This window comes from Methylocapsa sp. S129, assembly GCF_009765995.1.
In the GTDB taxonomy this organism is placed as follows: Bacteria; Pseudomonadota; Alphaproteobacteria; order Rhizobiales; family Beijerinckiaceae; genus Roseiarcus.
This window is the reverse complement of record NZ_LMUI01000011.1, coordinates 1,029,146-1,075,799: the sequence shown is the minus strand read 5'-3', so window position 1 is coordinate 1,075,799 and position 46,654 is coordinate 1,029,146. Positions and strand designations below refer to the sequence as shown.

41 protein-coding genes and 1 tRNA gene are annotated in these 46,654 nt (G+C 63.6%); 22 read left to right on the top strand and 20 right to left on the bottom strand.

Translation table 11 applies throughout. The annotated features are described in order from the left end of the window. From GSQ90_RS07505 to GSQ90_RS07480, 6 genes are all read left to right on the top strand, one after another. On the top strand, positions 1-738 hold a 738-nt coding region (locus GSQ90_RS07505), incomplete at its 5' end, for an AraC family transcriptional regulator (RefSeq protein WP_246731444.1). A 150-nt stretch (positions 739-888) separates the two neighbouring features. Next, on the top strand, positions 889-1,518 hold the full coding sequence (locus GSQ90_RS07500) for a TetR/AcrR family transcriptional regulator (protein ID WP_158814128.1): 630 nt from the start codon (positions 889-891) through the stop codon (positions 1,516-1,518). Next, a complete protein-coding gene (locus tag GSQ90_RS07495; RefSeq protein WP_158814127.1) occupies positions 1,515-3,125 on the top strand; it encodes an acyltransferase in 1,611 nt (536 codons plus the stop codon). Before GSQ90_RS07500 ends, GSQ90_RS07495 begins: the two co-directional genes overlap by 4 nt. Positions 3,126-3,593: 468 nt before the next feature. After that, complete coding sequence (locus GSQ90_RS07490) at positions 3,594-4,073, top strand: MarR family winged helix-turn-helix transcriptional regulator (protein ID WP_158814126.1); 480 nt, start codon at positions 3,594-3,596, stop codon at positions 4,071-4,073. Then, a complete protein-coding gene (locus tag GSQ90_RS07485; RefSeq protein ID WP_158814125.1) occupies positions 4,070-5,095 on the top strand; it encodes an aromatic acid exporter family protein in 1,026 nt (341 codons plus the stop codon). The genes GSQ90_RS07490 and GSQ90_RS07485 overlap by 4 nt, the downstream gene beginning before the upstream one ends. A 33-nt stretch (positions 5,096-5,128) precedes the next feature. Then, entirely contained in the window at positions 5,129-6,031 is a 903-nt protein-coding gene (locus tag GSQ90_RS07480) for a sterol desaturase family protein (RefSeq protein WP_158814124.1), read from the top strand. A 293-nt stretch (positions 6,032-6,324) separates the two neighbouring features. On the opposite strand, the gene GSQ90_RS07475 is transcribed toward GSQ90_RS07480, so the two are convergent. Continuing rightward, positions 6,325-7,227: a DapH/DapD/GlmU-related protein gene (locus tag GSQ90_RS07475; RefSeq protein ID WP_158814123.1), complete on the bottom strand. Its 903-nt coding sequence runs from the start codon at positions 7,225-7,227 to the stop codon at positions 6,325-6,327. 814 nt (positions 7,228-8,041) lie between these two features. Here GSQ90_RS07475 and GSQ90_RS07470 point away from each other — a divergent pair. Beyond that, entirely contained in the window at positions 8,042-8,620 is a 579-nt protein-coding gene (locus tag GSQ90_RS07470) for a DUF1003 domain-containing protein (protein ID WP_158814122.1), read from the top strand. Here GSQ90_RS07470 and pepN read toward each other — a convergent pair. Genes pepN through GSQ90_RS07450 form a run of 4 tightly spaced genes read right to left on the bottom strand, consistent with a single transcriptional unit; the run spans position 8,601 to position 15,035 of the window. Beyond that, positions 8,601-11,258 carry an aminopeptidase N gene (gene pepN / locus GSQ90_RS07465; RefSeq protein WP_158814121.1) on the bottom strand — a complete coding sequence of 886 codons (2,658 nt, stop codon included), beginning with the start codon at positions 11,256-11,258 and terminating at the stop codon, positions 8,601-8,603. The two genes, GSQ90_RS07470 and pepN, sit on opposite strands and share 20 nt — an antisense overlap. A gap of 48 nt (positions 11,259-11,306) precedes the next feature. After that, positions 11,307-12,152 (bottom strand): glutamate racemase, encoded by an 846-nt coding sequence (gene murI, locus GSQ90_RS07460; protein WP_158814120.1) that lies wholly within the window; start codon positions 12,150-12,152, stop codon positions 11,307-11,309. Next, on the bottom strand, positions 12,149-13,594 hold the full coding sequence (locus tag GSQ90_RS07455) for a peptidoglycan-binding protein (protein WP_158814119.1): 1,446 nt from the start codon (positions 13,592-13,594) through the stop codon (positions 12,149-12,151). The genes murI and GSQ90_RS07455 overlap by 4 nt, the downstream gene beginning before the upstream one ends. 55 nt (positions 13,595-13,649) lie before the next feature. Next, positions 13,650-15,035 (bottom strand): MFS transporter, encoded by a 1,386-nt coding sequence (locus GSQ90_RS07450; RefSeq protein ID WP_158814118.1) that lies wholly within the window; start codon positions 15,033-15,035, stop codon positions 13,650-13,652. Between the two features lie 341 nt (positions 15,036-15,376). On the opposite strand from GSQ90_RS07450, the gene GSQ90_RS07445 reads away from it, so the two are divergent. From GSQ90_RS07445 to GSQ90_RS07420, 6 genes are all read left to right on the top strand, one after another. Beyond that, positions 15,377-20,638, top strand: coding sequence for an alpha-2-macroglobulin (locus GSQ90_RS07445; protein ID WP_158814117.1), 5,262 nt, complete (start codon positions 15,377-15,379; stop codon positions 20,636-20,638). After that, positions 20,635-22,722 carry a penicillin-binding protein 1C gene (gene pbpC, locus GSQ90_RS07440; protein ID WP_158814116.1) on the top strand — a complete coding sequence of 696 codons (2,088 nt, stop codon included), beginning with the start codon at positions 20,635-20,637 and terminating at the stop codon, positions 22,720-22,722. Before GSQ90_RS07445 ends, pbpC begins: the two co-directional genes overlap by 4 nt. A gap of 201 nt (positions 22,723-22,923) precedes the next feature. Further along, positions 22,924-23,817: a DMT family transporter gene (locus GSQ90_RS07435; protein WP_158814115.1), complete on the top strand. Its 894-nt coding sequence runs from the start codon at positions 22,924-22,926 to the stop codon at positions 23,815-23,817. An 85-nt stretch (positions 23,818-23,902) separates the two neighbouring features. Continuing rightward, positions 23,903-24,694 (top strand): NAD kinase, encoded by a 792-nt coding sequence (locus GSQ90_RS07430; RefSeq protein ID WP_158814114.1) that lies wholly within the window; start codon positions 23,903-23,905, stop codon positions 24,692-24,694. A 9-nt stretch (positions 24,695-24,703) separates the two neighbouring features. Continuing rightward, positions 24,704-25,291, top strand: coding sequence for an NUDIX domain-containing protein (locus GSQ90_RS07425; protein ID WP_371418334.1), 588 nt, complete (start codon positions 24,704-24,706; stop codon positions 25,289-25,291). A 96-nt stretch (positions 25,292-25,387) separates the two neighbouring features. Beyond that, a complete protein-coding gene (locus tag GSQ90_RS07420; RefSeq protein WP_158814112.1) occupies positions 25,388-25,810 on the top strand; it encodes a DUF1772 domain-containing protein in 423 nt (140 codons plus the stop codon). 36 nt (positions 25,811-25,846) lie between these two features. On the opposite strand, the gene GSQ90_RS07415 is transcribed toward GSQ90_RS07420, so the two are convergent. Continuing rightward, the gene (locus GSQ90_RS07415) at positions 25,847-27,196 is read right to left on the bottom strand and encodes a DUF2336 domain-containing protein (RefSeq protein ID WP_158814111.1); all 1,350 of its coding nucleotides are present in this window, start codon (positions 27,194-27,196) and stop codon (positions 25,847-25,849) included. Positions 27,197-27,302: 106 nt separating this feature from the next. Here GSQ90_RS07415 and GSQ90_RS07410 point away from each other — a divergent pair, with 106 nt between their 5' ends. Continuing rightward, complete coding sequence (locus GSQ90_RS07410; protein ID WP_158814110.1) at positions 27,303-27,803, top strand: MaoC family dehydratase; 501 nt, start codon at positions 27,303-27,305, stop codon at positions 27,801-27,803. Positions 27,804-27,806: 3 nt separating this feature from the next. Then, entirely contained in the window at positions 27,807-28,685 is an 879-nt protein-coding gene (locus GSQ90_RS07405; RefSeq protein WP_158814109.1) for a CoA ester lyase, read from the top strand. Between the two features lie 60 nt (positions 28,686-28,745). On the opposite strand, the gene GSQ90_RS07400 is transcribed toward GSQ90_RS07405, so the two are convergent. The 3 genes from GSQ90_RS07400 to GSQ90_RS07390 all read right to left on the bottom strand — a co-directional run bounded on the left by GSQ90_RS07400 (position 28,746) and on the right by GSQ90_RS07390 (position 30,468). Beyond that, positions 28,746-29,090: a hypothetical protein gene (locus GSQ90_RS07400; protein ID WP_158814108.1), complete on the bottom strand. Its 345-nt coding sequence runs from the start codon at positions 29,088-29,090 to the stop codon at positions 28,746-28,748. A 163-nt stretch (positions 29,091-29,253) separates the two neighbouring features. Next, positions 29,254-29,868 carry a flavin reductase family protein gene (locus tag GSQ90_RS07395; RefSeq protein WP_158814107.1) on the bottom strand — a complete coding sequence of 205 codons (615 nt, stop codon included), beginning with the start codon at positions 29,866-29,868 and terminating at the stop codon, positions 29,254-29,256. A gap of 30 nt (positions 29,869-29,898) precedes the next feature. Further along, a complete protein-coding gene (locus tag GSQ90_RS07390; protein WP_158814106.1) occupies positions 29,899-30,468 on the bottom strand; it encodes a nitroreductase in 570 nt (189 codons plus the stop codon). A gap of 225 nt (positions 30,469-30,693) precedes the next feature. Between GSQ90_RS07390 and GSQ90_RS07385 the strand changes: the two genes are divergently transcribed. The 3 genes from GSQ90_RS07385 (at position 30,694) to GSQ90_RS07375 (ending at position 32,369) form a co-directional block, all read left to right on the top strand. Further along, entirely contained in the window at positions 30,694-31,599 is a 906-nt protein-coding gene (locus GSQ90_RS07385) for a hypothetical protein (RefSeq protein ID WP_158814105.1), read from the top strand. A gap of 59 nt (positions 31,600-31,658) precedes the next feature. Then, positions 31,659-31,895 carry an Lrp/AsnC ligand binding domain-containing protein gene (locus GSQ90_RS07380; RefSeq protein ID WP_158814104.1) on the top strand — a complete coding sequence of 79 codons (237 nt, stop codon included), beginning with the start codon at positions 31,659-31,661 and terminating at the stop codon, positions 31,893-31,895. Between the two features lie 72 nt (positions 31,896-31,967). Continuing rightward, a complete protein-coding gene (locus GSQ90_RS07375; protein WP_158814103.1) occupies positions 31,968-32,369 on the top strand; it encodes an Ivy family c-type lysozyme inhibitor in 402 nt (133 codons plus the stop codon). A 246-nt stretch (positions 32,370-32,615) separates the two neighbouring features. Here GSQ90_RS07375 and GSQ90_RS07365 read toward each other — a convergent pair whose 3' ends face one another. The 6 genes from GSQ90_RS07365 to GSQ90_RS07340 form a co-directional block, all read right to left on the bottom strand. Next, the gene (locus GSQ90_RS07365; protein WP_158814101.1) at positions 32,616-33,713 is read right to left on the bottom strand and encodes a lysine-2,3-aminomutase-like protein; all 1,098 of its coding nucleotides are present in this window, start codon (positions 33,711-33,713) and stop codon (positions 32,616-32,618) included. 18 nt (positions 33,714-33,731) lie between these two features. After that, positions 33,732-33,817 (bottom strand) — tRNA-Leu (locus GSQ90_RS07360). A 321-nt stretch (positions 33,818-34,138) separates the two neighbouring features. After that, positions 34,139-34,588: a hypothetical protein gene (locus tag GSQ90_RS07355; protein WP_158814100.1), complete on the bottom strand. Its 450-nt coding sequence runs from the start codon at positions 34,586-34,588 to the stop codon at positions 34,139-34,141. A gap of 158 nt (positions 34,589-34,746) precedes the next feature. After that, positions 34,747-35,193, bottom strand: a complete 447-nt coding sequence (locus GSQ90_RS07350) for a hypothetical protein (protein ID WP_246731443.1) — start codon at positions 35,191-35,193, stop codon at positions 34,747-34,749. A 284-nt stretch (positions 35,194-35,477) separates the two neighbouring features. Then, positions 35,478-35,951, bottom strand: coding sequence for a hypothetical protein (locus GSQ90_RS07345; protein WP_158814098.1), 474 nt, complete (start codon positions 35,949-35,951; stop codon positions 35,478-35,480). 144 nt (positions 35,952-36,095) lie between these two features. Next, entirely contained in the window at positions 36,096-36,683 is a 588-nt protein-coding gene (locus GSQ90_RS07340; protein ID WP_210254840.1) for a TetR/AcrR family transcriptional regulator, read from the bottom strand. A gap of 81 nt (positions 36,684-36,764) precedes the next feature. Here GSQ90_RS07340 and GSQ90_RS07335 point away from each other — a divergent pair, with 81 nt between their 5' ends. After that, positions 36,765-37,808 (top strand): aldo/keto reductase, encoded by a 1,044-nt coding sequence (locus GSQ90_RS07335; protein WP_158814097.1) that lies wholly within the window; start codon positions 36,765-36,767, stop codon positions 37,806-37,808. A 117-nt stretch (positions 37,809-37,925) separates the two neighbouring features. Here the strand turns inward: GSQ90_RS07335 and GSQ90_RS07330 are convergent, their stop codons facing one another. After that, entirely contained in the window at positions 37,926-38,177 is a 252-nt protein-coding gene (locus GSQ90_RS07330) for a hypothetical protein (protein WP_158814096.1), read from the bottom strand. A gap of 353 nt (positions 38,178-38,530) precedes the next feature. Here GSQ90_RS07330 and GSQ90_RS07325 point away from each other — a divergent pair, with 353 nt between their 5' ends. Beyond that, the gene (locus tag GSQ90_RS07325; RefSeq protein ID WP_158814095.1) at positions 38,531-41,203 is read left to right on the top strand and encodes a hypothetical protein; all 2,673 of its coding nucleotides are present in this window, start codon (positions 38,531-38,533) and stop codon (positions 41,201-41,203) included. A gap of 224 nt (positions 41,204-41,427) precedes the next feature. Here the strand turns inward: GSQ90_RS07325 and GSQ90_RS07320 are convergent, their stop codons facing one another. Both GSQ90_RS07320 and GSQ90_RS07315 read right to left on the bottom strand, forming a co-directional pair. Next, positions 41,428-42,300, bottom strand: a complete 873-nt coding sequence (locus tag GSQ90_RS07320) for an NmrA family NAD(P)-binding protein (protein ID WP_158814094.1) — start codon at positions 42,298-42,300, stop codon at positions 41,428-41,430. Positions 42,301-42,345: 45 nt separating this feature from the next. After that, entirely contained in the window at positions 42,346-42,768 is a 423-nt protein-coding gene (locus tag GSQ90_RS07315; RefSeq protein ID WP_158814093.1) for a DoxX family protein, read from the bottom strand. A gap of 119 nt (positions 42,769-42,887) precedes the next feature. On the opposite strand from GSQ90_RS07315, the gene GSQ90_RS07310 reads away from it, so the two are divergent. Continuing rightward, positions 42,888-43,793 (top strand): LysR family transcriptional regulator, encoded by a 906-nt coding sequence (locus GSQ90_RS07310; RefSeq protein WP_158814092.1) that lies wholly within the window; start codon positions 42,888-42,890, stop codon positions 43,791-43,793. A gap of 135 nt (positions 43,794-43,928) precedes the next feature. On the opposite strand, the gene GSQ90_RS07305 is transcribed toward GSQ90_RS07310, so the two are convergent. Continuing rightward, a complete protein-coding gene (locus tag GSQ90_RS07305) occupies positions 43,929-44,798 on the bottom strand; it encodes a lysophospholipid acyltransferase family protein (protein WP_158814091.1) in 870 nt (289 codons plus the stop codon). A 385-nt stretch (positions 44,799-45,183) separates the two neighbouring features. Here GSQ90_RS07305 and GSQ90_RS07300 point away from each other — a divergent pair, with 385 nt between their 5' ends. Further along, positions 45,184-46,062, top strand: a complete 879-nt coding sequence (locus GSQ90_RS07300) for an alpha/beta hydrolase (protein ID WP_158814090.1) — start codon at positions 45,184-45,186, stop codon at positions 46,060-46,062. An 8-nt stretch (positions 46,063-46,070) separates the two neighbouring features. Here the strand turns inward: GSQ90_RS07300 and gpt are convergent, their stop codons facing one another. Continuing rightward, positions 46,071-46,571: a xanthine phosphoribosyltransferase gene (gpt, locus tag GSQ90_RS07295; protein WP_158814089.1), complete on the bottom strand. Its 501-nt coding sequence runs from the start codon at positions 46,569-46,571 to the stop codon at positions 46,071-46,073. Positions 46,572-46,654 lie beyond the last annotated feature (83 nt).

Sequence of the window (46,654 nt, the reverse complement as noted above, 5' to 3'; positions counted from 1 at the left end):
GGCGCGCATGATCTCGTGTCGGCGCCCGACCTGCCGAGCCGCGATGTCGACGCCTTCGAGACCACCGAACTCTGCCCAAGCGTCAGCGCGATCTCCGCCTGCCCGGAAGCGAGCTGCCGGACTAAAGATACGCTGATCTTCAGCGGCTGCATGGAGTTCGAACTTGGCGGCATGCATCCGCTCGTCGGCTTAATGCCCGACGCCATGCGGGTCGACACGCTTCTCGATCGGCAACCCGAGATCGCGCCGATGCTGCACGCGATGGAGCGCGAGGTGCGCACGGAACGCGCCGGCTCGGCCGGAATCCTGGCCCGGCTCGCGGATGTGGTCGCGGCCTCGATCGTGCGCGGTTGGGTGGAATGCGGCTGCAACGATGTCCACGGTTGGCTTGAAGCGCTGCGCGATCCTCGCCTGAGCCGCGCCATCGGCGCCTTGCATCGCGACCCCGGCCGGAACTGGACGGTCGCGGAACTCGCGGCGGAAACGGGCGTCTCGCGTTCGGCCTTCGCCGAACGCTTCCTGACGGTGACCGGCCAGACCCCCTTGCACTATGCGACGGAACTGCGCATGCGCCTGGCGGCCGAATGGATCGGCCGCGACCGCATGCCGATCGACACCGCCGCCGAGCGTCTGGGCTATGGCTCGCAGGCCGCCTTCAGCCGCGCGTTCAAGCGCATCACCGGACGCCCGCCAGGCGCGGCTCGAGGCGCAGGGCTCTACGAGCCCCATCGGGTTTGAGGCCTGACAGGCGGCCGAATTCGTCGAAAGCGACCCGTGGCAATCGCCGGCGGACATCGCCGCGCATCCGGGTTCGGCCCGGAGGGCGGAGCCAAGCAAGCCTCTGAAGCCGCGCTTGACGATTTAGCACGACTGTCCTAATATTAGCACATGCGTGCTAAATCCAACCCCATCCCTACCGACAACCGGTCATTCGCCGAGGCCGCCCGCCGCGCGCAGATCGTCGACTGCGCGATCGACGCCATCGCGGAAATGGGGTTCGCCAAGGCCTCGGTTGACCAAATCGCCAAGCTGGCTGGCGTCAGCAAGGGCGTCATCACCTATCACTTCCCGAAAAAGCAGGAGATCGTGGACGCGATCATCGAGAAGGTGATGGCGGCGGGCCGCGCCTATATGGAGCCGCGCATCCTGGCCGAGACGTCGGCGGCCGGACGATTGCGCGTCTATATCGAATCCGATCTCGCATTCATCGGCGCCTATCGCAAGCCGCTGATCGCCCTCGTCGAGATCGCGATGAATGCGCGCCGCGACGACGGCGGGCTGGTCATCGGTCCCGACTCGCTCGCCCAGCGCGCCGCGAGCCTCGAAGAGCTGCTGCGCGCCGGTCAGCGGTCCGGCGAGTTCCGCCGCTTCAATACGCGCGTGATGGCGCTGACGATCATCCAGGCCATCGACGGCGTGCCGCCCTTATTGGCGCGCGAGCCCAACCGCGACCTCAAGCTGCATGCGAAGGAGCTAGCGACAATCTTCGCCCTCGCCACAAGGAGGCCATCCTCATGACGACGCCGTCCCCCGCGCTCCATGCCCAGCTTCGGCCCGTGATGGGCGCGCAATGGATCAATCTCGGCCTTTGCGTCTTGCTCCTCACGGTCGCTTTCGCTTTACGAGACAGCATTGCGCCGGCGGTCTGGGTGCGGTCGACGATTATTCTGATCGTGAGCCTATTCTTGCTGCTGTGCGGCAAGCAAATGCTCCGCGGCCGGCGCTGGGCCTATGTCCGCGCGAAGTGGATCGCGGCCCTCGGCGCCATCGGCTTTGTCGGCGTCGCGGCGCTGCCGGGCCCATTTCCCGCCTGGATGCGCATCGAACAGGGCGCCCAGGCCCTGGTGTTCCTGGCGCTCGCCTGGATGCTGACGCGACCCGCGCTGGCCTTGTTCTTTCCGCGCGCCAACGCCCCCATTCATGCGGGCATGGCCGATCCGCTTCCCGATGCGAGCGTTCGCGATGCGCGCTTCGACTATCTGCGCGGCTTCATCGTCCTTCTCGTCCTGCTGCATCATTCCGTGCTGGCCTATGCGGTGATGTGGCCGGCCCAACCGATGACATTCAAGATTTTGGCTGCGCCGATCGTTGACGCCCAGCGATGGGCCGGGTTCGACCTCCTCGCCGTCTTCAACGACACGTTCTTCATGGCGCTGATGTTCCTGCTCTCCGGCCTTTTCGTCTGGCCAAGCCTCGAGCGCAAGGGAGGCGCGAAGTTCCTGCGCGATCGACTTTTTCGACTAGGCGTCCCGTTCGTCGTCGTGGTCGGAATCCTGATGCCGCTTGCTTACTATCCTTCTTATGCGGCGGCGGGCGCCGACCCAGGCTTCTTCGCCTACGCCAGCGCTTGGCTATCCCAAGGCTTTTGGCCGAGCGGTCCCGCTTGGTTCATATCGCTGCTGCTTGTCTTCGATACTGTCGCAGCCGGCCTCTACATGCTGCGGGGGCGCTGGACGGCGAATGCGTGGATCGCGCGGCGCGCCAACATGGTTGCCACCCCGGCGGCCTTCGTCGCCAAACTCCTTGTCGTTTCGGCGCTGGCCTATGTCCCGATGGCGGCGGTCTTCGGCTCAGACAATTGGCTCTCACTCGGTCCCTTTTCATTTCAGGCGAGCCGTCCGTTGCTCTATGCGACCTATTTTCTCGTCGGGCTATGGCTGGGCGCCGCCGGCGCACAGCGCGGCCTTCTCGCGCGCAACGCCGGACTGGCGCGGCGATGGCCAATTTGGGTCGCGGCCGGGCTCGCCGCCTTTGTGCTACGCCTCGCCATCATCATAACGCTCATCCTGCCGGTCGCCCGCGCTCATCAGCCCCTGCCTTTCGCCACGCGCCTCCTCAGCGACCTCACCGTCGTCTTGTGCTGCGGCGCGATCAGCTTCGCCTTCATCGCGCTCTTTTGTCGGTTCGCCGCCCGGCGCCGCGCAGCCTTCGACAGCCTCAGCGCCAGTTCCTACGGCATGTACCTCATTCACTATCCCATCGTCGTCTGGCTCCAGTTCGCGCTGCTCGCGATCGCGCTCGGCCCAATAGCCAAGGGCTGCATAGTCTTTGCCGGCGCGGTCGCCCTGAGCTGGGGAAGCGTCGCGGCGCTCCGCCGCATTCCCCCGATCGCGCGACTGCTCTGATGGATGCGAGGCGCTTGGGCGCCAAGGCCGGCGATGGATTGCCGCCTTCATGCTCCGGCCGCTGACCCACACTATGCCCTCGGCGCTTGCCGTGTTGATCGGCGCGGTTTTTTTGACGCGGATGCTTTTGCGATAGGTTTGGTCGGCGAGCCGTCGCGCATCGACGTTCGCATGCATGCTGACGTCGATGCCTGGCTCCTTCGCCGAATTCGCGCGCGAGACGATCGGCAATCGCGCGCGTCGGTTCGCCGCCGACACAGGCGCCCGTCAGCGCAAATGCAAATCGCTTGGTGAATGATCTGAGGCGGGGATCGGTATCCTTGTCGCTGATTTTCTGCATCGTCTTGGCGACCCGGCCGGTCGCGCGCCCGCAAGTCCGAAACGCGTGACGATGCCGGTTTCGGGTCTGCTTGACATTTAATAAGACTGATCTTACTTTCTTTATAAGATCAGTCTTAGGAATTACTCATGTCCGCCGACGCCCCCACGTCCGAATTTTGCGCGGCGCAAATTCGTCGCGCCGTTTCTCCTCTCGCCCGCACGTTGCGCCCCAATTTGCAGCGCGACCAAATCAGCACGGCGAAGTTGAGCGTCATCGGTCAGATCTATCGCGCGGGCAAAATTACGCCGAGCGAACTCGCCAGCCGCGAGAAAGTGAAACTGCAGACGTTGACCCGACTTCTCGCCGAACTGACGGCCGACCGCTGGGTGTCCCGTAGGCAGGACAAAATAGACGGTCGCCAAACCGTACTGTCGCTGACGGCGCGCGGAAGGGCCCGCCTGATCGACGCCGCAACGGCCGCCGACGCATCTCTCGCTGAGGTCATCGAACGCACGTTGAGCGAGGCCGACCGGAACCTGCTGCTGCGCGCCTGCGAAATGCTGCTGGCTCTTGACGAGGCCCTCGCCGAACGGTCGACGCGCTCAAGCGCGGACGAACGCTCGTGAAGCTTACCCGCCTGCTGGCGCTTCAGTCCGCCATAAACGCCGGAACCACGCGTCAGGGGTTTCAGATGGCGCTTGGCGTCGTGGCCGCCTTCGCGGCCGCCGCGGCGACCGGCCTGCCCGAGCGCTTTTGGGCGGTGATGACGGCGCTGATCGTCATGCGCTCCGCGGCTGAATCGACGCTCGCCGCCGGCCTTGACCGCGCCGCCAGCACGGCGCTTGGCGCGCTTTGCGGCGTCCTGGGCGTCTGGTTGATCCAGCGTGGGGGCGACGCCGTCGCCATCTCGCTGGCCATCGTCGCGCTGCTGGCGTTTATGAGCGGGATGGCGCCCGCGATGCGCGGCGCCCCGATCGGCGCGCTGATCGTCTTGTCCTCGGCGGGCGTCGCCGAACATGCCGGCGTCGGCGTCGCTGTCCTGCGATTGGCGCAGGTGATTGTCGGGGTCGCCGCCGCGATGATCGTGGCGCTCCTGCTGGCCCAATGGCGCTCCGGCGATCGGCTTCGCCTGGGATGCGCGAGATTGTTGCGGAGCGCGGCGCGGCGCCTGGCGGATGCGGGCGCAACGGCGGCGTCGAGCGAGCCGCGATCGCCGTCGGCGGGCGACGCATCCCAGTCGGCGCTCAAGCGCTTGACCGTCCTAGCCGTAGACGCGGATCGGATGGCGTCCCTCTTGCGCCGCCGCGATTCCGGGGATCAGTGGAAGCGATTGGTGGGCTCCACGGGCCGCGTCATGCAGGACGCCGCCGTCCTGGGAAGGCTCGTCGCCGCGCAGGCGCGTCGCGATCGCAGCGGCTCGTGGCGGCGATCGGCTCAGTTGGCCGGCGCAGCCTTGCTCGCCGCGGCGGACGCCGTCGAGAGCGGCCGGACGGCGAACGCATCTGAGCCGCAGGATGGCGATCTTGCCGAAACAGGTTCGTGCGCGCTGGCGGCTTCGCTCGCCGGGCCGCTGCGATTGCTGCGCGAGGACGCGCGCGCGCTCTCCCGTCACGCCGAGAAAAGGTCCGGTCTGAAATCGGCGTGCTGAATCCTTCTCTCACCAGTCGACAACGGAGCCGTTATGAAAACCCCGGAATTCCTGTTGATGATCAGCGTGCCGACCATCATCCTGGCCTCTCTTATCGAAGCCTTTCTCCTTTCACGCCGTGAAAAAGTCGACTGGCGTGAATTGGGACTCTCGCTGCTTAATTTTATCGTGCGCAATATCGCTTTGATCGCGCTGCCGCTCTCCGTCGCGACGCCGATGTTCGCGCTGGCCTGGAGCTTTCGACTGACGACAATCGCCATCGACAACTGGCTTGCTATCGCGCTTTTGTTTTTCGGACAGGAGTTCTTCTACTATTGGTTCCACCGCGCCTCGCATCGCATTCGCTGGTTTTGGATCAACCACGCGGTCCATCACTCGCCCAATCACCTCAACCTGTCGGCGTCCTACCGCAGCTTTATTTTCGGTCACGTGTTCGGCGATGCGATTTTCTTTGTGCCGCTCGTCTGGATCGGTTTTCCGCCAAGGGCCGTTTTGCTGACGCTCACGTTCAATCTGCTTTATCAGACCTGGATTCACGTCACCTGGATTCCCAAGCTCGGTCCGCTCGAATGGATATTCAACACGGCGTCGGCTCACCGCGTTCATCACGCTGTGAATGTCGAATATCTCGACGCCAATTACGGCGGCGTTCTCATCATTTTCGACCGCTTGTTCGGAACCTATATCGCGGAGCGCGAGGATCTGCCCTGTCGCTATGGATTGGTCCATCCGCAGACGAGCTATAATCCGCTGCGCATCGAGTTCGACCAATGGCGAGGCCTGATGATCGATTTGTTTCGCGCACGGAAGATCGCGGACATATTCGGCTTTTTGGCGAGGCCGCCGGGATGGCGGCCGGATGGCCCCGGCGAGACAACCGAGGAGCTTCGTCGCCGCGCCAGAACCGGCGCTGCCATGCCGCATGCCGCGGAATAGCCAGCGCGACAATGCGGGTTTGCCCGGTTGGAGGGCAAGCTGGGGTTACCGTGACACGCGACTGGAGCGTCGCCCATCACCTGGCCACTTAGTGTCCGGCCCCTCGATTGCGCAACGTACGTGACCGGCTTTGCAGTCACACTTTACAAAATCCTCCTTTGAAGATTCAATCAGGGCTTTAGTAAAGCGTCACTGTAAAGCCCGAGCGTTATAGCGGCTGCCCGCATCTTGGATGCGACGAGAGGCAACCCAGGTAGCCATCGCGCCGTTTCAGCGACTTGCAATCGTCGGCATCAGTTGTTGCCGTGCAAGTCCGCGTTGAGGCCGCCCCAACGCTCGGCGTTTGTGTACACGCATTCGATGGCGCCGCTCTGACTATCGCGGCGGAACAACAGGCCAGAGCGGCCCGACAGCTCTCTGGCCTTGACCACTCGGCCCTCGGGCGTGCGTACCTTGCTGCCGGCCGTGACGTACAGGCCAGCCTCTACAATGCACTCGTCGCCCAGAGAGATACCGATGCCGGCGTTAGCGCCGATCAGGCTACGCTCCCCCACTGAGTTGACCTGCTTGCCGCCGCCCGACAGCGTACCCATGATTGACGCGCCCGCGCCCACGTCGGAGTTTCGCCCCACGATCACGCCAGGAGTGACGCGGCCTTCGACCATGGATTCGCCCAGTGTGCCGGCATTGAAGTTGACGAAGCCTTCGTGCATGACGGTCGTGCCTGGCGACAGATGCGCCCCCAACCGCACCCGGTCGGCGTCGGCGATGCGCACGCCCTCGGGAATCACGTAGTCGGTCATGCGCGGGAACTTGTCGATGGAGGGCACCTGCAGGTGGTGCGCTTCGCTCTGCAATCTTGCGCGCAGCTCCTGCACTCGTCCGGGGAGCACCGGGCCGGCCGAGGTCCAGGCCACGTTGTTGAGCAGGCCAAAGCTGCCTTCCAGGTTTAGCGTGTTCGGCCGGAAGGTGAGTTCGGACAGCAGGTGGAGCCGCAGGTACACGTCCTCGGCGCTCGCCGGGGGCGCGCCCGGCGCGAGCATGGTGACAGTGACGAAATCGCCTTCGATCAGGCCCACCTTCTCGGCCAGGCAGTGGCGCTCGATGCGCTCGTCGTTGCGAGGGAACCAGACGTCCAGTGTCTTGCCGACTTCCTTGTCGCGGTAGCGGTGTCCGGTTCTGGTGATCGCAGTCATTCGATAGGTCCAGTTTAGGAAGGGGAAAATCGGCTTACCGCTATTGGGCGAGGCTTGCCCCATAGGTTCCGCCGCAATCCGCTCGCTACGGCGCAATGGAGAGCGCGTTTCGCGAGTGGCTTGCTCCTGCCCGTCGTGTCGACCCGATTCGGAACACGAGCGAGGCCGGAGCGCAACCACCCGCACGGGGGCATTTCTACTTTGCTTGTCGAGCGCCATTTCTACCTTGCTCCGACAGCCGTCCGCCTGCGGCTGCCGATTTTTGCAACGAAATCTTTCTGAAAATCAATAGTTATGCTATGATAGCTTGTCATTTCCAACAAACAAGAGGCCGTGCCATGAGCGAAGCCAGCCCTCAAGCCTCGAGCCGCAAACGCGGCGCGGCAATGGCCGCCTCGCTGACGCACCCAGCGGCCTCTGTAGCGCGGTCGTTGGACCGCGTTCAGCGCGCAAGCGCTTTATTTTCGTTTCGATCGCGGCCGTGCAGAGAGCGCGGCGGACGAATGCTTCGCATTCGCTTGGAGGTCGCCGACCGCGCCTGTAAGTTCGCGCGGTCGAAAATTTTTTTCATTTTTTCGCTTGCAACCCATTGATATTCAACAATGTCACTCGAAAAAAATTTGCAAGCGACTGGAAATTATCGAACCTTTTCAAAGGCCAGAAAAAACGACATTTTGGCGCCGGCGCAGTTTTTCAGCGTTACGCAAGGAGATTGCAAATCGGCCGCCGTCGGCCGCCCCGCGCAACCTTTGGCGGCCGGCGCTGGTTTGGTCGTCATGAGGCGCGCCGCCGCCTTCCAAAATCAGGGACGACATTGATCGACACAGACCCGCCGCCGATCCTGCCTATCCATATCGAGGAGACGATCCGCTCGATCGCCCGGCTGCATGCCGAGCACCATGGCGCGGCCTCGCCGCAGCAGCGTGCGATGGATCGGCTGACGGCGCTGCTCGGCCGCCCGCTGTGCATCGGCGTCCTCGGCCTCGTCATCATCGGCTGGATCGGCGCCAATCTGCTCGCGCTGGCGCTCGGCCGCCAACCCATCGATCCGCCGCCTTTCGCCTGGCTGGACGGGGGCGCCTCGCTCGTCTCTCTCTTTATGGTTGTTTTGATCCTCGGCTCCCAAAGGCACGAGGAGGAAATCGCCCAACACCGCGAGCTGCTGACCCTTGAGCTGGCGATCCTCAGCGAGCAGAAGACGGCGAAAGTGATCCAGTTGCTGGAGGAGGTCCGCCGCGACAATCCGCTCATTCACGACCGGGTCGATCAGGAAGCCGAAGTGATGGCCCAGCCCGCCAACCCGCAATCGGTGCTCGACGCGATCAAGGAGACCCATGCCGCGGCGGCGGAGGAAATGCGCGCGCGGCGACCGCTCAGCTCAGACAGCGCGTGACGATGTCGCGCACATCGGCGGAAAGCTGGGTCTTGCCGGCAATCCCGGCGAGCGCCTCCTGCGCCTTTGACTGACGCTGGGGCTCGAGAGAGCGCCAGGAGCGCAGTCCGGACAGCAGCCGAGCGGCGACTTGCGGATTGGTCGGATCGAGCGTCAGCACGATTTCGGCCAGCAGAGCGTAACCCGCGCCGTCGGCCCGGTTGAACTGCGTCTGGTTGGCGCTGAAGCCGCCGATCAAGGCGCGCACGCGATTGGGATTGCTCATCGAGAAAGCGTGGTGGCTCATCAGCGCGCGCACGCGCGCCAGCGTCTCCTTCTCGGGAATTTGCGCCTGCAGGATGAACCATTTGTCGAGGATCAGCGGATCGGCCGCATGCGCGCGGGCGAAGGCCTCGAGCGCATGTTCGCGCGCGGCGCCCGGCGTCAGGCATAGCGCGGCGAGAGCGGCGAAGCGCTCGGTCATATTGTTGGCGCCCGCCAGTTGACGCTGGGCGCGCTGCGCGCCCTCCTCCGCCTTGCCGGCGGCGAGCATGAGAAGCGCGGCATTGCGCAGGGCGCGGCGCCCGGCGCTCGCGGCGTCCGGACTGAAATGCGCCGCGCCGCCAAAACTATCGTGCAGGCGCGCCAAAGCGGGCGCATGGGCGCGGCCAAGCGCGCCGCGCAGGGAATCGCGCGCGACGAAAATCGCATCGGGATCGACATTGCGCTCCATCTCGCGCGCAATGTCGCCTTCGCTGGGCAGGCTCAAGGCCTGCGCCGCGAAAGCCGCGTCGATGCGGCCCGCCTGAGCTTCGCCAAGGATGGCGCCGTAAGCCTCGACAAAATCGGCGTCGATCTTGGGCGCCTGCCCCGCCCGGATCGCCCCGGCGGCGCGCAGCAGCAGGCGCGTCGCGAGACTCTGCATGGCCTGCCAGCGATTGAAGCTGTCGCGATCGTGGCGCGACAGGATCAAGAGATCGGCCTCGGTCAGATCGTCGTCGACGCGCGCCGGCGCCGAAAACCCGCGCAGCAAGGAGAGGGTCGGACGGCTGGCGACGCCGGTGAAGGTCACGCGCCGCGAGGCGGTGGTCAGTTCCAGGACGCCGCTGGCCAATTCGCTTGGGTTGGCGTCGGCCGAGGCGAGAGCGATCTCGCCGCCCGCCGCGTCGATCATGCCAAGCGCGATCGGGATCGTCAAAGGCAGCTTCACCGCCTGGTCGCGCGTCGGCGCGGTCGCCTGCGCCATGTCGAGGGTCAGGCTGCGCGCGGCCTCGTCATAGGCGCTGCGGAAAGTCAGCAACGGCGTTCCCGCCTGACTGTACCAGCGCTTGAAATCGGTGAGATCGCGTCCCGACGTCTCAGCGAAACAGCCAAGGAAATCTTCGATCGTCGCCGCCGTGCCGTCGTATCGCTCGAAATAGAGGTCCATGCCGGCGCGGAAGGCCGGCGCGCCGATCAGAAGCTTGAGCATGCGGATGACTTCGGCGCCCTTCTGATAGACCGTCGCCGTGTAGAAATTATTGATCTCGTGATAGATTTCCGGCCGCACATTATGGGCGAGCGGGCCGGCGTCCTCGGGAAATTGCGCCGCGCGCAGCCCGCGCACATCGGCGATGCGCTTGACCGGCGCCGAGCGTTCGTGCGCCGAGAAATCCTGATCGCGGAAAACCGTCAACCCTTCCTTCAGGCAGAGCTGGAACCAGTCGCGGCAAGTGATGCGGTTGCCGGTCCAGTTGTGGAAATATTCATGGGCGATGACGGCCTCGATGCCGGCATAATCCTCGTCGGTCGCGGTTTCCGGCAGAGCCAGGACATATTTGTCGTTGAAGACGTTGAGGCCCTTGTTCTCCATCGCGCCCATATTGAAATCGGAGACGGCGACGATGTTGAAAACATCGAGATCATATTCGCGCCCGTATTCCTGCTCGTCCCAGCGCATCGAACGCTTGAGCGAATCCATCGCATAGGCGGCGCGGTCCTGCCGGCCATGCTCGACATAGATGCCCAGATCAACCTTGCGGCCCGATGCGGTGACGAAACGATCGGCGATATGGGCAAGATCGCCCGCCACCAGCGCGAAGAGATAGCTCGGCTTCTTATGCGGATCGCGCCAGACCGCAAAATGACGGGAGGTTCCCTCGAGATCGCCATGCGCCTCGAGATTGCCATTGGCGAGAAGAACGGGCGCCTCGGCTTTATCCGCCTCAAGCCGCGTCACATAGGTCGAGAGAACGTCGGGCCGGTCGAGAAAATAAGTGATGCGCCGAAAGCCCTCGGCTTCGCATTGCGTGCAATAGGCCGAACCCGAACGATAGAGTCCCATCAGCTTAGTGTTGCCGGCCGGATCGAGCTGCGTCTCGATGCGCAGCGTGAATGGTATTTGCGGCGGGTTGGCGAGAACCAGTTTTTCGGGCGAGGCGGCGAAGGCGGCGGGGTCGAGCGGGTTGCCGTCGAGTTCGATGCTCACAAGCTGAAGTTCGTCGCCGTCAAGCGCCAGCGCGGCCCCTGCCCGGCCCGCGGGATTGGGCCGGATCGCCAAAGTCGAGACGACGCGCGTCGCGTGACGATGCAGCGAGACATCGAGTTCGACGGCGTCGATCAGATAATCGGGGGGCCGATAGTCCGCGAGGCGAATCGGCTGGCCTGTGCTGGTGCGCATGAAATGATCCTCGTTTGATCCGACACAACGCGGCTGGGGGCCGTTTCGTCAAGTCCGGCTGAATTCAAACGCCGCCGCATCGGTCGGCGCCGCGACCAAACCGAATTTCAGCAAGGCTTCCCGCAGGGCGTCCCCGGGCGCGGCGCCGCTTGTGAAAATGGCTGGCGCGCTGGCCCCGTGCGGAAATGGCGCCCCGGCGGCGGGCCCCAGCAGCGCGTCGACCCGTCGCGCGATCGCCGGGGCCGGATCGACATAGTCCACCGGCCACGGCGCGAGACGCTCGAACTGAGCCCGCAGCAAGGGATAATGCGTGCAAGCCAGCGCGACGACATCGGTGCGCCGCCCGCCGCTTTCAACGAAACACGGGGCGATCTCGCGCGCGATCTCCGCGTCATCGACCGCCAGTCCCTTCATGCCATCCTCAGCGATACGCGCCAGATGCTTTGAGCCGACAAGCGCGACCTCGCAATCGCCGGCATGTTCGCGCACAAGGGCCTGCGTGTAGTCGCGCGCCACCGTGCCGGTCGTCGCCAGCACGCTTACCAGCCGAGACTTCGAGATGGCCGCCGCGGGCTTGATCGCCGGCACGGTGCCAACGAACGGAAGCGCGGGATAACGCGCGCGCAGCGGTCCCAGGACGAGGGTCGAGGCGGTGCCGCAAGCGATAACCACGAGATCGGGCGTGTGCAGGGCGACGAGACTGTCCATCACCGAGGCGACGCGGGCGACAAGTTCCGACTCGCCAAGCGCCCCATAGGGAAAAGCTGCGTCATCGGCGGCATAGACGAGGGAAGCGTCCGGCCGCGCCTTGGCGACCTCTGTCAAGACCGTCAGGCCGCCGAGGCCCGAATCGAAGACAAGAACGCGCGGACCGCGCAAGCCAACCCTGTTCATCGACGACAGGAAATCGCAACGACAAAGGCGCGCTCGGCCGCCGCGACCTGCCCGGCGCCAAGCGGCGCGGCAGCCGCCGCCTTGGCGGAGGCGTCAGGCGTCAGCGACAGAAACCTCTGGATCTGGTCCGCGCCGATCGCCCCATGCGGCGCGATGGGCGTGACCCCCGCCACCAGCTTGGGCTCGCCGGTCGATTGGGCGATCATTGCGACAAGGCTGCCCATGCGATCAAAAACAGGGGCGCCCCTGGCGTTCTTCGACAAGGATGCGAGCAGGGAAGGACGCGTCTCGCCCTGGCCCAGCGCGAGCGGCGAAGCCGATGTCACATTGAGCACGATGCGGCCACTGGGCTCATCGGCGGCATAGCTGATCGCCACCAGATCGGGGCCGAAAGCCCCAAAACTCGGCGCGTTGACGGAGGCGCCGGCGACCGAATCGACCGACAGGAGGCTGAGGCCCAGCTCCCGGTCGTCGCGAACGAATTTTGCCGGCTTTCCATCGATCGTCGGATTGGGGCAGTCGGCCGCCCCGATGGCGCTGAGCGCCTGGCCCGGCGCGACGAGAAAGCCGGTCGCCGCAAAAACCGGGCGGGCGGGCGCGGGCGGCGGCGCGGGAACAGGCGTCGGCTCTGACGCGGCCACAGGTCCCGCCGCGGGAGATGAGGCCGCGGCCGGGAAGGGCTCGAACGAATCGGCGATCGCCACGCCGATCTTGTCGAGATCGGCCGATTGCGCCGCGGGATAGGCGAGCCGGAACCCGCGGATCATCGTCGGATCCGGCCAATTCGCCGGCGCCTTGGCCATGCGCTCGTAGAATTTTCGGCCGGCCTCTTCGCCCGAAACGACGAAGAAATCGGGACGGCTGATCTTGAGCGTAATTTTTCTCCCCGGCGCATCGGCGGTCAGCGCGGCAAACAGCAGGCCGAGTTTGGCATCGCCGCCGGCGGCGCTTGAAAGATCGAGCGTGATCGAGCCGTCGGTCTTCATCAGCCGCGCGTAGCCCGCATCGCCCGCAACGCGCTTGTCGAGGATTTTTAGCGGCGCTCCGATCTTGACGCCGGTTTTTTCGTCCGTGAATATTTGAAAGCGTACGGCGGCGCGGGCCTTTTGCGCGGCGCCCGTCATCACAGCCAATTGCGCGGAATCGACGAGCCCATTGGCCTGCGCCTTAATGCTGGTCTGGTAGGCGACGATCGCATCGCGGGTCCGCTTGCCGAAGACGCCGTCAACGACGCCCAGATATTGCCCGCTCCAGATCAGCGAATCCTGAATGGCCCGCCGATCCGCTTCGGAGAGCGCTTCGAACGCCGCTTTCTGCCCGTCGTAGACAGGATCGGCGCTCGGCGACGCCGACGGCGCAATCTGCGCGCGCAATTGCGCGGGCGCCGCCAAAGCGAGGGCCAAAGCCAAACCACATATCGCCCGCCGCGCCATTTTTTGCATCAAGCTCTCCTCAGATGTTCAAAAGCGTCCAGGCAGGCCATCGAGACGCCCTGTTCTATTTCGAGATCGCATCAAGGGAAAGGTTGCTGGTGCGCGGCCCCAGCGCCCCGATCGAAACCATCACGATTCCCATACTGCCGGCAATCAACGTGAAAACCCCGGCGACGCCGAACCAATGAAGCGTGTCGGCGATCAGAAAGGCGCTGAAAACGACCGACAACCGGCTCCAGGAATAGACGAATCCAACGGCCATGGCCCGGATTCGCGTGGGGTAAAGTTCGGCCTGATAGCCATGGAAAGCGAAGGACAGGATATTATTCGACAGGGTCAGCAAAACGCCAAGCGCGATCAACGGAACCGCGGCCGTCGTCTGGCCGAATATGATTCCGAAGACGGCGATCGCGAATGCGGCCACAACGATCAGCCATTTGCGCTCAACCTTGTCGCCAAGGGCGGACGCGATCAAGGGGCCGAAGGGCGCGGCGATGGCGATGATGAACGTATATTGCAGGCTCTTGGTGATGGATATCCCCTGTTCAATCAGCAAGGTTGGCACCCAATTGGAAAAGCCGTAGAATCCAACGGTCTGAAAAATATTGAAGATGATCAGCATTACGGTCCGCGCGAGATAGGGGCTCCGCCAGATTTCGCCGAAGCGTCCTGGCTGCGGATTCGTTTCGCCAGCGGGCGCGGTCGGCAGCGCGATGCTGGGCTTGGCGCCCTCGAGCGCCGACAGCGCCCGATCAGCTTCCTCTAGCCGCCCATGCTGGGCGAGCCAGCGCGGGCTCTCGGGCACGCCCCGACGGATCCACCAGACGAACACCGCCCCCAAAGAGCCGATCAGCACGACCCAACGCCATCCGTCCATGCCCAACGGCGCGTTGGGCACCAGCAGCCAGGCCAGAAACGCAACCACCGGAACCGCGACGAACTGGATCGCCGAATTATAGGCGAACGCGCGCCCCCGCAACGCCGCCGGCACGAGTTCCGCGATATAGGCGTCGATCGTGACGAGCTCGACGCCGATGCCGACGCCCGCGATGAACCGCCACAGATTGAGGCCGAAGGCGTCGGTCTGGAACGCCATGACGACGCTCGCCACGGCGTACCAGATCAGCGAATAGGTGAAAATCGTCTTGCGTCCGAAGCGATCGGCGACGAAGCCGAACAAAGCCGTGCCGACGAACAATCCGGCAAACAGCGCGGCGACGAAGCTGGCGACGCCGCTCGTGCCGAACAGGCCGGGGGTTGTCGGCGTCAACACGCCGCTGCGAACGAGACCGGGCGCGACATAGCCGGTCAGAAATAGGTCGTAATATTCAAAGCAGCCGCCGAGCGACAGCAGAACGACGCGGGTCCAGATCGCGCGAGAGGCGGACAATTGATCGAGGCGAGCGCCAATATCGCCAAGGCCCTCCCTGGTCGCGGATGCGGTCTCCATCTGTCCCCTCCCCTTTAAATTCTTTTCGTTGCAGGCTTCGATCGAACGCGTCGCAAAAGCAAGCCGCCTTCCCTACGACGCCGGGAAGGACTTCCATCCCGGCGTTGCAAGAATCGCCACGATCGTCAAACTTACCGCATCATAGTCCGCCCAATCGACAAATAGCGACGACCGGACCTATTCTCCTTCGGAAAATCGGATTTCCTGGGCTCGCACCGGTTGAATGGCCGGACGCGACCGTTATGGTAGCCGCCGCCATCCCGTAAAGTCACATACCTGACTTGTCAGCCGCGTTTTATGACCCATCGGCGCTTCCTCGCGCCTCAGACATAGGTCGAACCATGCACGCCGCGCTCCGCACTCTGTTGGCTCTCGTGTTTATGTTCGTCGGAGGAGCGGCCTATGCCGCGGAATCCAAGCCCTATGCCCGGGATTTTCTTGTCAGCGACGCCGTGCGCCTCGCCGAGACGCTGCGCAAGGAAACGGCCGGCGAAGGCGCGTTGACCAAGGGCAAGAACCCGGAGCAATTGCGCAAAGAAGCCGCGGCGGCGGCCGATAACGCCGATTACAAACTCGCCGGCCGGCTCGCCGCCGCCGCAGTGGCGGGCAATCCCAAGGACGCCGCCAATTGGCTGGAACTGGCCAAGGTTGCGGTGAAAGCCGACGACGCGCAGGCGCCTGAACGTTATGAATTGCGCGAACGCGGCGCAACCGCCGCCTATGCCGCCTATGAACGGCTGACCGCGCCCGCGCCGCAGGCGGAGGCGTTGGCCCTCCTCGGCAATCTTTTCGCGCGCCGCGAAATGTGGCGTCCCGCTCTCGACGCCTATCGCGCCAGCCTCGACCGGCGCGACGACCTCGACATCAGCAAGACTTACGAGGATATGCGCGAGAAATATGGATTTCGCATCACCGATTACAAAGTCGATAATGATTCCGCCGCACCGCGAGTCTGTTTCCAGTTCTCCGAGCCGCTCGCGCGAAAAACCGACTTTGCGCCCTATGTCGCCGTCTCGGGCGCGGCCAACGGAGCGATCAGTTCGGAAGAACAGCAAATTTGCGTTGAAGGATTGAAGCACGGCGAGCGCTATTCCATCGTCGTCCGGCAGGGTCTTCCCTCCACCGTCGGCGAATCCTTGCTCAAGAACGCCGACTACGAAATCTACGTCCGCGATCGCTCGCCCCAGGTTCATTTCACCGGCAAGAATTACGTCCTGCCGCGGCAGGGTCAGCAGGGCGCGCCGCTTGTCACGGTCAACACCGCCAAGATTGCGATCGACGTCTATCGCGTCGGCGATCGCAACCTGCTCGCGGCGGTTCAGCGCGACGACTTCCTCAAAGGAATCAATAATTCCCGCGCCGGCGAGATTGCCAATAACGATGGCGTCAAGATCTGGAGCGGCTCGATGGATGTCGCCTCCGATCTCAATAAGGATGTCGTCACCGACTTCCCCATTTTGGAAGCGGTCGGCAAGCTTGAGGCCGGCGTCTACATCATCACCGCCCAGCCCGTGAAAGGCGACGCGGCGACCCCTAAGACAGAAGGCGAGGACGACAGCGGCGACGCCGCCCTGGCGACGCAATGGCTGGTTGTCTCCGACCTCGGCCTGACCGCCCTTTCGGGCGAGGACGGCGTGCATGCGATCGTGCATTCGCTCGCCACGGCGGCGCCGCTGGCCGGCGTCGAGGTCAAGCTCGTCGCCCGCAACAATGAAATATTGGCGACCAAATCCACCGGCGCGGACGGCCGGATTGATTTTGATCCGGGCCTCTCGCGTGGAACCGGCGGCGTATCGCCGGGCTTGCTGGTTGCAACGACGGCGGCCGGCGATTACGGCTTCCTCAATCTCGTCCAGAGCGCTTTCGATCTCACCGATCGTGGCGTAAGCGGCCGCGAGGCTCCGGCGGCGCTCGATGCGTTCCTGTTCACCGAGCGCGGCGTCTACCGCTCCGGAGAAACCGTCTACGTCACCGCCTTATTGCGCGACGCCAAGGGCGCGGCCAAGACAGGCCTGCCGCTGACGCTGGTGGCGCTTCGCCCGGACGGTGTCGAATATAAGCGGACAACGATCGCCGATCAGGGCCTTGGCGGACGTTCTCTAGCGTTGCCACTGCTTGCCGGGGCGCAACCGGGCTCCTGGCGCGTCGTCGCCTATGTCGACCCCAAGGGCCCCAGCATCGGCGAAACAGGCTTCATGCTCGAGGATTACATTCCCGAACGTCTCGACGTGAAGCTGAAGCCGGCTTCGGACATCCTGACCGCGGGCGAGCCTGTCGAGATCGGTGTCGATGCGAAATTCCTCTACGGCGCGCCCGCCGCGGGCCTCGACGTCACCGGACAGGTTTCGCTGCAGGCTGTGGATGGCTCGGAAATCCCCGGCTACAAGGGATTTGCAGGCGGCCTCACCGACGATGAATTCACCGCGGTCAGCAGCCAGTTCAACGACAAGCTGCAGACCGACGCGAAGGGGCATGCCGACGTTTCGGCTGCATTGCCCGAGGGCGCGGCGGCCAAGCCGCTTGAGGCGAAGGTCATCGTCGATGTGGCGGAGCCAGGCGGGCGCACGGTCGAGCGCGTCGTGACGCTGCCGGTCCGCGCCAAATCGACGCTGATCGGCGTCAAGAAGGATTTCGACGACGGTCTTGGACAAGGCGAAGCGGCGGTTTTCGAGGCGATCGCCGTCGCGCCGGATGGTTCGCGCGTCGCACGCAAAGGCGTCGAATGGTCGCTCTACCAGATCGAGGAAAACTACCAATGGTACAATTCGGACGGCCATTGGGGCTATGAACCCGTCAAGTCCTCCAAGCGCATCGCGGAGGGCTCCGTCGACATAGCCGCCGATTCCGCGGCCAAGATCATCGCCAATGTCGGTTGGGGCAAGCACAGGCTCGACATCAAATCGGCCGATGGCGACCAGACCAGCATCACATTCGATGTCGGCTGGTCCGGTTCGGCCAGCGCCGACACGCCTGATAATGTCGTCGTGACGCTCGACAAGGCGAATTATCAAGCAGGCGATGAAGCCAAGCTGCGCATCGCCTCGCGCTTTGCAGGCAAGGCGACGATCGCGATCGTCGGCGACAAGATCGAACAATTCATCGATGTCGACCTCGCCGAAGGCGACAATGTCGCGCCGTTCAAGGTTGGCGCCGATTGGGGCGCCGGCGCCTACGCCATCGCGCTCACCCATCGCCCGCTTGACGCGAAGGCCAAGCGGATGCCGGGCCGCGCGCTCGGCCTGGCCTGGTTCGGCATCGATGCCGCCACGCATAAACTCGACATCTCGCTCGGCGCCCCTGATATGGCGCGCCCGCGTCAGACGCTGACGCTACCGATCAACCTCGCGGGTCTTGCGCCCGGAGAAGAAGCCGCGGTCAGCGTGGCCGCGGTCGATATCGGCATTCTCAACATCACCGGGTTCAAGACGCCCGATCCGAAAGATTATTTCTTCGGCCAACGAAAACTTTCCGTCGAGATCCGCGATCTCTACGGCCTGTTGATCGACGGCATGGAAGGCTCGGCTGGAGCGATCCATACGGGCGGCGACGGCAACGCCGGCGTCGAGGGCAACTTGCCGACGCAAGAACCCCTCGCTCTTTATTCTGGCGTCGTGCGCGTCGACGCCAATGGCGAGGCCAAAGTTTCGTTCGATTTGCCCGCCTTCAACGGCTCGGTGCGCATCATGGCCGTCGCCTGGTCGAAAACGAAAGTGGGGAGCGCCGAGGCGGAAGTCATCGTGCGCGATCCCGTTGTGGTGGCGGGCACCCTGCCCCGCTTCCTCAGCCTTGGCGATCATTCGCAAATGCACGTCGATATTGACAATGTCGAGGGCGAGGCCGGCGACTACAAACTCGATCTCGATATCCACGGCCCGCTTGTCGCGCAGGCCGATGCGATGAGTAAGACCGTCAAGCTGGACGCGCATCAACGTACTTCGGTGACGATCCCAGTGACGGCGGCGGGCATCGGAACCGCAAGCCTCGATCTGCGGCTCACAGGGCCGAAGCTGGATGTGACGCAGCATTTCGCCCTTGGCGTCACCGCGGGCGCGCCCGATCTTTATCGTCGGGCGGTTCATCCCCTGGCCGCCGGCGCCAGCGAGACGATATCGAGCGATCTGCTCGCCGATTTCATCCCCGGCACAGGGTCCATATCGATTTCCGCCTCGCCGTTCGGCGGGCTGGACGCCCCGGCTTTGCTGCAGGCTCTGGAGCGCTATCCCTATGGATGTTCGGAGCAGACGGTCAGTCGCGCGATGCCGTTGCTCTACGCCAATCGGCTCGCTTCGATCGAACATCTGGCTATCGATCCCGACCTTGACGGGCGCATCAAACAATCGATCGACCGCGTCATGGATCGTCAGGATTCCAACGGCGCGTTTGGGCTCTGGAAAGCAGGAAGCGACGATGACGATCTATGGCTCGACGCCTTTGTGTCGGACTTCCTGACCCGTGCCCGCGAACGCTCTTTCGCGGTCCCTCAAAAAGGCTTCGATCAGGCGCTCGACCGGCTGCGCAACGAAGTCGTCAACGCCGCCGATCCGGGCGATGGCGCCGGCGAACCGCTCGCCTATGCGCTCTATGTTCTGGCGCGCAATGGGCGGCCGGTCGTCAGCGACTTGCGCTATCTCGCCGACACCAAGCTTAGCGTGTTCAAGACGCCCTTGGCCGAGGCGCAAATCGCCGCTGCGCTTGCGATGCTGGGCGACCGGGCGCGGGCGGGCAAGATATTCACAGCCGCGCTTGAAACCTTGCGCGGCGAGCACGACAATGGCTATTCGCGGCCCGACTATGGTTCGCGTCTTCGCGACGGCGCCGGCGTGCTCGCGCTGTTGGCGGAAGCCAATCTTGCGCAAGGCGAAGTTTCCGGCGACGCCATCGGCGAGGCGTCGCGCATTGTCGAACAGGCGCGCAATGAACGAAACTATACCAGCACGCAGGAAAACAACTGGATGGTGCTCGCCGCCGAAGCGATCGCGGAGCATTCTTCAGCGAATCTGTTCACTGTCGACGGCCAACCGCAGAAGGGCGCGGTTTATCGCAAGTGGAGCGGCTTTGGCCTCAATGGCGCTCTCGCGACCATCGTCAACACTGGCGCGGCGTCGGCGGTAATCGCCACCACAACATCGGGCAATCCGATTGTCCCGGAACCGGCCGCTGCGCAAGGTTACGAAATCGAACGCGGCTTCTACAAACTCGATGGGACCAAGTTCGACGCCAAGAGCGTCACGCAAAACGATCGGTTCGTGATCGTGCTGAAAGTGACGGAAGCGGAAGCGAAATATGCGCGCCTGTTGCTCGTCGACCGCCTTCCGGCGGGACTAGAGATCGACAATCCCAATCTGGTCGACGGCGGCGCGATCGATGCTTTCTCCTGGCTCAAGAAGGACGTTGACCCCGATCATACGGAATATCGCGACGACCGTTTCGTCGCAGCTTTCAACCGTGAGGAAAACCAATCGGCCTTCTTCAACGTCGCCTATGTCGTGCGCGCTGTTGCGCCAGGAAAATATGTCTATCCGCCCACCACGGTGGAAGACATGTATCGGCCCGAGCGGTTCGGTCGCAACGCCTTCAGCACGATAGAGGTCATCGCTAAATGAATCGGGAGCGCCGCTGGTTCGGCATCGCCGGGGCGCTCATCTTTGTTCTGGCTCTGGCGATACCGGCCGCATGGTCGCAATATCTTCAGAATCTTGGGCCGATCGATCTCCTGTCGGCGCGCCAGGGATCGACGATCGTCGTCGATCGCGACGGACGCCTGCTGCGCGCCTTCACTTTGCCCGATGGGCGATGGCGCCTGCCTGTTGAGCTGGGCGAGGTCGACCCTCGCTATATCGCCATGCTCCTCAGCTATGAGGATGCGCGATTTTACGCTCACGACGGCGTCGATTGGCGCGCCCTGGCCCGGGCCGGCCTGCAGCTCGCCACCAGAGGGCGCGTCGTTTCGGGCGGCTCGACGCTGACGATGCAGGTCGCGCGGCTGATCGAACCGCGCGAGGAGCGCAGCATTTCCGCTAAACTTCGTCAGGCCGCGCGCGCCTGGCAAATCGAGCGTCAGATCAGCAAAGAGGGCGTGCTCGACCGCTATCTCGCTTTGGCGCCGTTCGGCGGAAATATTGAAGGCGTTAGAGCGGCATCGCTGACCTATTTTGGAAAGGAGCCGCGACGCCTGACGCTCGGCGAGGCGGCGCTGCTGGTCGCGCTGCCGCAATCGCCCGAGTCGCGCCGCCCCGACCGTTTCGTGGACGCCGCCAAAAGAGCGAGGGATCGCGTGCTCGACCGCGCCGTCGAGCGCGGAATCATCAAGGCCGGGGAGGCGGAGGCGGCAAAACGCGAAATCGTTCCCGGCGAACGGCGCCCCTTTCCCATGCTCGCCGCCCATGCCGCCGAAGAGGCTGTCGCCGCCGATCCGCAGGCCCATATTCTGAAGCTGTCCTTTGATGCGCGGCTGCAGGCCAAACTTGAGGATCTGGCGCGCCAAAGCGCGGCGCGTCTCGGTCCCAAGCTTTCGGCGGCGATCATCGTGATCGACAACGCCAGCGGAGAAATCCGCGCCAGGGTCGGCGCGGCCGATTATCTCTCCAGCGAACGCGACGGCTCCATCGACATGACGCGCGCGCCGCGCTCGCCAGGCTCCGCGCTCAAGCCTTTCATTTACGCGCTCGCTTTCGAGAGCGGGATCGCCCATCCCGAGACGGTTCTTTTCGATCGGCCGACGCGCTACGGCGCCTATACGCCCGAAAATTTCGATCTCGGTTTCCAGGGCACCGTAACCGCGCGGCGCGCCTTGCAAATGTCGCTCAACCTGCCGGCCATCGAATTACTGGCCGATGTCGGTCCCGCCAATTTTCTGGCGCGATTGCATGGCGCCGGCGCCGCCATCGTTCTGCCAAAAGACGCCCCGCCCGGCCTCGCGATCGGCCTTGGCGGGCTGGGCATTTCGCTGACCGATCTCGCGCGGCTCTACGTCGGGCTCGCGCGCGGCGGCGAAGCGCCGCCGCTGATCGAGCGCCTGGGCGCGGACCCCGGCGCGATGGGACCGCGCCGCGTCACCGACCCGGTCGCCGCCTTCTATGTCGAAGACATCCTGCGCGGCGCGCCGCCGCCGGCCAATTCACTGAGCGGACGCATCGCGTTCAAGACAGGCACCTCCTACGGTTATCGGGACGCCTTGGCGATAGGATACGACAAGGGCACCACGATCGCCGTCTGGGTCGGCCGTCCCGACAACGCCCCCGTGCCGGGCCTCGTCGGACGGCAGGTCGCGGCGCCCATCCTGTTTGACGCCTTCGCCAGGCTCGGACGCGATGTCGAATTGATCGCGGCGCCCAAAGGCGTGCTCAGAGCGGCGACGAGCGCCGATCTGCCGCCGCCGCTGCGTCACCTGCGCAAGGACGCGCCCAAGATCATGGCGGCGACCGCGGTCGCCACTCTGAAAATCGCCTATCCGCCCGACGGCGCGCGCGTCGATCTCGGCTTGGCCCAAGGCGCTGGAGACGCGCAGCTTTCGCTAAAGGCGCTGGGCGGCGCCACGCCTCTGACCTGGTTTGTCAATGGCGCGCCCATCGGCGAGCCCGACGCGCGCCGGGAATCTGCCTGGCGCCCCGACGGCGCGGGCTTTGCACGCGTTTCCGTGATCGACGCCAAAGGGGCGACGGATTCGGTCATGGTTCGCCTGCAATGATGGAATGCGGCGCGACGGCGGCAAAGAAGCAGCCCAAATATATTCACACGGCTTTTTGACCGCGAATCTACGCTTCCGGGGGTTCTGACCGCAATTTCGGACTGACTTTTGGACCGGAATCTGCTCTATTCCCCCTTTCCGTCGCAAAATTCGAACGGAATCCGGCTTCCGCTGCTTTCCTTCGTTCCGTTCGAGGCTTCCATGACTTCCGCAAAAACCGAAGCGTCCCGCACGCTGACGGGGATCGCTTTGGCGACCTGCGGCTGGGCGGCGTTCAGCGCTCAGGACGCCATCGTTAAATGGCTGGTCGTGAAGCTCCCCGTGGCCGAAGTGCTGTTCGCGCGAAGCGTCATGATTGTCGCGCTTGCAAGCTTTGTGGTCCGACGCGCTGATCTGCGCAGCATGATGCAAAGGCGCAATCTCGCGGCGGTCGCGGTGCGCGGCCTGCTCATCCTGGCGGCGTGGCTCGCCTATTACAGCGCGTCGCGTTCTCTGCAACTGGCCGAACTCGTCACGCTCTATTTCGCCGCACCGCTGTTTGTGGTGGCGATGTCCAATCCCATACTGGGCGAGATCGTCGGCCCATGGCGCTGGATGACGACGCTCATTGGCTTTGGCGGCGTGCTCATCGCCGCGGATCTGTCGGCGGCGCCCGATGTCTGGCCGGCCCTGCTGACGCTATTTGGCGCTTTATGTTGGGCGGGCACGACGATCTTGGCGCGCAGCCTCAGCCAGGCAGTGAGTACGGCGGCCTTGATGGTCGGCAGCAACTTTTTGTTTGTCGTCGCCTGCGGGTTCGCCGCGCCTTTTGTCTTCGTCTGGCCTGACGCTTTCAGCTTCGGACTGATCGTCGCGCTTGGCCTTGTCGGCAGCGTCGGCCAGTTTTTTCTGTTCGAAGGCTTGCGCCGCGCGCCGGCCTCCGCTCTGGCGCCCTTTGAATATACCTCGCTTGCCTGGGCAATCCTTTGGGGCTGGCTGGTCTTCAACGATTTGCCGCCTCGGCACGTCCTCATCGGCGCGGCGATCATCTTGTGCAGCGGCCTGTTCATGCTGTTGATCGAGAGCCGTCGCCATGTTTTGGCCGCGCGGGCCTGATCGGACGACGCGCTGTTTCGGACGCGTGAACTTTACGGGCGCGCCGCCATCCACTACTCTTGCTGGCACAGGGGAAGGATCAAGAATGGTCGCGCGCAATAGCGCTTCGAGAAGCGCGCAGGCGATCTGTTTCCTATCGTCGGGAGCCCAGGAAGCCAATGAAGCCCTGGAACGACTCGTTGAGCGCTACGGCAATTGCGAGCCCGCCCAAGCCGACGTGATCGTCGCGCTAGGCGGCGACGGCCTGATGCTGCAGACGTTGCATCGCATGATGAACGCGCCCAAGCCGATCTATGGGATGAATCGAGGATCCGTCGGGTTTTTGATGAACGAATTCCATGATCGCGGTCTGCGCAAAAGATTGGAAACCGCGCGCCCCTCGATCATCCATCCGCTTGTCATGCGCACGACCGACGCCAAAGGCGCGACAAGGACCGCGCGGGCGATCAATGAAGTTTCCTTACTGCGGCAGACCTATCAGGCCGCAAAATTGCGCATCAGCGTCGACGGCAAGGAGCGGCTCGACGAGCTCATCGCCGACGGCGTGCTGCTTGCGACCCCAGCCGGTTCAACCGCCTATAATCTTTCGGCGAACGGGCCGATCCTGCCGCTGGACGCGCCGCTGATGGCCTTGACGCCCATCTCCGCCTTCCGCCCACGCCGATGGCGCGGCGCGCTATTGCCGGACCGCGCAAGCGTTTCCATCGAAGTGCTGGAGGCGGACAAACGCCCGGTCGCCGCAGTCGCCGACCACATCGAAATCAGACGCGTCGCGCGGGTCGATGTCTCCATGGACCACAAGACTTCGCTGATGCTGCTGCACGATCCCGGCCATTCGCTCGACGAGCGCATATTGCGCGAGCAATTTGTCTATTAAGGAAGATTGATGGCCCCCAAGATCAAGATGCTTGGCGAAACGCTCCTCGCCAACGGCCGCTTCAGGCTGACGCTGACCAGGGTGGAAGTGATCGAGTCGGATGGCGCCGCGCGTCTCATGAATCGTGAGATCTACCATCACAAGGGCGCAGCCGCGGTGCTGCTCTATGACCCCGAGCGCAAAATCGTCCTGTTGGTGCGACAATTCAGGCTCGGCGCCTATCTGGAGGACGCCAGGTCGTCGATGACGGAGGTTTGCGCGGGCATGCTTGATGGCGATGCGCCGGAAGCCGGCATCATCCGCGAAGCGATGGAGGAAACGGGGGTGGCGATCGCCGACGCGCGTCACGTCTTCGACGCTTTCGTCAGCCCTGGCGCCACCACCGAGAAAATCGCTTGCTTCGTCGCGCGTTACGGCCAGGCCGACCGCGTGGGCGCCGGAGGCGGCGTCGACGCCGACGAACATATCGAGATCATTGAGCCGACGTTTGACGAAGCGCTCGCTATGATCGAGCGGGGCGATATCTGCGACGCCAAAACGATCGCCTTGCTATATTATGCTAAAGCACGTGGATTAATGGACTACGAGGCCAATTGACCCGCCGCAACGACGGGATGGAATTCGTGTAGAAGGGGGTCTTGTTCGACGGCGTTCGCTCGTCCGGCCTGTCTTTGCCGCCCATAAGGAAGTTTCATGCTGATTGGACCTCTCGCCCTCGCCTTCGCCGCCGCTTTCAGCGGCGCGGCGCTCTACATCAATCTTGTTGAGCAGCCTGCACGCCTCTCGCTTGACGATAACGGACTGCTCTCGGAATGGCGTCCGAGCGATCGCCGCGGCTTCGCCATGCTGGCGTCCCTCGCGCTGATTGCGGCGGCGCTTGGGCTGGCGACCTATTTTCAAACGCAGGATGTGCGCTGGTTGATCGGCGCCATCGTTGTGATTGCGAGCTGGCCCTATACGTTCTTCGCCATGGTGCCGATGAACAATCGCATTCTGACAGTTTCCGCCAGCGAGCCCGGCGCTGCGCGCGAATTGGTGCGCCTATGGGGGCTGCTGGAATATGGGCAAACGGCGATCGGCCTTGTCGCTTGCGCGGCGTTTCTTTGGGCGCTGTAAGACGGCGAAGCCGAGTTAATCCGTCAGCCCCGACCGTCAGGCCGCTTCGGCCAGAGCGGCGATCTGATCGGGAGGCAATGCGACGGGCGGCGGCTCCGCCTCCAGCGCCGGGGGCGCTTGGGCGGCGATGAGCATCGGCGCGTTCGTCGGTTCGTCATCGCCAAGCCCTTCCTCGAAGCGGACTAGCAAAGCGGGCGCCCGACGATGCGCGGCGGATTCCGCCACAAAGGCGCGGGCTTCCTCACGCGCGGCCTCCGCCTCGAAGCGGCGCAGCAAGGACATGAGTTTAACGAGTTCAGGCGAATTGACCCTTTCGCAAGCGGCGATCACGCGCTCGATCAAAGCCCGGGATATCCGATCGCCATGCGCGATTTTGGCTTCGTCGAGAGCGGCGAGGGCTGCGCGAAAAGCCGGCAGAAAATGAGGCGGCAAGCCGGTCTTGCCATAGAGTGCGGCAAACCCGGCGCTCAGCGGTTCGCGGACAAACCCGGCGATGCGCGCAGGCGCCAATCCGGAAAGTTCCGCCAAAGCGCTCTCGAACAACGCGCGATCGCCCGACAGCAACGCGCGCATCAGCAAGGCGATCGTCAAGCCTCCCCTTTGGCGAAGATGACGCACAAGATCGCGTATTTCGTCCTTCGGGCTCGAATTCGCGACGCAGACCGTCCCCTGCTCGGCCGCCTCCCGCGTCATGCGCTCGGCCCGCTCCGCCCCCAGCCAGGCGCAGCCAGCGACAAAATCAGACAAAGCTTTCGCGGCGGCGGCGACGAGATCGACGCGCAGCGTCGATGGCAGCGATGGGCGCATCAGCAAAGCCTCGCGCGCTTCCGCATCCTGACCAAACCGCTCGACAATGCGAAACAAAACGCTTTGGCTGAGATCGGCGTCAAGATTGCCGGCAAGCGCGATCACCGCCTCTCGTTGGCCGATTTCCGCGAGCGCGGCGGCGACGCTCACCCCCAGGCGCGGACGGCGAGCCAGCGCGATCTGGGCGCGGGCATCGCCGATAGCGGCGCAATCGACAAGTTCGGCGTCGGTCAGAACCGGCGAGCGCGCCAACACCACCGACGAAACTTCCGACTGATCGCAGGCCAGCGCCAGAACGATATGATGAGGCGCGTCGCAAGCCCCCGCCAACACTTCCGCCAGCGCGCGACGCACGAGCGCGGAATAGTCGTCGAGCAGCGAAGTCATTCCGATTGCGGCCTCGCGGCGCAGCGTCGGGTCGAGATCCGAGTAGAGATAGGCCCGCGCCAAAGCGCTGGCGGCCTCGGCGCGTCCGCCGGCGTCCGCCCGTTGCGCCCAGCTCAGAAAGCGGCGAACAATGGTCGGCTGATCTGGGGCTTGAGAGGCGGGCGGCTCATTATCGGATATCATCAGATTCATAGCGCATTCCCACGCGTCGCAACGGAAACTCTCATGCCGCAGCTTGCCGCCTTATGGTAAATGGGCGCTTAAAGCGGAACGGGCGCGAGGGGACTGGAGTGAGAAAATGAACGATTCCGCGCCCGTCCATCCCCGCGGCGGCCTTTATTTTGAGGATTTCGCGGTCGGCCGGGTTTTCTCGCATCGACTGACGCGAACCGTCACGCAGATGGACAATATGCTGTTCTCGAACATGACCCTTAATCCGCAACCCCTGCATATTGACGCTCATTTCTGCGCAACCGAAACCGAATGGGGCAAACCCATCATGAATTCTTTGTTCACGCTTGGCCTGATGATTGGCATTTCGGTCAACGACACGACGGTCGGCACGACGATCGCCAATCTGGGCATGACCGACGTGCGCTTCCCGGCGCCGCTGTTCGAGGGCGACACGATACGCGCGACGACGGAAGTTCTTTCCGCACGGGAATCGAAGTCGCGCGGCGACGCCGGCCTCGTCGAATTCCTGCATCGCGCCTACAAGCAGGACGGCGTTCTGGTTGCCGAATGCCGCCGCACCGCTTTCATGCGCCGTCGGCCCACCCCCGAAACCTTGAAGGTCTAACCGATGCGCTCGGCCCTGTTTGTCCCAGGCGACGACGAAAAGAAGCTCGCCAAGGCGCTTCTCAGCGGCGCCGATGCGCTGATCGTCGATCTCGAAGATTCTGTCGCGCTGGCGGCGAAAGAGCGCGCGCGCCGCATCGCCGCCGAGTTCCTGCGCGCCGCCGCCTCGCAAACCCCGCGGCCGCGCCTTTTCTTGCGCGTCAATCCGCTTGAGAGCGGCCTGACCGACGCCGATCTCGACGCCGTCATGTCGGCGGCGCCCGAAGGCGTCGTCTTGCCCAAAAGCCTCGGCGGGGCGAGCGTCCAGCAGCTCGGCGTGAAACTCGCCGTTCGCGAGGCTTTGTGCGGGCTTGGCGACGGCTCAACCCGGATCTTCGCGATAGCGACGGAAAGCGCGCGCGCGCTGTTTGGCATGGAAAGCTATCGCGGTTGCAGTCCGCGGCTTGAGGGCCTCGCCTGGGGCGGCGAAGATCTGTCAGCGGATCTCGGCGCCGAAAGCAATCGCCTGCCCGACGGCGCTTACGCCGGCCCTTATAACTTGGCGCGCAACCTGACGCTGGTGGGCGCGACGGCGGCCAATGTCGCGCCCATCGACACGGTGTTCACCAATTTTCGAGACCTTGAAGGCCTGCGCGCCGAAGCCATCGCCGCGCGCCGCGATGGATTCTGGGCGAAAATGGCGATTCATCCAGCACAAATCCCCGTCATCAACGAAGTCTTCACGCCGACGCCCGAGACCCTCGCCCGAGCGCGTGCGATCATCGCGGCATTCGCCGCGGCGCCTGGCGCCGGCGTCGTCGCGCTCGACGGCGAGATGCTCGACAGGCCCCATCAATTGCGCGCCGAGCGAATCCTGGCGCGCGCCAGGACGCAGCCTGATTGATCAGAAAGCGGATAAGTCCGGTCGGCCGCGCCCCTTCGCCGCCGACCGAAGCTTCGCGTATCAATCCCAGGTTATGTTATCGTCGTGAATATAGAGATTGTTGACCTTGCAATAATCGACAGGCGCGTCGAATTTGCTGCCGTCGGCGAAATGGATTTGCGTGCGCACCGTGCAATCGCCCTTGCTGGTGCCAAAGTCCATATTGAACGTATCGCCCGGCTGAATCCGGTCGGAAATCCAATTGGAACTCCAATCGCCGTTTTCCTGCGTCCGGAATTCGACCGCCGCGGTATTTGATTTATTGATGACATTGAATTTCCAGTGGTCTCCGGCCATAGCGAGAGAACTCACCGTCGCGGACGCAACAATAGCCGCCGCCCAGATCGCAAATTTCCCAGCCCTCATTTCACCCTCCAATGCGCCCAACGGCGCCGCCTGCGACAATCTGGCGGGACCGGGCGCGGAGTCAAGCCGAGACCAACCAGCTTAGGTCAGGAGAACTTGCAACCGGAGGCTTTAGTCTTGCGGCGCCTGGTTAGCGCCGGTTGTTGGCCAATTGAGCCCAAGATTATCCGCCGCCGCCCGGTGGACGCGCCAAGGTGAAGAGCTTGTCGACGACCGCATAGTCCTGGTAGCCGCAGCGCGCCAGCGATTGGGCGGCGGCGGTATCGAAAACGCCGTCGCGAATAAAACGCTCGTCGATATGAAAAGCGACGACCTCGCCCAGAACCAGATAATTGTCCGTCGACTCGCCGCGCATGTTTTTCAAGATGACGATTTCGGTCACCTTGCATTCCATCGCGGCGTGGCTTTCGGCGACGCGCGGCGCCCCCACCAGCCGGCACGGCGCCATCGTCAGGCCGGTATGAGCGAATTCGCTCTGCCCGCGCGGCAATGGCGCCGAACTCAGGCTCATTGGGTGCAGCAAATCCATGGTCGCGAGATTGGCGACGAATTCGCCGCTATCCCTGGCGAAAGCCGCTGAATCCTTGGCGCCTTCGCTCGAGAAGCCGACGATCGGCGGCGCCGACGAAAACGCGTTGAAGAAACTATAGGGCGCGAGGTTGACCAGGCCGTCCCGGCTTCGCGTCGAAATCCATCCGATCGGCCGCGGCGCGACGATCGCCTTGAAAGGATCGCGCGGCAAAAGGCTCTTGTCGCGCTGACCGGTCTCATAGAACAAGGCGCTCTCCTTGAAATGCAGGCGGCCGGATCACGCTTCAAAACGCGAGACGACGGCCGCGAGCGCGGGCCGGACCCGATCCTCGCTGATCATGTTGGCCCGGCCAATATGGACGAAGCCGGCGATTTTCTCATTGGCGCCGACGCCGATCGCTTCACAAAACCGCCGGTCATAGGCGCACCATTCCGTCAGCCACGCGGCGACATAGCTCATCGCATTGGCCGCGATCACGAGATTCATACAAGCGGCGCCGGCGGACAACACCTGCTCCCATTCGGGAATTTTGACGTGGGGCGCGGCGCGCGAGATCACGCCGATCACCAAGGGCGCGCGAGAAAAGCGCGTCGATTCGGCCTGGCGGCGCGCCTCGGATATCGACGGATCGTCGCTCTGCAAGATGCCAGCGGCGATTGCGCCCGCCCGATCGCGGGCCGCGCCCTCGAAGACCAGGAAACGCCACGGCGTCAGTTTGCCGTGATCGGGCACGCGAGAGGCGATCGTCAGCAATGTCTCGATTTCTTCAGGGCCAGGCCCTGGGCCCGCCATTCCCTGGGGCGGCAAGGAACGGCGTCGGCGCAGCAATTCAATCGTCGCGTTCATGAGCATCCTAATTCTCGAAACAATCCGCCCGGCGACGCCGGGATGCGCTTTGGGCCGGTTACTTCGCCGGTTTGGCGCTCGCTGTAAACCGTCATGAAACGGCCCGCTTGTCGCGCGACGAGACCCAGGCGCCGCCGGGGCCCGCAAAATAGCGCCCCGAGGCGTGGAATCGCCAAAAGCCTCGCCATTGACTGGCGCTGAGGATCGCGGCAAGGCAGGACGGTCATGCGGATTTTTATCAGGCGCCTCGTTTTCGCCCTTTTGGCCTTTGCGGGCGCGCTCGCGCCGGCGGTCGCCCAGAGCGAGCCAGGCAAGGCGGTTTTGCATCTTTCGGCCGTTTTGGGCCAGGCGAGCGCGCCAATGCAGGCGGGCCTGCATTGGCGGGTCTTTAACGAACGCGCCGAGGCCGACGGTTCGCACGCATTGGTCGCCGAATCGAGCACGGCCCAGCCTTCCATCGGCCTGACGCCGGGCGATTACGTCATCCACCTCGCTTTTGGGCTGGCGAGCGCGACAAAGCGGATCAGCATGGGCGACGAGGACCGAACCGAACGCCTCACCCTTAACGCGGGGGCGCTGAGGATCGTCGGCACCAGGGGCGACGCGCCGATCGACGCCAATCGGCTGTCGCTCGCCATTTATGTTCCCGAGCGTAACAATCCGGAAGCCAAGCTGGTCTATTCCAAGGCCAAGGCCGGCGACATTCTGGGCTTGCCCGAAGGCGCCTATCACATCGTATCGACCTATCTCGATTCCGTCGGCGTCGGCTCGCTTGGCGTCGGCAGGGCGGGCGGCGGCGCGCCCTCCAACGCCGTCGTCACCAATTCGATTGTCTCGGCCGATATCAAAGTGCCGTCAGGCAAAGTCCTCGATGTGACCTTGCGCCATCGCTACGCGACCTTGACGCTGAAGCTGGTCAATACGGCGGGCGCCGAAGCGCTGGCCAACACCAACTTCACCATTCTGACGCCGGGCGGCGACCTCATCAGAGAATTGATCGGCGCCTTTCCCTCGCTGGTGCTCGCCGAAGGGGAATATGTCGTGATCGCACGCCACGATTCGAAGACCTATCAATCGACGTTCCAGGTGCAATCGGGCCTCGACCGCGACGTGGAAGTTATTGCACAATAGAACGCGGCGAAGGCTAAGGCGGCTTCGCTTATGACCCTGGGTTGAGAGGTCCTGTTTTCATGCAGACGTTCTTCGTCGAGATCAAATGCGCGCTCGGGCGCACCTATGAAGTGGCGAGCGCGCTCGCCGAGGCGGAGATTGCGTCGGAAATCTATTCGATCGCCGGCGACTTCGACATTCTCGCCAAATTCTATGTCGAACGCGACATCGACATCGGTCATTTCGTCGGCCAGAAGGTGCAGATCATTCCCGGCATCGTCGACACCCGCACGATCATCACCTTCAAGGCGTTCTAGCCGCGCTCGTCCAGCGCCGAACCGGCCCGGGGCGGCTCATTCCCTGTCATGGCTATTTCTGAAAGGCTTCCCATGCGAATTGTTGCGCCCCTCGCTTTCACCCTGATCGCGAGCGCCGCTTGTGCGCAGGAGACGCCTTATCTCTTCGACGTCCTGCTCAAGCCCGCCTATCGCGCCGGATGGGAAAAGCTCATGAAGGAAGTGCAGCCGACGCCCGACTGGCTGGCGCAATTTTCGAGGAATTTTGACGGCGTCGCCGGACCGATGAAGCCCGCCACGATCGAGGGAAAGCCCTACGAGATCTATTTCGTATGCAAGCCGCATGATTGCGCCGCCAAGAAATTCGAAGTGATGTTCGAGGCCGCCTCGAAGCGCGCCTACGGGGCGCTCGGCGGCGACGGCGCCCCGCCGTTCTTCTACGGCGCGCCAACGCAGCCGATGCAGGATGCTCTGGCCGCTGCGCTGAAGAGCTAGTGCGAGATGATTTTTGATCGAAACGATCGAGGGTAATCCATCGTTTCGCATGGCGGAGCGTGTTTCACCTCAGAAGGTTGGTCAAGTGCGCGCCAAAGGCGCGCCGCCTCCGGCGGTCGCCCGCAGGGCGACACTTGACGAACCTTCTGAGGTGAAAAAAAATGCCTCCATGCGAACAATGGCTCAATAGCGAAGCTGTCGCCGATGGCCGTTTGATTCAATCAATTCTCATCACGACCTAGCCGCTCATTCCGACGGTGCGCAGCAATCGGCATAGAAGTGGCGGGCGCCTGACGCATCGATGAGATCGTAACCGCCATCCGTCGCCTCGACATAGGCGGCGCCGATCGGAATTTTCCCATGCGCGCCGGGAATGTCGAGGACATAGGTCGGCTGCGCGAGGCCGGACAATCGCGCCCGCAATTGGCGCATCAGCGCCTGTCCCTCAGCGATCGTCGTGCGGAAATGCGCGGTGCCCGGCGCGAGATCGCCATGATGCAGATAATAGGGTTTGATCCGCGTCTCGACGAAGGCGCGCATCAGCGCCGCGAGCGTGTCGGCGTCGGCATTGACGCCCTTGAGAAGCACGCTCTGGCTGACCATCGCGACGCCGCGATCGATCAAAAGCTTGCAGGCGGCGCGCGCCTCCGGCGTCAGTTCGCGGGCGTGATTGGCATGCAGCGCGACATAGACGGTCTTGTCATGCCCCTCGGTCAGCGCCGCGGCCAGCGCGCCGGTGACGCGCTCGGGCGCGGCAACCGGCAGGCGCGTGTGCCAGCGCAGGATTTTCACATGCGGGATGGCGGCGAGCGCCTGCGTCGCCTGCGCAATCCGGCGCGGCGACAGGGTCAGCGGATCGCCGCCCGTCAGCACGACTTCCCAAATCTCTTCATGGGCGCGGATGTAATCGAGCGCCGCCGCAAATTCCGCCTCGCTCAAATTCGCCTCGCCCTGCCCCACACTTTCCCGCCGGAAGCAGAAGCGGCAATAGACCGCGCAGACTGAGGCGAGCTTCAACAGCACGCGATCGGGATAGCGATGCACGAGCCCCTTGACCGGGCTCTTGAGGTCGTCGCCGATCGGATCGGCGATCTCGGCGGGATGGGCGTCAAGCTCCCTGACGTCGGGGACGAATTGGCGCGCGATCGGATCTTGAGGATCGTTCCGATCGACCAGATCGGCCAAAGCCGGCGTCATCGTCATAGCGTAGCGCGCGCCGACCGCGGCCAGTTCGGCCTCGCGCCCTGGCTCCGCAAGCCCCGCTTCGATGAAGTCGGCGGGAAACTTCAAGGTCCGGGCGAGAGGGCCGCCGCGCGGGGAATGAACGTGCTGTGTCCTGGGCAAAAGCGCGGCCTCAAATGTTGGTGCGGACGGCGGGGGTCGAACCCGCACAGCCAAAGGCCGAGGGATTTTAAGTCCCTTGCGTCTACCAGTTTCGCCACGTCCGCTTAGGGCGCCCTTGTGTCACAGATTGGCGCGGATTTGAACCGGCCGCCGCTTCGGGCCGACGACCGCTTGGCCCATCGCCGGCGAAGCGAGTTTAGTCCCACCAAATGCGGGATATCAAAGCCTTGCAGCACGGTTTAGTTTCCCGCCCCATCTTTTTGTTCGGCCAGCCGAGCGAGAACTGGGCAAGAATTAGGATTGCCGGACAACGCCCAAACACCTCCCGGCTTTTATCAGAAATATCTATATATATCAATGACTTACTGGCTATAAGATTCCGCTTTTCCAAATCCCTGCGAATCTTATTTGACGGAGCCGCCGCGTTAAAGCCACGCATAGCCCAGGAGAACCGCGGCCGTCACCGTTCCCGCCAAATATATCGCGAAGCTGATTCGCAGGCAGACGGTCTTCCAGTACAGGATGTTGCAGAGAATGACGCAGAGCGTCTGTTGCTGGTCGATCGTGACGCCGGAATTGGCGGGGCTTTTAAAGTCATTGGGGCTTGCATTGCGCTCGATCAGGAAATTGGCGCGCCCGGCGCGGGGATAACGCGGGAACAAACAGATCAGAAGGCAGAAAAAGACAATGACGAACGGCAATAACACGATCGGCAGCGGCAAAATCGGCGGAAACTTGTCGCTGAAACCGAGAACCGGCCCGATCGTGAACGCCCCATAGATGATCGCGACATTCGCCTTGAAATCGCTGATGCGAATCGCATCGGTATAGGCGGCGATGTGATTGCGATAATAAGTCGCCGCGTCTTTTGTCATAGGCCAATCGCAAGCTTCAGGAGGACAGCAGAGATGACCGCTGCGCCAAGGCGGCCAGCGCGGTCTGAATGAATGTTAGTGTATGAATGCCCCCGGCGCCAATGCTCAGGCGCCGGAGCGGGCCGGCTTATTTGATGTCAAGGCTCAGATCGAAAAGCCTACCGCCCAAGCAGCATGGAGACGCGCGCCGCGATAAGTTTGGCAAACAGCCTCATTGGGAAACCTCGGTAGCACGAGACATCGCGAGGAAGGTCGGCGTCCGCTCGCCGGTGCTGGATCTGCGTCCTCATTTCCAATGGCGGCAGGTCTCCTTCGAAGCGGGCCCGATAAGCCGAAACCCAGAATCCGGGCCTGTATTTCAGAAACATGGCGGAGTTACAGCATGACGCCACCACCCTCCGGGTGGGCGCGCCTTCTCTGATCTTATAGCTCACCAGCAGATCCTCGCCGGCCGAACAACTGAACCGGTCGTCGCGGTAGGTCAGCAACGGCGTTCCGCCGTCAGCGTCGCGGAAGCTCGTTGCATTCGGAAGCGCCTCAATTTGACGAGCGCCTTCCTGGCAGTCGTCGCAATAGCAAACGACGCTAACAATCGGCGCGCCCATCGCCCGACATTGGACACGCCCGCACGCGCAGGAGGAATATCGGGTGGGCGCAACTATTCGGCTCATTGACTTACCCTGCGAGCGTCAACTGTCTTTCCCCATTCATGGGCGGGCATGGCGGCGCGTTGGCTCGGGAACTCAAGGGTGAAATGCGACGATTGAGTCCAACTGGGATTCCCGTCTGATATTTGGCTTGCGAGTCTGCGAGACAGAGCCTCCGAATGGGTCGCCAATCCCAACAATTCATCGCCGTCGCCAGACCAGGAAGCGTTAGGTTCGATCCGCTAGAACAGCCTCTCAACGAGAGAATAACTCAATAGAAAGAAAATAATAACGATTGTTCCCAAACAAATAACCAAGCTAATTTTCAAAAACAACGTCTTCCAGAATAATATCCCGGACAAAATCGCGCATCTTATCTTGAGCTGTTCGATATCGTCTTCATTATTCTCTACGAATACAAAATCATCCTTGCTCGGGTTTCGGATCAAGAATCTGTTCCCCCGGCGCGGGTAGCGGGGAAACACGCAGATGAGCAGGCAAAAAAAGGCGACGATGAAGGGCGCCAGCACGATCGGCAGCGACAGGAAATGCGGATATTTGTCGCGATAGGCGACGATCGGCCCCATCATGATCGCGACGAACAGGACGGCGAGATTGGCTTTGAAGTCGCTGGTGCGAATCGTATCGGTATAGGCGCTGATCAGATTGCCGAAATGGGCCGCCGGGTCCGGAGGGTCTGCTGGCTCTTGTGTCATGTCGCGATCGCAAGCTCCCATGGGCGGCGAGCCGGGCGCGGCCTCACGATGATCGCTCTATGAAATAAAATCCAGAGTGTCTAGGGCCCAAACCCGATCAGGCGATTGAAAGGGTCCGGCGGCCCGAACGATCGCCGCGGCGCCTCATATCGGGGCGGCCTCCTTTGCAGGCGTGTCTTCGGCGCCCAGGCCGCGGAAGATAAGGGCCAGAGTTCTCTTCGTCTGCGCTTTTCCCTCCGAGCTGGGTGAAATTCGCAATAACAGCGCCAAAAGCGTCAGGACATCTTCGGGCTCGGCGCCCGGGCGTATGCCGCCCGAGCCTTCGCAGGCCTCCATCAATCGGCGAACGGCGCCTACCAGAGGCCAATAGGTTTCCTGAAAGTCCTGATCCGATATTGCCGCGCGAAGCGTGTCGGCAATGCCGTGCTTCACCTCGCCAGACTGAACAAACCGATCGCACCATAATCGGAAGGCTTGTAGCGGTGGGCGCCTGGCGAGCAGCGCAGGCGCCAGCTCCACCAGCGCATCGATTTCCTTCCGATACACGCCGACCAGCAAAGCCTCGCGGCTCGGAAAGTGACGGTAGAGCGTGCCCGCGCCGACCCCGGCTGTCTTTGCGATGGAGTTGAGGGACGCGTCCGGATCAGCGGTAAGCGCTTCACGCGCCACGTCCAGAATGCGGTCGCGATTCGCCTGCGCGTCGACGCGCAGTTTCGCTTCAAGGTCGGCCATCGCATCTCTTGACTAAACGGAGAATTCTCCGGTAAACATGAACCGGAGAGATATCCGCTTACTACCGGTCAAGGAGATTGTATGCAATACGTAAAGCTCGGCCACACAGGCCTCGACGTCTCCCCTATCTGCCTCGGCTGCATGGGCTTTGGCGACCCCTCCCGGGGCTATCCCGCGTGGTCGCTCGACGAGGAGGCCAGCCGCCCGCTGATCCGCCACGCGATCGAAGCCGGCGTCAATTTCTTCGACACCGCCAACATGTATTCGAACGGATCGAGCGAGGAGATATTGGGCAGGGCGCTGAAGGATTTCGCCAATCGCGATGCTGTGGTCATCGCCGCCAAGCTAAGCGCGCCCACGCGAAACGGCCCCAACGCTCTCGGCCTGTCGCGCAAGGCGATCATGACCGAGATCGACCATAGCCTGAGGCGGCTCGGCGCCGACTATATCGACCTCTACCAGATCCATCGTCGCGATCAGAGGACGCCCTGGGAAGAGACGCTGGAGGCGCTGCATGACCTCGTGAAGATCGGCAAGGTGCGCTATCTCGGCGCCTCTTCGATGATGGCCTGGGAGTTCGGCAAGGCGCTGCATCTGCAGAAAGCAAACGGCTGGGCGCGCTTCGTCTCCATGCAGGACAATTACAACCTCCTTGCGCGCGAGGAAGAACGCGAGATGCTGCCGCTCTGCGCCGACGAAGGCGTGCAGACGATCGTCTATAGTCCGCTTGCGCGCGGTCGCCTGGCTCGGCCGTGGGGCGAGACCACCGCCCGCTCCAAAGCCGAATCCAGCTACACGAAGGCCGACGAGCCGACAGCGGCGAGCGATGAAAAAATCGTCGAGGCCGTCGGCGCGGTCGCGGCGGACCACGGCGTCAGCCAAGCGCAGATTGCATTGGCTTGGCTACGCCGCAATCCCGTCGTTGCCGCGCCAATCGTGGGCGCGCTGAAGACCGAGCACATCGACGATGCGATCGCGGCGCTTTCGATCACCCTGACGGACGACGAGGCTGCCAGACTGGAGGCGCCTTATGCGCCCCGCCGGGACAATCAGGGTTTATCTGATCCGGTCGTGCTGGGCCGGGCGGTAGAGGCGGCGACAGGATTTAAAACGGCCGCCGCCTGACATGACGCTCGCCGGACTTGCTTCGCTTGATCTCTGCTCCGCCTGAACCCTCGGGCGCGCCGTCGGCCGGCGTATGGGGGAGCAACACATTGGCGCCAGGCGGAGAAGTCCGCAGGTTCATCGTCCCGGCTCGCGCGAATTTTCACCGCGTTGATTGTCATCCTCGCAGATATATCGCCCGCCGCCCCTGCCTTGCGACGCCCAACCGCAGCGTCCTCCCCCGCCGGCGCTCGCGCCCGTGCTGGTGTCTAAACCCGCCGCCGGCGTGTTCACGGTATAGGGGATGAAGCCGCCGAGCGGGCTCAGTTGCGCCTCCGCGGAGGTGGCGGCTATCGCGATGAGGCAAGCGAGAACAAGGGTTCTGGTCAAGGCCGTTCCTCCCCCTCGGTCCCGGGATCAGGCTGGGACCGCTCGGGCCATTCGTCGCCAAGAGCGCCATTGTCTGCTGTTCGCACGGCATGCGCAAATGAGCGCGCCTCTGCGGCCATTCCGGCGCGCGTCCCTCGCTAAGGCCACGCAATCCACAGGAATGGCGCAGCGAGCGGCGCTTGCGGTTACGATTCCGCGTTTGGCGGAAGCGCCCGCGATTTCATTCATCCCGTAATGCCCATTCGCGCGTCGTGGCGAGACCCGCGATATTTTACGTGCTATGGTAGGTAATTGCTCGCCACTCGTCGCATCGTCAATGGTCTCGCCGTCGCTCGTTGGAGTGGGAGGAGTCTATGGCTGCAACAGTCTTCGGCGGCGCCGGTCTGGCGCATCGCATGGCTCGCTTTGTTGGATCGACGGCTTTCCTGTTGAGCGTTGGCTTGACGCTCTGTACGTCTGGCAATCCAGCCGCCGCGCAATCGAATGAAAATGTCATCGTGTCCCAGGGCGAAGCCGTCGTCAGCGGCTTTTCCGGCGCGCACGCCGTCAATCCGGTCCCGCAAGGCGTCGATCCCGTCGCGGTCACTTTCATCGACCCGGCCGGCCCTTCAGCGCGCGTGATTGACTTGCGCAACGCCGGCGGCCCGCCGCAAGCTCAGGTCTTGCCAGCGCTCAAGCCGTTCACGATCACGGCGGCGCAAGTCGGCCAGGTGTTCGCGGTCGCGCTCGACAAGGCCAGCCCACCCAACATTTATCTTGCAGCAAGCTCCAGCTATGGCCTGCCGATCGTGCTGCCCGCGCTCAACGCCGGCGACCCGCCGCAACGCCTCACGGAAGGCGCGCCCGGCGCGGCTTTCATGCCCGGCCTGTTCGGCCCGGCCGCGATGCAAGGCGGCCCAGGGTCGATCTGGCGCGTCGACGGCGCCAGCGGACAAGTCGCGCTCTTCGCCAATGTGACCTTGGACGGCGCGCCCAATTCGGGGCCCGCGCTCGGCGGGCTGGCTTTCGATCCCGCCTCCAACAGCCTATTCGCAGCCGATCGCGACACCGGCATGATCCATCGCTTCGGTCTGAATGGCGCGGAGATCGGCCGCTATGACCACGGCAAGGATGGCCGCGCCGCGGCGGGACTGCCCCCGGTCGCGCTCGATCCCACCAAGCGGCTCGACATATCCAGCCCGAACTTCCGCGCCCAGGATCCTGCGACCTGGGCCTATGCGCCGCCCGAGCGGCGCATTTTCGGCCTCGCCGCGCATGGCGGCCGCCTCTATTACGCCGTCGCCGACGGCCTGAAGATATGGTCCGTCGCGATCGCGCCCAACGGCGCCTTCGGAACCGACGCGCGGATCGAAATCGAAGTCCCGCCCGGCGACATCCCCAGCGAGATTTCCAAGATCATCTTCGACGATCGCGGCCGCATGGAGCTCGCCGAACGCGGCGCGCCGACGGGCGCCTTCGATTTCCAAACCATCGCGCAACCCGCGGCGAGCCGCGTGCTGCGCTATCGTCTGCTGCAAACCGACGGCAAATCCGCCCCGACCTGGCAGGCCGATCCCGACGAATATGCGATCGGCTTTGCGGCCGCGCTGCGCAATACGAATGGCGGCATTGCGATCGGCTATGCCTATCGTCCCGACGGCAGTCTCGATACGGGCGCCTGCGGTGGCTTCCTCTGGACGACGGGCGAGCAATTGCGCAACGCGAGCGATTCCACGCTCGCCGCCGAACTCGCCAAGACCGGACCGCTGGCGCTCAACGGATTGCAAGGCAATGCGATTGAAGCCGTGCGGCCTGACAATGTTCCGCCGCTGCAGAGTCTCTTCGCCAATTATTTCGACGATTCGGGCGACCCTGTCTTGCACGGCCATCTCGGCGACATCGCGATACCGCGCGGCTGCGGCCAGAGCGCGGCGATCCCGACGCCCGTGACCATCATCTCATGGTGGCCGGGCGGACCGCCGGAAGCTTGCCCGGACGGCTTCGTCCGCCTTGGCCGCTTGTGCCGGCTTCCCCCGCCCCAATGTCCGATCGGCGAGCGCGGCGGCGGCGTCCAATGCTGTCCGCAGGGAACAGCGCCGGGCCTGCGAGGGGAATGCGAACCTTTGCGGGGGAGCAATTTCACCTGCCCGGTCGGCGCGACGCCGATCCAGCGGCCGGACGGCGCGATGCAATGCGCATGGTTGGCGCGCTGCCCCGGCGGCGCGCAGGCCGACTCGCGCGGCGGCTGCCAGCGCTTTTGCCCGCCCGGCGAGATCGGATGGCCGTCGCGCAAATGCTGCGGCGACGGCGAGATCGGCTTGCCCGACGGCCAGTGCTGCCCCGAACGCAACGTGCGCGACGGCAAATGCGTGAATCCCTGCCCGACGGCCGGCGAAACCCGCTTGCTTGACGGCCAGTGCTGCCCCGAACGCGACGTGCGTGATGGCAAGTGCGTCACTGTCTGCCCGCGCGGCGATACGCGCCTGCCCGACGGGCAATGCTGTCCTGAAGGCGATGTGCGCGACGGCAAATGCGCGCCGGTCTGCCCGAATGGTCAGCCGCGCGCGGACGGCCAGTGCGGGCCGGTCTGCGGCGCCGGGCAGCGTATCGTCGGAGGACAATGCGTCGTTCAATGCCCGCCCGGCGAAACGCTGGGACGCGACAATCTCTGCCACAGGACCGGCGGCAATGATCGCTGCGCGCCCGGTCTGACGCGGGTGAATGGCGCCTGCGTCTACATCCACAGACGCAAAGCATGCGGGCCAGACGAAAGGCTATCGCCCAATGGCGCCTGCGCGCCGGTCGCCGAACCGCCGATGTGCCCGCCGGGCTTGGTCGCGACGGAGGATGGCCGCTGCGTTCCGAACGCGCCGCCGCCGTACGAATTCGGCCCGCGCTATCCCGACGAGCCGATGGGGCCGCCTATCTTCCGGCCCCGATTCCACGGGAATCGCGGCGGTCCTCCATGGTTCGGACCTCGCCGCGATGGGCGCGGCGGCGGCGGGCGATATGCGCCCCATTGCATGGGCGGCTGGTGCCGGCGCTAAAGCGCACGGCGAAAAAACGGGCGCCGGTTTTCGTAGACCGCGCGCGTTTTCAAGGAATCTAGAGCCTGTCGCGATTCAATTGAATCGCCACAGGCTCTGGGCGGTCGATGCGCATCAGGCGGGAATGCAGGCGCTTCGCGTCGCTTTGAACTGTTGAGCGCTTCCCGCGACGCGTCCGACGCAGAAGCGGGCAGTCTCCGTCTCATGCCTGATCCGTCCCGGACTTACGCCTTGGCGGCGTTCTGTGCAGCCTCGAATACATCGCGCGCGGACGTCGTGCCCGCTACGCGCTCCGCACCCTCGGCTCCGAGGTCCATCCATCCCGCGTTCACGGCCTCAAACATTTCTTCGGCAGGTCCGGTATGGCCCTTCGGGATGCCGAACTGCTCGAACGCTTCCGCCCACCCTGCGCGCGGGACTGCAAAGGCTTTCACGTCGAGCTTCAGGACTTCACCCAATTGCTCCGCGACTTCATCCGCGCTGACCATCGAACCAAGCTCGACGACGCGCCGCCCCGACCACGCTGGTCCGGTCAAAAGTGTTGCGACCTCCGCGCCGATGTCGTTCGTCGCGATCATGGTCGATTTCCGGTTTGTCGGATTGTAATAGACCGGCAGCATTCCACCTTGGGCGACGTGCAAGCCGTAGAGGAAGTTTTCGAAGAATCCGCCTGCGCGCACAAAGGCGACCGGAGATGTCAGGTTGCGAAAACCTTGCTCCAGAAGCGACAGCGCCGTGATCATCCCGAGCCCGCTGGTCCTGTCGGCGCCCATCGACGAGAGCGCCACCACGCGCGGCGGCGCCGCCTTGGCGAGCGCCTGGACATAGTTCGCAATCACGCCCTTGGCTTCTTTGTAATCGGGCGATGGCGCCCAGACAGCCGGCAACATGACAAACGCGCCTTCGACGCCTTTGAGCGCCCGCTCGATAGCCGCCGAATCATTCCAATCGCCGTCTACGAGGTCCACGCCTTGGTCCGCCCAATGAGCCGCCTTTTCGCGATTGCGGACGAGCGCGCGTACTTTCTTGCCGTGCGCCAACAGATGTTCTGCCGTGGCGCCGCCCACTTTTCCGGTAATTCCCATGACTAAAAACATGCATTTTCTCCTGATTTTGAGGGACAGAGCACTGCCCCTGTTGGTTCAATGAATGAGCGGCAGAATGGCCCGGATACGGGGATCGCGCAGATAGAGGGCGCCCCATGTCATCGCGCCCAGAAGCAGGGAAATGATTTCCGGCGGCGATCCCAACTCACCGATGCGGACATGGGCGCAGATGGCGCCTCCCAGAAAGCCCGTCACCAAGATCGCACCGAGGACGGCGGTGGCCGGAATGGCGTAAAGCACGGCGCAGGCGAGTATGATCGGACCCACGACACGGGTCAGATCCATCGCGAACCCGGTTTCCTGCAACATGCTCGCGATCTGCGCCGGCGCGAAAAGCTGAATAGTCCCATCCGCCGCCAGAGCGATAACGACAAACGCACTCATGATCCGGCCGGTCCACAGGGCGCGATGCAAGGTCATAGTTTCAGGCGCCTGATGCAGGCTCATAGTATCGGACACTTGTCATTCTCCGATGGGCGGATCCCATATTCGGAGCCTACTGTGTCTCTTATCTATGATAAACACTGCGGAAATGAACTTACTGTTCTCTCTGTGGTGAACAATGTCGAGGCGCGAAAATGCAGAATCTCGAACCCATCCTCGTTTTCATAACGGTCGCGGAAATGGGGAGCTTCACCCACGCAGCCGATAGCCTGGGCATTCAAAAGGGAAGGGCCTCAACGGCGGTCCGGAAGCTGGAGGAAGATGTTGGCGTCAGGCTTCTGCACCGGACGACGCGCAGCGTGCAGTTGACGGAAGACGGACGCGCATTCCATGCCCGCGCCCGCGATCTGCTGGCTGAAGTCGATGACCTGCACTCGATGTTCGCAGGCGATCGCGTGGCGCTCCGCGGGCGTTTACGGGTCGATCTTCCCACCGAGGTGGCGCGCACGACGATCGTGCCGGCCCTGCCCGATTTCATGGCGACTTATCCCGAGTTGGAGCTGGAGGTGTCGAGCACGGATCGGCAAGTCGATCTGGTTCAAGAGGGGTTCGACTGTGTATTGCGGCTTGGACCCATACGGGACGAGACGCTGATTGCCCGCCCGCTGGGCCTGTTGCGCATGGTCAACGCCGCCAGTCCCGCCTATCTCGAGCGCTATGGAATCCCTCGATCGCTCGAAGATCTCCAGCGTCAGGAACATCGGACCATTCATTTTTCGACGATGCTGGGCGCAAGACCCTATGGATGGGAATATCCGGACGGCGACAGCTACGCGACGCTTCAGTTGCCAGGCGCTCTACACGTCAACAGCGCGCAGACCTACGAAGCCGCCGCCCTCGCCGGCCTTGGCCTGATTCAGGCGCCGCTCTTGGGGATCGGCCGATACCTAGAGAGTGGAGCGCTTGTGGAGATCATACCCGATTTTCGTCGCCGGGCGCTCGCCGTGTCCCTCGTCGTCGCGCATCGGAGCAATCTGTCGCGCCGGGTCCGCGCATTCATGAAATGGATCGAAGATGTGCTGACGCCGTATCTGGAATAGCGAGACGAACATCTTCGTCCGGCCCTCGAAATCAACATTCTGAAGTGATGTCTGCCGGTCGGCGGCCTCGTGGTCCAACACGAATGCGACACTGAAACCAGCGACCTAGGCCAGGGACCCCGCCGCCGGGAATCCTCAACCCCAGCGGCGGTGTATCCACATCCATTGATCGGGGGCGTCGCGGACCATCGCCTCCAACGTCGACTGCAAATTGCGGGTCGCCGCCTCGATATCGGCGTCGCGATTGTCGGTCTGCGGGACAGGCACCTGCGCGATGCGTATCGAAAAACGGACGCCGTCCAGGCGCTTGGCGCGAAAGACATAAAGCGGCGCATCGACCGAACGTGCGACAAGCGCGGGAAAAGGGTTGGACGGCGCGGGCTTGCCGAAAAACGGCGCCGCCACGCCGCGGCCCTCGCGCTGATCGGCCAGCAGGGCGACGCACCCCCCTTCGCGCGCATGGCGCAGCAGCGACACCGCCGTGCGCGGCGACTTTTGCATGAGGCCGCCGGGATAATAGGGGGCGCGGAGCGTGCTGACGTAGCGATCGACAAAGGGATTGGCGATTTTTTGATAGACGCCGGCCGGCCGCCACCCCAGGAGCAGACCCGATTGGGTCAGGATCTCCCAATTGCCCAGGTGCAGGCCGCACGCGATGGCGCGACCATCGCTTCGGCGCAGCGCGTCGAAAGTCTCTTGCGATTCGAACTCGATCCGGTCGCTGTTGAAGATGCGGTCGATATGGAAGAACTCGGCGAAGGTCCGACCCAGATTCTCCCACATGCCGCGCGCGATCTGTTCGATCTCGCCCGGCGTCTTTTCCGGAAAGGCTAAGGCCAGATTGTTCAGCGCGCGCCGATGGCGGCGCGAACGGGGCGCGATAAGCCGCCACAGGGCGCCCGACCAACGCGAGGCAAGCTCAAGCGGCAGCATGCGCATAGCCGCCGCCAGCGCCAGAAAGGCGAAATATTCGAATCTATAGCGTAGGCGCTTGTCGGGTTTCATCGGAACGCAGGCCCATCGCGGTGAGCGCTGATATCCCTAGGGCCGGGCAAGGCGAACGGCTGGAATCGGACTGAAACTCCCGCCGCGCGATCAGCAATCGGTGAAATAAGCCCAACCCCGCGCGCTTGCAACCCAGACTGGTCGCCGTCATCCCCCGGAAATTCGCCCGCCCGGCAGTTTCGCCGGATCGGCGCACGAAAACACAAGACGGATCGGCGTTTTTCGGCAATGATCGGGCCGGCATCGAAATGGGCCGCGATGGGCAAGCTTGCTGGACGCCTTGTCCGTCGCGGCCAGGATATGTTCCGCGAAATAGGCGCCAACCAAATTCCGTGACGATTTCGCCTGTTTCTTGGGACGAACGGGGGTCAGGAGGGGGCACGACATGAGCGCGATTGCAAAAGGCGACCCGCCGACAGGCGCGGCGACCATCACCGAACACGAAGCCGCCCAGGTGGCGCGCGCGAATGCGACGGCGTTGAGGCCGGTCGTGTTCGTGCATGGCCTATGGCTGCTGCCGAGCAGTTGGGACCGCTGGGCCAAGCTCTTCGAAGGCGCGGGCTTCACGGCTCTCACGCCCGGCTGGCCGGACGATCCGGACACGGTCGAAGAAGGCAATGTGCACCCGAATGTCTTCGCCCATAAGAGCGTCGGTCAGGTCGCGGATCATTTTGACGAGATCATTCGCGGGCTGACGAAAAAGCCGGTCATCATCGGCCATTCGTTCGGCGGCCTGCTGGCGCAGATTCTCGCCGGGCGCGGGCTGGCCTCAGCGACGGTCGCGATCGACCCCGCCCCGTTCCGCGGCGTGCTGCCGCTGCCCTTCTCCGCGCTGAAATCGGCGTGGCCGGTGCTCGGCAATCCGGCCAACCGCAACCGCGCGATTCCGCTCACCTTCGACCAGTTCCGTTTCGGCTTCGCCAATGCCGTCAGCGAACATGAGGCGCAATTGCTCTATGACACTTTCGCCGTGCCGGCGTCCGGCAAACCCCTGTTCCAGGCGGCGACCGCGAACCTCAATCCCTGGACGGAAGCGAAGGTCGACACCGATAATCCCGATCGCGGACCCCTGCTGATCCTGTCGGGCGAGAAGGACAATACCGTGCCCTGGGCGATCGCCAACGCGTCCTTCAAGCTCCAGAAGCGCAATGCCGACGTCACCGAAATCCTCGAAATGCCCAATCGCGGCCATGCGCTGACGATCGACGACGGCTGGCGGGAGGTCGCCGAAACGGCGCTCAATTTCGTGAAGCGGTTCCTCTGAGCGGATCGCTACCCTTCGGTCGCCTTGGCGATCGGCGGCTGGAAGGTTAGGCCCATGTCCCAGGGGAAATAAATCCAGGTGTCCTGCGACACTTCGGTGATGAACGTGTCGACCAGCGGCCGGCCCAAAGGCTTGGCGTAGACGGTGGCGAAATGAGCCTTGGGCAGCATTTCGCGCACGATGCGCGCCGTCGCGCCGGTGTCGACGAGATCGTCGATCACAAGAATATTCGCCCCATCGCCCGATTTGACGACCTCGGGCGAAATGCCCTTGAGCACCTGCAGGCCGCCTTGCGTCTTGTAGTCGTGATAGGAGGCGATGCAGACGGTCTCGATGACGCGCGTGCCCAGTTCCCGTGCGACGATCGCGGCCGGCACCAGCCCGCCGCGCGTCACCGTGACGATCGCCTCGAACGGCCCGACGCCGCTGAGGCGCCAGGCGAGCGCGCGCGCGTCGCGGTGGAACTGGTCCCAAGATACGGGAAAGGCCTTTTGCTGCGGCTCGGTCATGGCGGCTCCGTTCGACCCATTCGGGCAAACGCCTTGTTAGCAAGCCGCGCGGACGCGTGCGAGAGGGCGGCCGCGTCGTCAAC

Excerpts from the sequence above, each read along its gene's own strand:
- GSQ90_RS07415 (WP_158814111.1), bottom strand. The coding sequence starts at position 27,196 with ATGAATCTGATGATATCCGATAATGAGCCGCCCGCCTCTCAAGCCCCA.
- murI (WP_158814120.1), bottom strand. The coding sequence starts at position 12,152 with ATGAACAGGGTTGGCTTGCGCGGTCCGCGCGTTCTTGTCTTCGATTCG.
- GSQ90_RS07410 (WP_158814110.1), top strand. The coding sequence starts at position 27,303 with ATGAACGATTCCGCGCCCGTCCATCCCCGCGGCGGCCTTTATTTTGAG.
- GSQ90_RS07400 (WP_158814108.1), bottom strand. The coding sequence starts at position 29,090 with ATGAGGGCTGGGAAATTTGCGATCTGGGCGGCGGCTATTGTTGCGTCC.
- GSQ90_RS07480 (WP_158814124.1), top strand. The coding sequence starts at position 5,129 with ATGAAAACCCCGGAATTCCTGTTGATGATCAGCGTGCCGACCATCATC.
- GSQ90_RS07305 (WP_158814091.1), bottom strand. The coding sequence starts at position 44,798 with ATGAAACCCGACAAGCGCCTACGCTATAGATTCGAATATTTCGCCTTT.
- GSQ90_RS07325 (WP_158814095.1), top strand. The coding sequence starts at position 38,531 with ATGGCTGCAACAGTCTTCGGCGGCGCCGGTCTGGCGCATCGCATGGCT.
- GSQ90_RS07345 (WP_158814098.1), bottom strand. The coding sequence starts at position 35,951 with ATGACACAAGAGCCAGCAGACCCTCCGGACCCGGCGGCCCATTTCGGC.
- GSQ90_RS07425 (WP_371418334.1), top strand. The coding sequence starts at position 24,704 with ATGGCCCCCAAGATCAAGATGCTTGGCGAAACGCTCCTCGCCAACGGC.
- GSQ90_RS07335 (WP_158814097.1), top strand. The coding sequence starts at position 36,765 with ATGCAATACGTAAAGCTCGGCCACACAGGCCTCGACGTCTCCCCTATC.
- pbpC (WP_158814116.1), top strand. The coding sequence starts at position 20,635 with ATGAATCGGGAGCGCCGCTGGTTCGGCATCGCCGGGGCGCTCATCTTT.
- GSQ90_RS07350 (WP_246731443.1), bottom strand. The coding sequence starts at position 35,193 with ATGGGCGCGCCGATTGTTAGCGTCGTTTGCTATTGCGACGACTGCCAG.
- GSQ90_RS07405 (WP_158814109.1), top strand. The coding sequence starts at position 27,807 with ATGCGCTCGGCCCTGTTTGTCCCAGGCGACGACGAAAAGAAGCTCGCC.
- GSQ90_RS07450 (WP_158814118.1), bottom strand. The coding sequence starts at position 15,035 with ATGGAGACCGCATCCGCGACCAGGGAGGGCCTTGGCGATATTGGCGCT.
- GSQ90_RS07320 (WP_158814094.1), bottom strand. The coding sequence starts at position 42,300 with ATGTTTTTAGTCATGGGAATTACCGGAAAAGTGGGCGGCGCCACGGCA.
- GSQ90_RS07475 (WP_158814123.1), bottom strand. The coding sequence starts at position 7,227 with ATGACTGCGATCACCAGAACCGGACACCGCTACCGCGACAAGGAAGTC.
- GSQ90_RS07380 (WP_158814104.1), top strand. The coding sequence starts at position 31,659 with ATGCAGACGTTCTTCGTCGAGATCAAATGCGCGCTCGGGCGCACCTAT.
- GSQ90_RS07455 (WP_158814119.1), bottom strand. The coding sequence starts at position 13,594 with ATGCAAAAAATGGCGCGGCGGGCGATATGTGGTTTGGCTTTGGCCCTC.
- GSQ90_RS07495 (WP_158814127.1), top strand. The coding sequence starts at position 1,515 with ATGACGACGCCGTCCCCCGCGCTCCATGCCCAGCTTCGGCCCGTGATG.
- GSQ90_RS07385 (WP_158814105.1), top strand. The coding sequence starts at position 30,694 with ATGCGGATTTTTATCAGGCGCCTCGTTTTCGCCCTTTTGGCCTTTGCG.
- GSQ90_RS07390 (WP_158814106.1), bottom strand. The coding sequence starts at position 30,468 with ATGAACGCGACGATTGAATTGCTGCGCCGACGCCGTTCCTTGCCGCCC.
- GSQ90_RS07310 (WP_158814092.1), top strand. The coding sequence starts at position 42,888 with ATGCAGAATCTCGAACCCATCCTCGTTTTCATAACGGTCGCGGAAATG.
- GSQ90_RS07420 (WP_158814112.1), top strand. The coding sequence starts at position 25,388 with ATGCTGATTGGACCTCTCGCCCTCGCCTTCGCCGCCGCTTTCAGCGGC.
- GSQ90_RS07375 (WP_158814103.1), top strand. The coding sequence starts at position 31,968 with ATGCGAATTGTTGCGCCCCTCGCTTTCACCCTGATCGCGAGCGCCGCT.
- GSQ90_RS07445 (WP_158814117.1), top strand. The coding sequence starts at position 15,377 with ATGCACGCCGCGCTCCGCACTCTGTTGGCTCTCGTGTTTATGTTCGTC.
- gpt (WP_158814089.1), bottom strand. The coding sequence starts at position 46,571 with ATGACCGAGCCGCAGCAAAAGGCCTTTCCCGTATCTTGGGACCAGTTC.
- GSQ90_RS07340 (WP_210254840.1), bottom strand. The coding sequence starts at position 36,683 with ATGGCCGACCTTGAAGCGAAACTGCGCGTCGACGCGCAGGCGAATCGC.
- GSQ90_RS07430 (WP_158814114.1), top strand. The coding sequence starts at position 23,903 with ATGGTCGCGCGCAATAGCGCTTCGAGAAGCGCGCAGGCGATCTGTTTC.
- GSQ90_RS07500 (WP_158814128.1), top strand. The coding sequence starts at position 889 with ATGCGTGCTAAATCCAACCCCATCCCTACCGACAACCGGTCATTCGCC.
- GSQ90_RS07490 (WP_158814126.1), top strand. The coding sequence starts at position 3,594 with ATGTCCGCCGACGCCCCCACGTCCGAATTTTGCGCGGCGCAAATTCGT.
- GSQ90_RS07435 (WP_158814115.1), top strand. The coding sequence starts at position 22,924 with ATGACTTCCGCAAAAACCGAAGCGTCCCGCACGCTGACGGGGATCGCT.
- GSQ90_RS07300 (WP_158814090.1), top strand. The coding sequence starts at position 45,184 with ATGAGCGCGATTGCAAAAGGCGACCCGCCGACAGGCGCGGCGACCATC.
- pepN (WP_158814121.1), bottom strand. The coding sequence starts at position 11,258 with ATGCGCACCAGCACAGGCCAGCCGATTCGCCTCGCGGACTATCGGCCC.
- GSQ90_RS07355 (WP_158814100.1), bottom strand. The coding sequence starts at position 34,588 with ATGACAAAAGACGCGGCGACTTATTATCGCAATCACATCGCCGCCTAT.